We start from the raw sequence: 57,671 nt of genomic DNA, 5'->3' as shown, positions 1-57,671 counted from the left end.
GCGCTGCGCGACGCGGTGGCCCGGCTGACCGCCGAGGGGCCCGTCGCGGGCATCCACACGCTGTGTCTCGCCGAGACCCCCGCCGCCTCCCCCGCCTCGCCGCTCACGGCGACGCTGGAGGCCGCACACGCCGTCTCGCCCGCCTTCAGCGTCTGCGGCAGCATCGCGCTGCTGAGCGGCGCCGTGGCGACGGCCGTACGGATGGTGCTCGCGCCGGGCAGCAGTCCAGGCGGCGGGCAGCTCGCGGGAAATCCCGGGCCGGTGGCGACAGTTGACGCCGTGTCGGCCGCCTGGGCGGAGCGCTTCGCGCGGGCGCTGGCGCCCCTGCGGGAGGCCGAGGACGCGCGGGCGCGCGCGGCGGCACGGCCGGCCGTGCCGCTGCCGCGCAGCTCGCGGCTGCTGGACGAGCTGGGTCTTGCCAGGGCCACCCCGGCGGCGCTGCTGGCCCGCTGGTCGGAGCCGGACAGCACAGGCGCGGGGCACGCGGCGCTGGTGCTCGGCGCCGGCCCGCACGGCCCGCTGGAGGCCGGTCTGTCGGCGGAGCACGGGCACGCGCTGATCACGGGCCCGGTGGGCGCCGGCAGGACGGAGCTGCTGCTCTCCTGTGCCGCGTCCCTCGCTGCGGGCGACCGTCCGGGCCGCCTCGGCCTGTTGCTGCTGGACGGCGTGTCCGATCCGGCCCGGGACGGCCTGCGCCAGTGCGCCGGGCTGCCGCACACGGACGGGCATCTGACCGCCGGGGACCCGGGCAGGATGCGCGAGTTCGCCCAGTCGCTGAGCGCCGAGCTGAAGCAGCGCGCCGAACTCATCGGCGAGCAGGGCACGTTCGAGGAGTACGCACGCGCGGCGGAGCCGCACCCCGGGCGGGTCGTCGCACAGCGCAGCCGTACGCCGGAGGGCGCGGCGGACCTGGAGTCCGACTCCTCGGGCGGCACGCTGCGGCTGCGCACCCGTTCGGGCTCCGGCGGGGAGGACGGCGAGCCGCAGCGGCCGCGGCTTCCGCGGCTGCCCCGGCTGGTGGTGCTGGTGGACGACTTCGACACGCTCGTCGACCCGGCCCTGGGCAATCCGGGCCGCCCGGCGGCGGGTTCGGTCGTCCGGGCGCTGGACTCCGTGGCCCGGGAGGGCGCCCGGCTGGGCGTGCACCTGGTGGCGGCGAGCGCCCGCACGGACAGCACGGCGGGCACCGAGCTGGCCCGTACGGCGGCGCTGCGCATCGAGCTGGCGGGCACCGCGCCCGCCGGCGGGGACGGCGCGCCGGAGGGCCCGTCCGGGGCCGACGACGAGGGCGAGGAGCCGGTGGTGGGCCGCGGCACGCTGCGGGTGGCCGGCGCGGCCCCGGTGTCCTTCCAGGCGGGCCGGGTCACGGGCCGCATTCCGCGGACGGCGACGCTGCGTCCGACGGTCGTTCCGCTGGACTGGGCGCGGGCGGGCGATCCGCCCACCCGGCGGCCGGTGCGGGAGCTCGGCAACGGCCCCACCGACCTCGCGCTCCTCGCGAGCGCGATCGAGCGCGCGGCCCAGTCGCTGGGCCCGGCGGGGGCTCCCAGGTCACGGAGTGGTGAAGAAGGCGTACTTGACAGCTGACGGCCTATTGCGGCGCCCCCCACTCCGCGTATAGGACTTCCGCACGGGACGTAGGGCTCGCGGGCCCCGCGGGGCCGGCGCGTCCGCGGCCCCCGTCGGCATCCCGCGTATGGGGACGGGCGGTAGTCATGCGCAACTCGGTCCGTACGACACGCACTTCACGCACCGCGTACGCCGCTGTGCGCGGCCTGGCACCCGGCGGTCCACGCCGGAGAGGCGCACCGCGCACGGGCACACGCCGTACGCCCGCTCGCGCCGCGCTCGCGCTCTTCGCCGCCGCCGCGCTGTCGCTGACCGCCGCCTGTGGCGGCGGGGGCGACGACAAGGGCGGGGAGAAGGACGGCGGCGGGTCGCAGGCGGAAGGCCAGACGGTGAAGCTGCCGAAGCTCAACGGGCAGAAGCTCCAGGTCGCCGCCGTGTGGACGGGCGACGAGGAGAAGAACTTCCGCAAGGTGCTGGACGATTTCGAGAAACGCACCGGCGCCCAGGTCGAGTTCGTGCCGACCGGCGACAACGTCGCGACGTACATCGGCTCCAAGGTGGAGGGCGGCAAGCCGCCGGACGTGGCGATGCTGCCGCAGGTGGGCGTGCTGCACCAGTTCGCCGACAAGGGCTGGATCAAGCCCGTCGACGCGGCCACCCAGGCCCAGTTGAGCAAGAACTTCGCGAAGGGCTGGCAGGACCTCGGCGCGCACAAGGGCAAGCAGTACGGCGTCTATTACAAGGCGGCCAACAAGTCGCTGGTCTGGTACAACACCAAGGCCTACGAGAACGCGGGCGTCAGCGAGGCGAAGACCTGGAAGGACCTGCTGGCCAACTCCCGTACGCTGGCGGACTCCGGGGTCGCGCCGATGTCCGTGGGCGGCGCCGACGGCTGGGTGCTCACCGACTGGTTCGAGAACGTCTATCTCTCCCAGGCCGGGCCCGAGAAGTACGACCAGCTCGCCCAGCACAAGATCAAGTGGACCGATCCGAGCGTCAAGAAGGCCCTCACCACGCTGGCCGAACTGTTCGGCAAGAAGGACCTGTTGGCGGGCGGCAACAAGGGCGCGCTGCAGACCGAGTTCCCGAAGTCCGTGTCGCAGACCTTCGCCTCGACCGACGCTCCCGAGGTGGGCATGGTGTTCGAGGCCGACTTCGTCGGGGTGAACATCGTCAACGACACCAAGGCGAAGATCGGCACGGACGCCAAGGTCTTCCCGTTCCCCTCGGTGGACGGTGAAGCGCCGGTGGTGACCGGCGGCGACGCCGCTGTGGCGCTGAAGAGCGGCAAGGGCGCGCAGGCACTGCTCACGTATCTGGCCTCCAGCGAGGCGGCGGCCCGCGCGGCCGGGCAGGGCGGATTCATCTCCCCGAACAAGGAGATGGACCTGGCGGCCTACCCGAACTCCGTACAGCGCGAGATCGGCAAGGCGCTGGTCGCCGCGGGCGACAGCTTCCGCTTCGACATGTCGGACCAGGCGCCCGCCGCCTTCGGCGGCACCAAGGGCGAGGGCGAGTGGAAGGCGCTGCAGGACTTCCTGAAGAACCCCAAGGACGTGGCGGGCGCCCAGCGCGCGCTGGAGGCCTCGGCGGCCAAGGCGTACAAGAACTGAGACCGGGGCCTGCCGTCCGCCGGGCGGCAGGCCCCGCACCGCGAGGCCCGGCGCCGGCACCGGCCGGTATCCGGACAGTTGAGCACCCGGACAGGGGGCACGGTCATGCCGAGCTCGACACCGCCGTCCGCGGACGGCCCCAGCACGCCCGCCGTCCCGGGAGGGGGCGCGGCAGCCCGGCCGCAGGTCTCGGTGATGCGCTCCCGGCCCCTGGTGGCGGCGTGCTTCCTGCTGCCGGCGCTGCTGCTGCTCGGCGCGCTGGTCGTCTATCCCATCGGCTACTCCGTCTACCGCAGCTTCTTCGACGCCGACGGCTCCGGCTTCGTCGGCCTGGAGAACTACGGGGAGATGTTCACCGACCACACCATCCTCACCGCGTTCAAGAACAATCTCGTCTGGGTGATTTTCGCGCCGTCGATCGCGACCGTGCTCGGCCTGATCTTCGCGGTGCTGACCGAACGGGTGCGCTGGGGAACGGCGTTCAAGCTGATCGTCTTCATGCCGATGGCCATCTCGATGCTCGCCGCCGGCATCATCTTCCGGCTGGTGTACGAGCAGGACCCGGACCGCGGTGTCGCCAACGCCGTATGGGTGGGCGTCCACGACACGTTCACCGACGCCTCGGCCTGGCCCGGCGCCCGGCCCCGCCCGAACGCCGCGCTGAAGCCGTCGGGCGGCGGTTCCTTCACCACCTCCTCGCCGGTCTCCGCGGCGGACCCGGCGAACCTCCCCCTGGTGGGCGTGCCGCCGAAGGACGCCGCCGGCGCGGCGCCCGCGAAGCCCGCGCCGGCAGCCGAGGGCGGCGGCATCAGCGGCACCGTCTGGCTGGACTTCGCGCCCGGTGGCACGGGCCGGCCCGACGCCATCGACCCGAAGGAGAAGGCGCTCGCCGGGATCACGGTGCAGGCGGTCGAGGGCGGCAAGGTGGTGGCCGAGGCGAAGACGGGCGCCGACGGGACGTACAGCCTCCCGGCGAAGGCCGACGGCGCCCGGCTGACACTGCCGGCGAGCAACTTCGCGGCGCCGTACAACGGTGTCGACTGGCTCGGCCCGGGGCTGGTCACCCCGGCCATCATCGGCTCGTACATCTGGATGTGGGCGGGCTTCGCGATGGTGCTGATCGCGGCCGGGCTGGCGGGAGTGCCGCGTGAACTCCTGGAGCAGGCGCGGGTGGACGGGGCCGGCGAGTGGCAGGTCTTCCGGAAGATCACGGTGCCGCTGCTGGCGCCGGTGCTCGCGGTCGTCCTCGTCACGCTGATGATCAACGTGCTGAAGATCTTCGACCTCGTCTACATCATCGCGCCGGGCGCCAACCAGGAGGACGCCAACGTCCTCGCCCTGCAGCTGTATCTCGCCTCGTTCGGCACCGGCTCCAACCAGGGCGTGGGCAGCGCCATCGCCGTCGTGCTGCTGCTGCTCGTCGTGCCGGTCATGGTCCTCAACGTCCGCCGCCTGCGCAGGGAGTCCCGCCGATGAGCACGGTCAGCGCCGTACGCAAGCCGCCCTCCGGCGAGTCCCGGCTGGCCGCCTTCACCGCGCACTGGGCGGTGCGTTTCGCCCTCGTCGCCATCGGGCTGTTCTGGCTGCTGCCGACGGCGGGGCTGCTCTCGTCCTCGCTGCGCGATCCGGCCGACATCGGCACGAGCGGGTGGTGGCAGGTCTTCGACCTCAACTCCCGCTTCCCCTGGGTGCTCGACCCGGATCAGCTCACCTTCGCCAACTACGACGCGTTGCTGTCCAACGACCAGATCACCGACTCGCTGGCCACCACCCTGGCCATCACGGTGCCGGCGACCGCGCTCGTGGTGATCATAGGCGCGCTGGCCGGATACGCCTTCGCCTGGCTGGACTTCCCCGGCCGCGACTGGTGGTTCCTGCTGGTCGTCGGCCTGTTGGTGGTGCCCGTCCAGGTGGCGCTGATCCCCGTGGCGAAGCTGTTCAACACCCTGGGCATCTTCGAGACCACAGCAGGTGTGGTGATCTTCCACACCGCCTTCGGGCTGCCCTTCGCGGTGTTCCTGCTGCGCAACTTCTTCGCGGAGATCCCGCGTGAACTCCTCGAAGCCGCACGGCTGGACGGGGCGGGCGAGATCCGGCTGTTCACCCGGGTCGTGCTGCCGCTCGGTGCCCCCGCGATCGCATCGCTGGGGATCTTCCAGTTCCTCTGGGTCTGGAACGACATGCTCGTGGCGCTCATCTTTGCGGACTCGGCCAACCCACCGGTTACGGTGGCGCTTCAGCAACAGGTGCGACAGTTCGGCAACAACATCGACGTTCTCGCGCCCGGCGCCTTCGTCTCGATGCTCATCCCGCTGGCTGTCTTCTTCGCTTTTCAGAGGCAGTTCGTGTCTGGTGTGATGGCGGGCGCGGTCAAGTAGCTTGATCGTGACAACCTACGTACGCCGTTGTGGTTACACTCCAATCGACCAGGAGTGTTCACTTGTGCGCAAGAACCGCACAACGCCGCACCGCGGTCCGATGTGAGCCGTCAGCAGATCCCGCGCTCGCGCCCGCACAGTCAGGATTGGTGGTCATGCCTCGTTTCAGCGTCATCGTTCCCTGCTTCAAGGTCCAGGGATACCTGCGCGAGTGTCTGGATTCGGTCCTCTCGCAGCAATTTCCGGACATAGAACTGATCGGAGTCGATGACTGTTCACCGGACGGCAGCGGACGGATCCTTGATGAGTACGCGGCTCGCGACAAGCGTGTAAAAGCACTGCACCTGCCGGAGAACGTCGGCCTCGGCCGTGCCCGCAATGCGGGAGTGGAGCACGCCACCGGTGAGTACCTGCTCTTCCTCGACAGTGACGACACCTATCTCCCGGGCTCCCTGGCCGCCATCGACCAGCAGTTGACCGACTGCGGCACACCGGATGTGCTGGTCTTCAACCACCAGCGTTCGTACTGGTGGGGCGGGGTGCGGCCGAGTGATTTCGGGGAGAAGCTCGCCGAGACGGGCACGGAGAGCCACAGCGTCTCCGAGCGTCCCGAGCTCCTCAACCTGTTCCACGTGGCCTGGAACAAGGCGTACAAGCGCGAGTTCTATCTGCGCAACGAGCTCACTTTCGAGCCGGGTCTCTACGAGGACGCCCCGCTCAGCAACGAGGCGATGGTGACCGCGGAGAGCATCGGCTGCCTCCCGTTCACCTGCGTGGATTACCGGCAGCGTTATCAGGGCGCCATCACACGTTCACCCGGACGTAAACACTTCGATATCTTTCCGCAGTACGACTCCCAATTCGCCTTCCTGGACGCCCGTCCCGAACTGGAGCCGGTACGGCCGCTGCTCTTCGAGCGGATGGTCAGTCATCTGCTGTTCTGCGTCCGCAAGGAGGACCGGGTCCGTCCGGAGGACCGGAAGGATTTCTTCCGCGAGGCGAGCCGGCGCTACAACATGCACAAGCCGGCCGGATCCCGCCCCACGGACTTCCATCCGACCAAGGAGTCCGTGGAGGACTTCGCGCTGCTCGCGAAGGGCTCGTACACGCAGTTCATCGCGCGCTGGCGGGCCGGGCAGGTGAAGCGCGCGCTGCCGCACCGGGCGCGCAAGGCGAAGGTCAAGGTCGGCAAGAAGGCCTACCAGCGCTACTACCAGCTGCAGCGCAAGCTCCCGCTGTACGAGAACACCGCGCTGTACAGCGCCTATTGGGACCGCGGCGTGGCCTGCAACCCGGCCGCGATCGAGGCGAAGGCCAAGGAACTCGCGCCGGACGTGCACAGCGTGTGGGTCGTACGGCCGAGCGCCGTCGAGGCGCTGCCGCCCGGCACGGACTACGTCCTGCCGCACTCGCGCCGCTACTGGGAGCTGCTCGCCCGCGCCAAGTACCTGGTGAACAACGTCAACTTCCAGGACCACTGGGCCAAGCGCGCGGGCCAGAAGCACCTGCAGACGCACCACGGCACACCGCTGAAGACCATGGGCCTGGACCAGCAGAAGTTCCCCGCGGCCGGCAAGGGCATGAGCTTCCGCAAGCTCCTGCAGCGCGCGGCCCGCTGGGACATCAGCATCTCGTCCAACCCGCACACCACCGAGGTGTGGGACCGCGTGTACCCCACGCCGTACGAGCACCTGGAGAGCGGCTACCCGCGCAACGACGTGTACGCCACGGCCACGGCCGAGGACGTCGCGCGCATCCGCGGTGAACTGGGGCTGCCCGCGGGCCGCAAGGCCCTGCTGTACGCGCCCACCATGCGCGACTACCGCAAGGGCTTCCTGCCGATGGTCGACCTGGAGCGGCTCAGCGCCGAACTGGGCGACGAGTACGTACTGCTGGTGCGCACGCACTACTTCTACAGCGAGAACCGGACACTGCGCAGGCTGCAGGAGCGGGGCCTGATCCTCGACGTGTCGAAGCACCCCTCCACCGAGGAACTGTGCCTGGCCTCCGACGCGTTGATCACGGATTACTCGTCCATCATGTTCGACTACGCCAACCTCGACCGGCCGATCGTCATCTTCGCGCCGGACTGGGAGACGTACCGCAACTCCCGCGGCACGTACTTCGATCTGCTCTCGGGCGAGCCGGGCGAGACGCCGGGCGCGTTCGCACGGAGCGACGCGGAGCTGGCGGAGCTCTTCCGCTCGGGCCGCTGGAACGGCACGGAGGCCGCGACCCTGCGCGCCGCGTTCCGGGACCGCTTCTGCACGTTCGACGACGGGAAGGCCGCGGAGCGCGCCGTGCGCCGCTTCTTCCTCGGGGAGAGCGCGGACGCCCTGCCGCCGGTGATCCCGATGGCCGAGCGCAAGCCGGCGCCGCTGCCCGGCGAGACGGCACCGGACGCCGAACCGGCCGCGGAGCAGCAGCTGACGTAACCGGCGGCTGACAGCACCGCAGAGGGGCGTGCAGGTCCCGGTCCGTTCCACCAAACGGGTCGTTCTCCTGCACGCCCCTCCTGCGCAGCACCCCTTTCTTCCGCAAAACGGACACCAGTTGGTCGACACTGCGTCGGCGCCTGCATACGGTGAGTAGCAGCCCCCTCTCTCAGCGTCGACCAGTGGATGTCCCGTTGCCCCGCTTCAGCGTCATCGTCCCCGCGTACAACGTGCGGGCGTATCTGCCCGAGTGCCTCGACTCCGTACGCACCCAGTCCTTCCGGGACTTCGAGCTGATCGTCGTCGACGACTGCTCGCCGGACGACTGCGGCGACCTCATCGACGAGGCCGCCGGGGAGGACTCCCGCATCACCGCGGTGCACCTCGAGGAGAACGTCGGCCTCGGCCGCGCCCGCAACGCCGGCATGCACTACGCGACCGGCGACTATCTGCTCTTCCTCGACAGCGACGACACGCTGACTCCCGGCGCCCTCCGGGCAGTTGCCGACAGGCTGGACGCCACCGGCGACCCGGACCTGCTGCTGTTCGACTACGCGCGCACGTACTGGTACGGCCGTACGGAGCGCAACGTCCGGGCCGGGCTGCTGTCCCAGCAGGGCCCGGACGTGTTCACCCTGGCCGACCGGCCGCAGCTGCTCACACTGCTGAGCGTCGTGTGGAACAAGGCGTACAAGCGGGAGTTCGTCGAGAAGCACGGCTTCGCCTTCCCGCCCGGCTTCTACGAGGACGCGCCCTGGAGCTATCCGGCGCTCATGGCCGCCCGTTCGCTCGCCGTCCTCGACCGGGTGTGCGTGCACTACCGGCAGCGGCGCGAGGGCAGCATCCTCGGCACCACGAGCCGCCGGCACTTCGACATCTTCGAGCAGTACGAGCGGGTCTTCACCTTCGTCGACGACCATCCGGAGACGGCCCGCTGGAAGCCGTTCCTGTACCGGCGGATGGTCGACCACCTGACCACCGTCCACAACACTCCGGGACGGCTGCCGCGGGGCACACACGCCGAGTTCTTCCGCCGCAGCCGCGACCACGCCCGCCGTTTCGAGCCCGAGGACCCGCTCGCGGCCCAGGGCGCCTCGCAGTCCGCGGCCCAGGATCCGTCGGAACCCGCTCCCGAGGGTGCCCCCGTGCCGCGCCGCCGCACGAGGCTGCGTCTCCGGCTCGTACGGCTCGGGGCGCGGCGGACCTTCCGGCTCCTGTGGGCGACCGACCAGTTCCGCAAGAGGCTCCGCAAGCGGACGGCCGAGCGGTACGGAAAGGCGCGCAAGGCGGCCCTGCGCCTGCACTACGCCGTGCAGCGCCTCCGCCCCGTCGACAAGAACCTGGCCGTCTTCGCCGCGTACTGGAACAAGGGCTACTCCTGCAATCCGGCCGCCATCGAGGCGAAAGTCCGCGAACTCGCCCCGCACATCCGCACCGCCTGGATCACCACCCCCGAGTACGCGCACACCCTCCCCGCCGGAGTGCAGCGCCTGCACCCGGGGTCGAAGGAGTTCTGGACGGCCCTCGCCCGCGGCAAGTTCTTCGTCAACAACGTCAACTTCCCCGGCACGTACGTGAAGCGGCGCGGCCAGATCCATCTGCAGACCCACCACGGCACCCCGCTCAAGCACATGGGCCTGGACCTGCGGGACTACCCGGCCGGCGCGGACGGCATGGACTTCGGCAAGCTGCTGCGGCGCGTCGACCGCTGGGACTACAGCCTCTCCTCCAACCGGCACTCCACGCTGGCCTGGCAGCACGCGTACCCGGCGGACTACGAGACGCTGGAGTACGGCTACCCCCGCAACGACGTGCTGCACACGGCCACTTCGGAGGACATCGCCCGGATCCGCGGCGAACTGGGCGTCCCCGAGGGCGCCACAGCCGTGCTGTACGCCCCCACCCACCGCGACTACCGGCGCGGCTACGTCCCCCGCCTGGAGCCGGGGCGCGTGGCCGCGGAGCTCGGCCCCGGCTTCGTCCTCCTCGTCCGCCCGCACTACTTCCACGGCCGGGACGAGACGGGCGCCCTCCCGGACAGCGTCATCGACGTCTCGCGGCACCCGTCGGTCGAGGAACTCTGCCTCGCCGCCGACGTGTTGGTCACGGACTACTCGTCCATCATGTTCGACTACGCCGAGCTCGACAGGCCGATCGTCGTGCACGCCGACGACTGGGAGACCTACCGCGCCGCGCGCGGCACCTACTTCGACCTGATGGAGACCCCGCCCGGGCTGGTCGCCCGCAGCGAGGACGAACTGATCGACATCTTCTCCACCGGCGCCTGGCAGGGCCCGCATACCGACCGGCTGCGCACGGAGTTCCGCGAGCGCTTCCCCTCGTACGACGACGGGCACGCCGCCGAGCGCGTGGTCCGCCGCGTGTTCCTCGCGGAGGAGGCCCACGGGCCGGAACACGAGGACGAGGACCCCGGCGCCGGGACGGACGGACAGGCGCTGCCCGGTGACGCGCTGCCGCCCGAGGAGGAGGCGCCGGTCGCGCCCCGCTAGCGCACGGCACCCCGCACCACAGCCGGCGCCGACCACGGGCCGGCAGCGACCGTCACCGGCAGCGAAAGGACCCCGAGGACACGCCATGCACCCTTCCGCCTTCGAACAGATGGAGCTGTGCGTCCAGCACTACCTCCCCAAGGACCAGCCGCTCCGGGTCGTCGACCTCGGTGCCCGCTGCTCGCCCAAGCAGCGCGTCACCCACCGCGATCTGCTCGCCGAGCACCGTGCCGAGTACATCGGCGTGGACATCATGGACGGCAGGAACGTCGACCGCGTGATGCCCAAGCCGTACCGCATCCCCGTGCGTTCCCACAGCGTCGACGCCCTCATCTCCGGGCAGGCCTTCGAGCACATCCCGTTCTTCTGGGCGACGATGCTGGAGATCGCGCGCGTCCTCAAGCCGCACGGCCACGCCTTCGTCTCGGCCCCGTCCCGCGGCCACGTACACGACGCGCAGGACTGCTGGCGGTACTACCCGGACGCCTTCCGCGCCCTGGCCGCCCACACCGGGCTCGAACTCCGGGAGGCGTTCACCGACTTCCCGCCCCGCAAGACGCCCGGCAGGCGCCCCCTGGACTACGGGGCCATCGACGTCGAGCACGCCTACTGGGGCGACTCCGTCGGCGTGTTCCGCAAGCCCCGCAAGTACCGGCGCGCCCGGATGTTCCTCGTACGGACGCCGATCGTCTGGTGGGCCAACCGGCTCGGCGGCCTGGACCACATCCCCAAGACGAAGCCGCTGCCCGCGCGCACCCAGTGCGGGCGCCCCAAGTCGGTGCCGCACGCCACCGCGGAGCCCTCGCCCGCGGAGCCGACGGCAGCGGAGACCACGCCCGCGGAGAAGGCGGCCTCACCGGAGCCCAGCGCGGGCTGACCCCCGCACACAGCAAAATGAGCCGGGCCCCGGGCGATGCGCCCGGGGCCCGACTGCCGTGTACGGAGCGGAGGTTCAGGCCTCCAGCAGCGCGAAGAGCCGCTCCCACTCCTCGGCGATCTCCCGCTCCGAGAAGCGCTGCACGTTCACCCGGGCCCGCTCCCCCATCGTGTCCCGCAGCTCCTGGTCGCCGGTCAGCGCCAGCAGCCGGTCGGCCAGCGTCTCGATCTCGCCGGGCGGGGCCAGCAGTCCGTCCTCGCCGTCCCGCACGATCTCCCGTACGCCCGGGGCGCAGTCGAACGCCGCGCAGGGCAGCCCGGTCGCCATCGCCTCCATCAGCGTCAGCGGGAAGCCCTCACCGCGCGACGACTGCACGAACACCGAGCCCTTGCGCAGCGCCCCCGGCACGTCGTGGGTACGGCCCTTCCACTGGACCGAGTCGTCCAGCCCGAGCGCGGTGCACTGCCGCTTCAGCTGCTTGCTGTCCGGGCCGCTGCCGTAAATCCGCAGCTTCCAGCCGGGCCGGTGCGGCGCCACCCGAGCCCAGGTCTCCAGCAGCAGATCGAGACCCTTCTGCTCGTTCAGCCTGCCGACGCTGATGACGGCCTTCTCCTTGCGCGGCGAGGACTCCTCCGGCAGGAAGGGAAGGGCGTTCGGCATGGCGCCGGCGTTGTCCATGCCCTCCCCGATCCACCGGTCCGCGTCCTCCCGGGTGAGCGAGAGGAAGCGCTCGACGTCCCGGAAGTAGTGCTGGATGCGCCGGAACCGGCCGCCGAACTGCCGGGTGTAGTCGAAGGAGTTGTGGTTCATGCCGATCACCGGCAGGCCCGCGGTGTCCGCCTCGGCCACCAGGTGCATGGCCCACACCTGGGCGACGATCACCATTCCGCCCGGCTGCGCCTCATTGAAGAGCCGGGACAGCGTGTCGCAGTGCCGTTGCCGCTCCGCGACCCGCTCGGCCTCCCGGCGCTGCGCCGCACGGTCGAAGCGGTCGCGGAACGTGCTCGGCGTCCAGGGAAGGGGCGGGTCCCCGTCGTACAGGAAAGTCACCGGATAGTCGGCGGACTCCACCGCGGGGTGCTTGCGGTTCACCTTCCTTATCCCGATGGTGTGCACCCGGTGCCCGCGCGACTGGAAGAGCCGGGCCATCTGGTGCATCCACGTGGTCACACCGCTCAGCGAGTTGCCGTTGTTGGAGATCAGGAACAGGTCACGCCCCGTGCTCACTTGCCACTCCTCCCGTGCCCGTCCGTGAGAAAGAACCGCTCCACCACGGCCGCCGCGGCACCGCCGGTGTCGTACTCGCCGTACTCCTCGGCGAACTTCCGCCGGGCCGCCGCGTAGTCGCTGTCGACGGCCTTCAGGCCGGCCAGCGCGGCGAACAGCTCGTCCTCGGTCGCCGCCACCGGTCCCGGCGCGCACGCGCGCAGGTCGAAGTAGCCGCCCTGGTCCGTGCGGTCGTCCGCGCCCGGGATGAAGAAGACCATCGGCCGGTGCAGCAGCGCGTAGTCGAACATCAGCGAGGAGCCGTCCGTGACCAGCGCGTCGGCGAGCACCAGGAGGTCCGTCGCGTCGGGGTGGTCCGACACGTCGACGACCGCGCCGCGCGCCGCCTCGGGGACGACGACGGGCCGGCCGGCGTCGGGGTGGGCGCGGAACAGCAGGACGCATGTGTCCCCGAACTTCCGGGCGAAGCGCTCCGCGTCGAACGGCAGCCGGGTCCGTCCCCGTGCGCCGCCGCACCCGCGCAGGGTCGGGGCGTACAGCAGCACCGTCTTGTCGTCCGGCAGCCCGAGGGCCTCCGCCAGCGGCCCGCGGGGCAACCGCCCCGGGTCCCACTCCCGTTGCCGCTCGGCGACCAGCCGGTCGTTGCGCGGATAGCCGGTGCGCAGCAGCTTCTTCTCGGGGATACGGAGGGCCGGGGCCAGCGTCCGCACGTCGTACTCGGAGCGCACCAGGAAGTGGTCGAACCGCTTCAGCGTCCGCTCCAGCTCCTCGCGCGCCGCGGCCGTGCGCACCCGTACGCCCGGCTGGTCGAAGCCCCTGCGCCGGTACGCGGAGCCGTGCCACGTCTGGAGATAAGTGGTCTCCTTGCGCTTGCGCAGGTGGTGCGGGAACCCGTGGTCGTCGACCCAGAACTCGGCGCGGGCCAGGGCCAGCAGATAGCGGTACGACCAGCGGGGCACCAGCCGCGCGTCCCGGGGGAAGCCGTCCGGCGACTCGGCGTACGACCAGGAGCAGTGGGCCCGCGGCCGGCGGCGGCGCAGCTCCTCGTAGAGCGCGCGGGGGTTGCCGCCGTACTCCTCGCCCTGCCGGCTCTCGAAGACGACGCTCCCCTTGCGGACCGGGAGCCTGCACAACCACCGGTCGTAGACCCGCAGTTTGACCTGCGTGGTCAGCATCCGGTCGCGCCGGCCGCGCAGCTTCCGGTTTCCGGCGCGCAGCACGCGCAGCGGGCTCAGCGCGACCGCGCGGCGGAGCAGCGCCCCGCCGTACCGCGCCTGCGGAGCGCGCCGCACCAGGCTCAGCGCGAGCCGCCCGTGCTCGGTGACGTACGCCCGCCAGGCGTCGCCCAGCAGCCGGGTGGGCCGGGCCCTGGCGGGCACGGTCACGTCGGTGTCCTCGGTGAGGGCGGCCGCGTCGCCCTGCGCCGCCGGATAGCTGACGGCACGCGTCCTGTTCCCGTCGCCGCTCTCGGTGACCAGGCACAGGTCCCACGAGGTCTCGCGCACACCGTGCGGGCGCAGTGCGGTACACAGCGGGAGCGAGGCCCGCCAGTACAGGGTGCCGCCCTCCTGCCGTACGTCGTCGGCGGGCAGGTCCACGAGCCGTCCGGAGCGCCGGGCCCGGAACTCCACGGTGCAGTGCGGCGGTTCGTCCCCGCTCTCCGCCGCGGGCGCTGCCAGGTGCCCCGCGAGGGCGAGCCTTCCGGGGCGTTCCGGGTCGGGTTCGCAGCGGGTGACGAAGCTGTCCGGAAGGCGGCGTACGACGAGGTTGGGCACCAGCGCGACACGGTCCGCGCCGGCCACGGCGGCGGCCGGGTCGGCGCCGTGCCGCTCCAGCAGCTCCCTGCGGAGCAGGGCGCCGCCGGTCAGCTCGCCGGCCAGCGTCCCGTCCTGCGCGGTCAGTTCGGGCACCTCGCCGAGGGAGCCGACGACCCTGCTGCGCGCGAAGATCTCACGCGGCGCCAGCGTGTCCTCGGGCTTGCCGCCCACGGGCTGCAGTACGGTACGGCCCAGCACGCAGTCGGCGCCGGTACGCAGGGCCGCCTCCCACAGGTTGCGGCAGGCGTTCCGCTCCAGGGTGTCCCCGGCGGTCAGCACCAGGACCCATTCGCCGCGGGCCCCGGCCAGCCCCTCGCGCAGCCCGGAGGAGTCCGGCAGTTCGACGGAGCGCAGGGTCTGCTGTTGTACGGATTCGGCAGAGGCTCGTGCCGCCACGCTGTCCCGGTCCCCCGGAACCAGGACGCTGACTGCCGGCCCGGCCCCCTCTCCCCGGGCGGAGGGAGCAACGACGCTGTTTCCGGGCGCCATTGGACGTACTCAGCCTTCCTCTAGAGTCCGCGGCGGCCGGGCCCGGCCGCCGTCCGGAACCGCTTCACTGCTTGACCGCGATACGGCCCGAGGCCATCCGGAGCAGCAGCAGCTGTTCGCCGGTCTCCTCCAGAAACTCGTCGACGGCCTGCTTGGCGCCTTCCCAGTACCCGTAGTCGTCGAGGAGCAGCACGCCGCCGCTGACGAGCCGCGAGTAGAGGTGCTCCAGCTCGTGCTTGGTGGAGGTGTACCAGTCGGTGTCCAGCCGGAGGATGGAGATCTGCTCCGGCGCGTTCCCGGGGACGGTGTCCTCGACCTTGCCCCGCACGAAGTGCAGCCGGTCGGAGGGATAGGGGATGGCGCGCAGCCCTTCCTGGACGTCCTCCAGGCCGGCCATCGCCCAGACCGCGCGGTCCTTGCCGTGCGTGGCGAGGAGTTCGGCGGCGGACTTGCCGTCGCGGCCGCGGACGTCCTCGGCCGTGGGCTCGGACATGCCTTCGAACGTGTCGAACAGGTGCAGGTCGCGGTCCTTCACACCGCTGCTGAGCAGGGTCTTGGCAACGGCCTGCATGCTGCCGCCGCGCCACACGCCGCACTCGACGATGTCGCCCGGGATGTTGTGCCGCACCACGTAACGCACGGCGTAGATCAGGGCGTTGAGCTTTTCGTGGGAGGTCATCGTGTAGGGCTTGACGGCCCTGATGATCTCCTTCGCCTCCTCGTCGTAATCGTCCGGGAAGCTGAGCGGCTTGGGCCGGGGACGGCTGGGCTGCGGCTTTGCGGGAGGCGGCGGAGCGACCCCCTTGGTGCGCGGCTGCGCGCGGCGAAGCTCATAGCCAGTGGCTGATCGAAGTGCACCATTAATGGCGTTACGCAACTCCATGTCCGGGAATATACGCACCCGCTGCCGGGTTGTCACATAGAGTCCATCATCACTCACCCTGTGCTTTCCCCCGTGCCGGACCGTCCCTCGCGCGCGGCATCGACAGTGCCGTCCACACGGCCAGTCAGTTAACGCTGGATAAAGGCGAGTTGACCGCGAGTCGGCGGGTTCAACCCCGCTGATTGAACTTGGTTACGGCTCGTGGTCCATCAGGACCAATTCTTGGCAACACTCCCGTAGAGACCCACCTCTTTTGACCACAAAATGGACAGCTCTGGGTCGACACTCCGGACAGCCGTTCCCTACGGTGACTACCGATCCCGCAATATGTCGACGAGTGGATGTCCCGTTGCCCCGCTTCAGCGTCATCGTCCCCGCCCACAATGTGCAGGCTTACCTCCGCGAGTGCCTCGACTCCGTACGCACCCAGTCCTTCCGGGACTTCGAGCTGATCGCCGTCAACGACTGCTCCCCGGACAGCTGCGGCGAGATCATCGACAGAGCGGCCGGGGAGGATCCCCGTATCACCGCCGTTCATCTCGAGGAGAACGTCGGGCTCGGCCGCGCGCGCAACGCCGGAATGCGGCACGCGACAGGTGACTATCTGCTCTTCCTCGACAGCGACGACACGCTGACACCCGGCTCCCTCCAGGCGGTCGCCGACAGGCTGGACGCCACCGGCGGCCCCGACGTACTGCTGTACGACTACGCGCGTACGTTCTGGGACGGCCACATCGAGCGGAACCCCCGCTCCGAACTGCTCTCCCAGCAGGGCCCGGCGGTGTTCACGCTGACCGACCGGCCGCGCCTGATGATGCTGCTGGGCGTCGTGTGGAACAAGGCCTACAAGCGGGAGTACGTCGAGAAACAGGGCCTCACCTTCCCCGCCGGCTTCTACGAGGACGCGCCCTGGAGCTACCCGGCACTCATGGCCGCCGACTCGCTCGCCGTCCTCGACCGGGTCTGCGTGCACTACCGCCAGCGGCGGCAGGGCAACATCCTCGGCACCACGAGCCGCAAGCACTTCGACATCTTCGAACAGTACGAGCGGGTCTTCGCCTTCCTCGACGAGCACCCCGAACTCGCCCCGTGGCGGCACATGGTCTACCGCCGGATGGTCGACCATCTGACCACCGTCTACAACACGCCCGGCCGGCTCCCCGGGTCCGCGCGCGCCGAGTTCTTCCGGCGCAGCCGCGACCAGGCGCGCCGCTTCCTGCCCGGCGACGACGTACCGGCTCCGGCAGCGCCCGTTCCGTACGGTCGCCGTACCAAGCTGCGGCACCAGCTCGTGCGGCGCGGCGCCCGGCGCGCCTTCGACGGCCTGTGGACCGCCGAACAGCTGCGCGGAAAGCTGCGCGGCAGGGCCCGCACCCTGTACGGGAACGCCCGCAAGGCCGGACTGCGCGCGCACTACAAGCTCCAGCAGCGGCTGCCCGTCGACGAGAACCTCGCCGTCTTCGCCGCGTACTGGAACAAGGGCTACGCGTGTAACCCGGCCGCCATCGAGGCCAAGGTCCGCGAGCTCGCGCCGCACGTCCGCACCGCGTGGATCACCACCCCCGAGTACGCCGACACCCTGCCGGCCGGGGTGCAGCGCCTGCACCCGGGTTCCAAGGAGTTCTGGACGGCCCTCGCCCGCGGCAAGTTCTTCGTCAACAACGTCAACTTCGCCGCCCAGTGGGCGAAGCGGCCCGGCCAGGTCCATCTGCAGACCCACCACGGCACCCCGCTCAAGCACATGGGCCTCGACCAGCAGGACTACCCCGCGAGCGGCGCCGGCATGAACTTCGGCAGGCTGCTCAGGAGCGTCGACCGCTGGGACTACAGCCTCTCCTCCAACCGGCACTCCACGCTCATGTGGGAGCGCGCGTACCCCTCGGACTTCGAGTCGCTCGACTACGGCTATCCGCGCAACGACGTGCTGTACAACGCCACCGCGGGCGACGTCGCCCGCATCCGTGCGGAGCTGGGCATCCCCGACGGCGCCACGGCGGTGCTCTACACCCCCACCCACCGCGACTACCAGCGCGGCTACGTACCCCGCCTCGACCTGGAGCGGATCACCCGCACGCTGGGGCCCGGCTACGTGATCCTCGCGAGGCCGCACTACTTCTACGAACAGACCGGCTCCGGCGGGGCCTCGGACGCCGTCATCGACGTCTCACGGCACCCGTCGGTCGAGGAACTCTGCCTCGCCGCCGACGCGTTGATCACGGACTACTCGTCCATCATGTTCGACTACGCCCACCTCGACAGGCCGGTCGTCGTGCACGCCGACGACTGGGAGACGTACCGGGCGACACGCGGCACCTACTTCGACCTCATGGAGACCCCGCCCGGTCCGGTCGCGCGCACCGAGGACGAACTGATCGACATCTTCTCCACCGGCGCCTGGCACGGCGAGCGGTCGCAGCGGCTGCGCGCCGGATTCCGGGAGCGCTTCTGCGACTTCGACGACGGACACGCCGCGGAGCGCGTGGTGCGCAGGGTGATCCTCGGCGAGGAGCCCGGGCCGCCGCTCCCCCTGGAGGCCCGTACGCCCGCGCCCGCCGCCGTCCCGGCCGGCACCCCGCCGGCCCCGGAGACCGAGACGGCGGAGGGCGCCGGGGTCACGGGCTGACCGGACTCACGGGCTCAGCGGCCTGCGGGACTCCAGCATGCGACCGGCGACGGCAGCGGCGGCGCTGCCGTCGTCGAGATCGCAGAAGGTGCGGCAGAACTCCTCGTACGCGTCCTGGTGGTGCGCTGTCGCCCGCTCGGGGTTGCGCAGCGCCTCGATCAGTTCCTCACCGGACTCGATGAGCGGTCCGGGCGCCTGCTGCTCGAAGTCGAAGTAGAAGCCGCGCAGCGTGTCCCGGTACCGCTCCAGGTCGTACGTGTAGAACAGCATCGGCCTGCCGGTCTGCGCGAAGTCGAACATCAGCGACGAGTAGTCGGTCACCAGCACGTCGGAGATGAGCAACAGGGCGTTGACATCTGGGTAGTTGGTGACGTCCCGGACGAAGCCGCCGCTCGTCGCGCCGGGCACCGGGCCGCACACCATGTAGTGCTTGCGCACCAGCAGCACGGTGTCGTCGCCCAGCGCCTTCTCGGCCGCCTCCAGGTCGAGCCGGAAGTCCATCTCGTACTTCTGGAAGCCGAGCGGACGGTCCTCCCGCCACGTCGGCGCGTACAGCACGATCTTCTTGTCCTGCGGCAGCCCCAGCTCCTCGCGCACCTCGGCGGCCCGCTTCTCCCGCTGTGCGGAGAAGAGCAGGTCGTTGCGCGGGTAGCCGGACTCCAGGATCTCGCCCTCGTACATGAAGGCCCGGCGCAGGATGGGCGTGCTGAAGCTGTTCGGGGAGACCAGCAGGCTCCACTGCCGCGAGCGTTCGGCCAGCGACGCGATGTAGACCGGGTTGGAGAACTCGCCGCCCTCCAGGTCCTTGCCGATCCGTTTCAGCGGGGTGCCGTGCCAGGTCTGTACGACGTACTGGCCCTCCCGCTTGCGGAACCAGTCGGGCAGCTGCCCGTTGGTGACGATGTAGCGCGATCTGGCCAGCGCCTCGTACCACTCGGCGCTGTTCCGCGTCACCGCCCGCGCGCCTGCCGGTACTTCGGCCTGCTGGTCGGCGACGACCCACAGGTGCTCCAGACCGGTGTCCCGGGAGACCAGCTCCTCGTACACCGCGCGCGGGGAGTCGGAGAACTGCCGGCCGTCGAAGCTGCTGTAGAGCACGGTGGGCCACAGCGGCTTCTCGGCGTACTTCCGGGTGTACTCGCCGCGCAGCTTGCGCTGCCGGTAGCCGCCGCGGTCCTCGGGCTCCAGCACGGACCCGGACACCAGCAGCAGCCGGTCGTGGAACCTGCGCTCCAGCGTGAACTCCCGGCCGCCCAGGGTGCGTTGCAGTGGCAGGGTGTTGTGCTCGGCGGGCAGCAGCCGTACCGGCGCGTCCCGGTGGATGTCGGTGGCGCCCCTGTCGCGGAAGAAGAGGTACCAGTGCCCTTCGCCCAGCGGCAGCCTGCTGCCGGCTCCCGGCACGGCGGCGGGCGCCACTCTGGCGTGAAACCGGTCGTCCTTCAGGGTGACCGGCAGCACCGCCTCGGTGAGCGTCTTGCTGTGCCGCAGCACCAGCTGGACCGACTCGGTGTCCTCCGTGCCGGCGCCCTCCTGGCGCGGGTAACTGCCCTCCACGACGAGCTCGTCGGCGCTGCGCCAGAACGCCGTGTCGGCGACCGGCTGCAGCGTCTGGTCGCACAGCTGCAGATTGCCGTACGTGCTGACGGTGACGCACAGTTCGCGCGTCAGACCGCCCAGCCGCAGATCGGTGCCCAGCGGGTAGCGGCCCAGCTCGGTGCGGCCCCGCACCGCCAGCGAGTAGCGGCGCTCGTTGGCGCCCTCGCTCTCGTCGGGGCTCTCGTCCGCGGCCTCCGCGCCGGTCACGGCGCCGTTCGCGAGCTCAGCGCCGTCGGCGCCGTCCGTGTCCGCCACGGCCGGCCTGCCGGTTCCCTGCTCGCCCGGCTCGCCGCCGAACACCAGCCGTACGGCCCACGGTTCGGTGCGCCGCGGCGCCCTGCCGCCCTCCTCGACGGACGGCTGCCGCAGCCGCGCGTCCTCGATCTCCGCGAGCGGCACGAGGGCGCTGAACCGCTGCCACTCGCCGCCCTGACCGGTGTGCTCGCCCCAGACGACGGGGCAGCTCACCTCGGCGTCGGAGTGCCAGTGGCTGATCTGCAGCCGGGCCTCCTCGCCCGCGGCCTCGTCGTTCCGTACGGCACCGTCCAGCCGGACCGCGTCGCCCTCCCGGCTGTGCCCGTCCAGCCGCGCCGGCACATGCTCGACCTGCAGCTGGAGACGCTTCTTGCGGAACGAGGGGACGACACGCGTGTGGTCGTCCAGATAGTGCACCGCGGGCGCGGTCACACCGCTGTCGGTGCCGAGCCCGCCGCGCCGCACCAGACTGCCGTGCAGCAGTGCGATGTCCAACTGCCATGTGGCGCTGCGCCGTTTGGTGCGCAGCCTGCGCGGGTCGACGACGATCTCGAAGCCCGCCCTGTCGTACCGGTGCAGGTCCTGGCGCGACTGGTACGTGGCCTCCGGGGAGGGCACGGTGCGCACCCGCAGCGGCAGCACACGCCGTCTGCCGAGCCGCACGACGGCGGTCTTCAGGGATCTGCGCCGCACGTCGGCAGGGAGGTTCCGCACGTACGCATAGCCCTTGAGGTGCAGCTTGCCGTCGCGCCACACGGCTTCCTGGAGCTGGCTGACGAGCGGCAGGTCGCGCTTGTCGAGAGCGAGCATCTCGCGCGGGACGGCACCGTCCGGCACGGTCGGATAGTGCGCGAGTCTGCGCCGCAGACCGCGTACGGAGAACGCCCTGTGATTGTCCTGTTCGAATTCCAGGAGGTCCAGCAGGGCGGCGATCCTGCGCTCCCGGATCAACCGCCATTTGACCCGCAGATGCAGCGGCAGTCCGGCGAGTACGGAGGGGTCGACGGTGTCGGCGAAGTTGTTGGCCTGGCGCAGGAATTCCTGGTGGTAGTCCTGGTCGCCGGTCGACAGGGACTCCACGTAGGGCCACAGGTGGCTGGAGAGCGCCAGCCCGTCGAAGGCCCGCTTGTGCTCCGGTTCGGCGTCGCCGTAGTGCTCGGCGAGGAAGCTGCTCACCGCCTGGACGGCCGCCACCTGTTCGCGGATGCCGCCGGGTGAGGAGCGGCGCGCCGTGGTGGCCGCCTGGTGCACCCCGATGCGCTCCCGCCAGTGGTACACGGTGTCGTTCAACACATCGACGGAAGCGGCCAGATGGTGCGCCGGCTGCACGACGGCCAGCACCTCGTCCAGACCGCTCTCCGTGAAGGCGAACCCGTGGCTGTCCCAGAAGGACCGCCGGAAGACCTTGTTGCACACCGTACGGTCGTGCCGCAGGGCGTGGTCGTCCCTGATGTGCACCCCGAGACGGGGTCTGCGCGCCGGCCGGTACAGCCAGGAGGACTGCCGCAGCTCGCCGTTGGTGCGCAGCCGCATGACGTTGCCGGCCGCGAGGTCCGAGCCGGTCTCGTCGAGCGAGCCCAGCATCCGCTCGTACGCCTGCGGGGGCACGACGTCGTCGCCGTCGACGAAGGCCAGGAACTCGGTGCCGGCGCTGGCGGCGCGCACTCCCGCGTTACGGGCGGCGCCGGGTCCCGTACGCGGCTGCGTCAGTACCCGGAAGCGTGCGTCCGCGTCGGCGAACTGCCGGGCGAGGGCCGCGGAATCGTCGCGCGAACCGTCGTCGACCACGACGACCTCGAGGTCGGTCAGGGTCTGCCCTGCGAGGGAGTTCAGACAGGCGTCGAGGTACGGCTCGACATCGCGTACGGGAACGATGACCGTGAGGCGAGGCACCATGAGTGTGGGGACGACCTTTCTCGGCGGCACGGGAACGGCGCGGCACTGCGTCGGACAGCTACCCCTCCGGGATGGCCCGGCCCGTCCGCGCCGCTCCGCTCCGTGCGCTGCTGAATGAGGTATTCCGCCACATCATGCGCGGGACAGTACGCGCAGTCACGGACGTTGTCACATCCGCGAACACCCGCCTGTCGCACCTACGCCGAGGGGCCCGGGAGTGTGTCCCGGGCCCCGTCAAACGTGCCTGTGACCGTCAACCGCGCTTGCGATTGCGCACGATGGCGCGCGTCACGATCGGCGGCAGCAGGTCCTTCGCGAGCTTCTTGGCCCGCGAGGAGCCCGGTGCCGGAACCGCGGCACGCGGGGCCGCGCCCTTGGACTCGACCGGGGCCGTCTGCCGTGCGACCTTCGCGGCGCCGCTCTTCGCGTGCCGCGAGACCGGCAGCGCGGGGCGCTTCGCCTTCTTGCCGACGGCGAGCAGCAGCTTGTGCCCGGCGACCTCCTGCATCTGCAGCCAGCAGTCGCCGCGCTCCTTGAGCTGCTTGTACAGCTCGTCCTGCACGGGCTTCGGGTCGCCCCAAGTGCCGTAGAACTTCTGCCCGCTGACGCAGATCGGCTTGAGGTCACCCTCGGTGACGGCCTGCCAGGTCGCGCAGGAGACGCCGGGCGTGTGCTCGGACCGGTAGTCGTCCAGCACGACGATGCCGTCGTCCTTCAGCGCGTTGCGGGCGGCCGCGATGTCCGGCCACACGTGCTCGTACAGGTGCGAGGCGTCAATGTGGATGAAGCGGCAGCTGTCGTCCTCGACCTTGTCCGGAACGACCGAGGTGGGCGCCTGGATGATGCGCGGCAACTCATCGTGGAAGGAGAGGTAGTTGGCCTCGAAAGCACGGCGGGTGAGCGTGGAGTAAGAGCCGTGCATCTCGCTCTGGTTGTGCTCGTCGGGGGCCTCGGAATCAAAGAGGTCACAAACGGTGAACGTCTCTTCATCGCGCAGGTACGAGCGCATCATGATCGCGCTCTTCCCCATGTATGCGCCCATTTCGAGCAGGTCACCCTGCTGTTCCAGGCGCCGCTGGCGCTCGAGGAACCAGTCGAAAAGGACGACATCGCCGTTGAAGAACCAGCCCTTGACGTCGTAGAAACTCTGCGGCTTGGGCAGATTCTCCTCTGCGGCGGTGTTGCTGTCGGTAGGTGTTGCTGCGGTTGTCATGCGGAGCGCATCTCCTCAGACGACGGGAGCATCTCAGGGCAGCCTAAGCCCCTCGGCCATGTATAGCGGTCCACTGCCTGGATTCGCACATCGAACCGTGCCCGGCCGGAGAGGTTCCCGCAGGCGACCCGCGACGTCCACCGGTGGTTCAACTTCTGTTGGACGTCCGGGAAGCCGGGGCCGACGGATCGAAGGCGTCGAAGGCAGTACGCCGGTGCTGTCCCGGCGAGACGGGTTCCAGCCAGCGCGGGAACCGCGGTTCGACGAGTGGGCGGAGAGCGTAACGCACGGGGGCGGTGCTCAGCAGCAGTGCGAGCGCGACCGCCGCGCACACCAGCACGGCGGCACCGATCACCCCCGCGTTGTACACGTACTCGTAACCCCCCAGCCCCTCAAAGGTCTTCACGACCAGGCCGTGCAGCAGGTACGGGAACATGGTCACGGCGCCGAGGGCCGTGATGGGCAGTTCGCGCCGCGGCACCAGCGCGAGGAACGCGACGGTCAGCACACCGCTCAGGACGAACAGCAGGATCCGCATGCCGGCGTAGACGGGCGCGGACACCTTCAGATCGTCGTTGCCCATCTGCATGAGCAGCCAGTTGGACGTGACGTACGGCGAGACCACCCACGCGCCTCCGAGCGCGGCGGTCATCGCCACGAACGCCCAGCGCTTGGGGATCCGGGAGCGCAGCGCCCGGAAGTGCTCACGGCGCAGCTGCATCCCCAGCACGAACCACGGCAGGAACATCAGGACCCGCGAAAGACCCAGGTCATAACCGGTGTTGGTGAGTCCGGCGCCGATCGAGACCAGCACGGTGATCGCCACGGGCCAGCGCACGGCCCGCCACACCGGAGCGGTCAGCCGCCACAGCAGCAGCGCCATCATGAACCACAGCAGATACTCCGGCTCCGTGATGGAGATCTTGAACTCTCTGCCCCAGGCCAGCTTGTACATCAGCTGATAGATCACATAGAAGGCCAGATACGGCAGCAGTACGCCCGTGATCAGCTTCCGCACCTGGTCGGGCCGGCCCGTGAAGCTCCGGGAGAAATAGCCGCACATCATCACGAACGCCGGCATGTGGAACGCGTACACGACCATGTAGACGGCCGTCACCGCACGCATGTCACCGGCGATCGGCCCCAGGCTGTGCCCGATCACGACGAGCACCACCAACAGGTACTTGGCGTTGTCGAAGAACGGATCGCGGACGGCACCCTTGGCCGGCGGGGGGACGACAGCCGGCTTGCCCGTGGGGGACGACTCGTCCGCGTGAGCGGCGGAGAGGCGGGGGAGGTTGATGGTGTCGGAGGACATTGCCTCAGACGGTAGGCGTGCCGCGTGCCGTTTGGGACATGGGGCAGGCATTCGGCAGCCCGAAAGAGCGAAATCAGCCATCCACCGGCCACTGAGCGGATCGAAACAGACCAGCAGGCCACGCATGGGGCCTACGCCGTCTTTGCCGCCCTCATGGTCCTTATCCCGCCAAGTCGCATCTTCACTACATCGAGGGAAAAATACCTGTGAATCGGGCATCCGCCATGCCCGGAGCGCCACACGGGTAAGGACGCCGACCGGACATGAAGATCGCTTTCCTGCTGGACAACGCGTACGGGATCGGGGGCACGATCCGGTCGACCGTGAACCTCTCGCGCGCGCTCGCCGCACGGCACACCGTCGAGGTCGTGAGCGTCCGGCAGCACGTCAGCAGCACCGCCCTGCCCTTCGACCCGCGGGTGACCCTCACCCCGCTGATCGACCTGCGCCGCGACTCCCCCGCCTACGACGGCGACGACCCCCGTTTCCACCGCCCCAGCGCCCGCTTCACCGAGGGCTCCGACCACTTCGAACGCGGCATCGCCACCCACCTCGGCGACGTCCGCCTCCGCGACTATCTGCGCGGCACCGACGCGGATGTGGTCATCGCCACACGCCCCAAGCTCGTCGACGCGCTGGCCGCCCACGGCAGCGACCGGTACCTGCGGATCGGCCAGGAGCACCTGACGCACGAGATGCACAGTCCGCACATACGCGCGCAGCAGGACGCCGCCATCACGCGGCTTGACGCGTTCGTCACCGTCTCGTACGCCGACGCCGCCGGATACCGCGCGACGGTCCCCGGGAGCCGCTCACAGCCCGGCCGCAGCGGCGTCACGGTCCTCTGCATACCCAACGCCGTGCCGGCTCCCGACGTGGAACCCTCGGACGGCGACAGCAAACTGATCGTCGCCGCCGGACGGCTCCTGAAGATCAAGCGCTACGACCGGCTGCTGCGCGCCTTCGCGCTGGTGGCCGAAAAGCACCCGGACTGGCGGCTGCGTCTGTATGGTCGCGGGAGGCGCCAGGACCAGCTGCGCGCGCTGATCGACAGCCTCGGCCTGTCCGACCGCGCCTTCCTGATGGGCCCGCACTCCCCCATCGAGGCCGAGTGGGCCAAGGGCGCCATCGCCGCGGTGTCCTCCAGCGCCGAGTCGTTCGGCATGACCCTCGTCGAGGCGATGCACTGCGGCGTGCCCGTGGTGAGCACCGACTGCCCGTACGGCCCCGGCGAGATCATCACCCACGGCCGGGACGGACTGCTCTCGCCGCTCGCCGACGACGAGCGCGCAACCGTCCGCTCGTACGCCGACGCGCTGCTTCAGCTCATCGAGGACCCCGCGCTGCGGCACAGGATGGGCCGCGAGGCCCTCCAGCGTGCACAGCGCTACGCGCCCGACAGGATCGCCGCCGAGTACGAGCGGCTCATCGAACAGCTCAGCGCCAATCTGTCCCCGCGCCGCAGGGACGCGGCCGAACTCCCGCCGCCCGTCGTCCCGTTGCCCGTACGGCCCGCGGGACGGCCGCCGCTGCGCCGCCGTGTGCGCCGTACTGTCGCACCGGTGGCCCGGCCCGTGGCGCGGATGCTGCGCGGACAGCGCCCCGTTCCGGGGTCCGGTCTGCGCCGCCAGCGTGCCCGCGTACGGGCCGAGGCGGACGGCTCGCTGACCGTACGGCTGGACGCGGCCCAACTGCCGTACGGTGAACGGTCCCTGCTGCTCCGGGCCCGGCACATGCCGGACGCCGAGCCCGTACGCGTCCCGCTGCCGGCCTCCGGCGGCGACGACGGCCGCTGGGTCACCGTGCGCGTGGAACGCGGCACACACGCGCTCCTGCCGGAGGCCCGCTGGGACACGTACGTGGAGCGCGCCGCGGACGGACGGCGCCGGCGCGTACACGCCGAACTGGTGGAGACCGCGCGCCTGCTGAGCGCTCCCGTCCCGCTGGACGGGGACGGCGCGCTGGTGCCCTGGGTGCCGTACACCACGCGGGACGGCTATCTGGCCGTGCACGCCTGGCACCGGCGGGGGCACGCCGAAGTGGACCGGATCACGCTGGACAGGCGCGGCTTCCGGATCCGGGCGATGCTGTACGGCAGCGCCGCCGCACCGCCCGCCGCCGGAGAGGGGGCCGACGCCGCCGTGGAGGGGACGGACGGGGCCGGCACGGCGGGGGACGGTGCGGAGTGCTCGCTCGTGGCCGTGGCGCGCTCGGAGGACGAGCACAGCTTCGAACTCCCCGTACGGGTACGGGAGAAGCACGACGGTGACCGTGCGCCCGTGGTCGAGGCCGAGCTCCCCTACGACCTTCCGGCCGCCCTGGACTCCGGGGCGGGGAACGTCACTTGGGACCTGTGGCTGCGCCCCGGCGGCGAGGCCCCGGCCGTCCGGGTCGGCCGGATCCTGGGCGACCTGGCGGACCGCCGCGGTACGGACGTCACTCCGCCCGTCGCCCTGGGCGGCACGGCCGCACGGCTGCGCTTCACCGCCACGAACGACCTGACGCTGTCCATGCGTCCGGCTCCCGCGCACGCCGCCGAGGCGGAGCGGACGGCCGCACCCGGGGAAGCACCCGCCAAGACGGCGTGACCGGCGCGCGGACAGCCGGACCCGCGGACAGCCGAAGGGGCGGGCGGAAAACCGCCCGCCCCTTCATCACGTTCAGCGCCGGACTGTCAGCACCGCCGGCGCCGGACTGTCAGCGCTGTCGGTGCAGAACTGTCAGCGGTTGCTGCGCAGCAGCGTCCGCATGGTGCGCATCGCCACGGACAGGTTCGCCAGGTCGAACGTGTCGGAGGACTGGATCTCGTCCAGCGTCGCCCGCGCACGGGAGAGCACCGTGGCGTTCTTCTCCTCCCACGCCTCGTACCGCTGGCCCGGCGTCGCATCCTCGCTGCCCGCCGCCAGCACGTCGGCCGTCAGCAGCTGGTGTGCGGCGTACAGGTCCTCGCGGATCGCGGCCCGCGCCATGGACTGCCAGCGGTCGGCGCGCGGCAGCTCGCTGACCCGCGACTGGAGCTGCGTGATGCCGAGTTCGTCGGCGAGGTCGTAGTAGACCGCGGCGACGTCCAGCAGCGGATTGTCCGTACGCCCCGTCACGGCGACCACGTCCAGCGCCGGGAAGGCGGCTTCGAGACCCGCCACCCGCAGCGCCAGTTCGGCCGGCACGCCCGCGTTCTCCAGCTGCTCGTACAGCTCCTGGAAGACCTCCTGGTCATCACCCTTGAGCAGCTTGGGCAGCTCGCTCCAGACCTCCTCGACCCGGTCCCGGAACAGCTCGATGGTCTCGGCCAGCTGGAGCGGCTGCGGGCGGTTGTTGAGCAGCCAGCGGGTGCCCCGCTCGACCAGCCGCCGGGAGTGCAGCCGGATGCTGGTGAGCATCTCGTCGGAGACCTGGTTGTCCAGCGCCTCCACGGCGTCCCAGATGTCGCCGAGCCGGAAGATCGCCCGGGCCGCGGTGTGCGCCCGCACGATCTCCTCCGTCGAGGCGCCGGACTCCTCCTTGAGCCGGTGCAGGAAGGTCGTTCCGCCGGTGTTCACCGTGTCGTTGACGAGCACCGTGGTGACGATCTCGCGGCGCAGCGCGTGCGCGTCGATCTCCTCGGCGAACTGCTCCCGCAGCGGCTGCGGGAAGTACGCGTGCGCCAGCCGCTGCAGGTACGGGTCGTCCGGCAGCCCGGTACGGACAAGCTCGTCCGTCACCGTGATCTTGGTGTAGGCGAACAGGACGGCCAGTTCGGGCTGTGTGAGGCCCTGGCTGTTGGCCAGCCGCTCGCGGATCTGCTTGTCGCCCGGCAGGAACTCCAGCGAGCGGTTGAGCTTGCCGTCCTTGACCAGCTTCCTGATGTACCGCTGGTGAGCGTGCAGCAGGCTGGGCGAGCCCTCGACGGCGTTGGCCAGCGCGGTGTTCTGCGCGTAGTTGTTGCGCAGCACCAGCTCGCCGACCTCGTCGGTCATGCCGGCCAGCAGCTTGTTGCGCTGCTTGACCGTCATGTCGCCGTTCCTGACGACCGAGTTGAGCAGGATCTTGATGTTCACCTCGTGGTCCGAGGTGTCCACACCGGCACTGTTGTCGATGGCGTCGGTGTTGGTACGCCCGCCGCTGGAGGTGGGCCCGCCGCCCCGCGCGTACTCGATCCGGCCCAGCTGGGTCAGGCCCAGGTTGCCGCCCTCGCCGACGACCTTGACCCGCAGGTCCTGGCCGTCCACGCGGATGGAGTCGTTGGCCTTGTCGCCGACGTCCGCCTGCGTCTCGGTGGACGCCTTCACGTACGTGCCGATGCCGCCGTTCCACAGCAGGTCGACCGGCGCGCGCAGGATGGCCCGCATCAGTTCGGCCGGCGTCATCTTGGTGACCCCGGCGTCGATGCCGAGCGCGGTCCGCACCTGCGGGGTGATCGGCACCGACTTGGCGCTGCGCGGGTGCACGCCGCCGCCCGCCGAGATCAGGTCGGTGTCGTAGTCCGCCCAGGAGCTGCGCGGCAGTTCGAACATCCGCCGGCGCTCGGCGTACGAGGTGGCGGCGTCCGGCTCCGGGTCCAGGAAGATGTGCCGGTGGTCGAACGCGGCCACCAGCCGGATGTGTTCGGACAGCAGCATGCCGTTGCCGAACACGTCGCCGGACATGTCGCCGACGCCGACCGCCGTGAAGTCCTGCGTCTGCGTGTCGTGGCCCAGCTCGCGGAAGTGCCGCTTGACGGACTCCCACGCGCCGCGCGCGGTGATGCCCATGCCCTTGTGGTCGTAGCCCGCGGAACCGCCGGAGGCGAAGGCGTCGCCGAGCCAGAAGCCGTACGCCTCGGCGACCTCGTTGGCGATGTCGGAGAACGTCGCCGTGCCCTTGTCGGCCGCGACGACCAGGTACGTGTCGTCGCCGTCCCTGCGGACCACGTCCTCGGGGGGCACGACCTCGCCGCCGACCAGATTGTCGGTGATGTCGAGCAGACCGGAGATGAAGGTCTTGTAGCAGGCGATGCCCTCGGCCTGCCACGCCTCGCGGTCCACTGCCGGGTCGGGCAGCTGCTTGCCGACGAAGCCGCCCTTCGCGCCGACCGGCACGATGACGGTGTTCTTCACCTCCTGCGCCTTGACCAGCCCGAGGATCTCCGTACGGAAGTCCTCCCGCCGGTCCGACCAGCGCAGACCGCCGCGTGCGACCTTGCCGAAGCGCAGGTGCACACCCTCGACGCGCGGCGAGTACACCCAGATCTCGTACTCCGGGCGGGGCGCGGGCAGTTCGGGGATCGCCTGCGGGTCCAGCTTGACCGACATGTAGTCGTGCGGTTCGCCGAACCGGTCCTTCTGGAAGTAGTTCGTGCGCAGCGTGGCCTTGATGACGGTGAGGAAGGCCCGCAGGATGCGGTCCTCGTCCAGGCTCGCCACCTGGTCCAGCGCGCCGTTCAGCTCCTCCAGCAGCCCGTCGGTCAGCTCGTGGCCCGCCCGCGCGCGCCCCGGCGACATGCGCGCCTCGAACAGGCTGACCAGCAGACGTGTGGTGTGCACGTTGTGCCGGAGGGTGTCCTCCATGTAGCTCTGGCTGAACGTGGCGCCCGCCTGCCGCAGGTACTTGGCGTACGAGCGCAGCACCATCGCCTGCCGCCATGTCAGCCCGGCGGACAGCACGAGGGAGTTGAGCAGGTCGTTCTCCGCCTTGCCCGTCCAGACGGCGGTGAAGGCCTCCTGGAAGCGCTCGCGCGCCTCCTCGCCCAGCTCGTGCTGGCGCTCCATCGTCACGGCGGGCAGCCGCAGCCCGAAGTCGTAGATCCAGGCGCGGGTGCGGTCGTTGGCGCGCAGTTCGTACGGCCGCTCGTCGACGACCTCGACACCGAGCGCCTGCAGCACGGGCAGCACGGCGGACAGCGAGACGGGACGGCCCGTACGGAAGATCTTGAAGCGGCGTTCGCCCTGTGCCGCGCCCACCGGCTCGTACAGGCTGAGCGAGAAGTCGCCGTCCCCGGCGTCCTCGCGGCCCTTCGCGCCGCGTTCCAGACGTTCGATGTGCTGGAGGTCGGCGACGGCGGCACGCGGCGCGAAGTCCGCCTTGTAGCCCTCGGGGAAGGCCTGCGCGCCCCACCGGTGGCTGACCTCCGCGGCCTGCTCCTCACCGCACTCGGCGACCAGGGCCTCCGAGAAACCGTCGGCCCACGAGCGCGCCGCCTCGGCGAGACGGGCCTCGATCCTGTCGGCCTCGGCGTCGCTCAGCTCGGGCAGCGAGGCGCCCGGCTCGACCCGGATGACGAAGTGCAGCCGGGACAGCACCGACTCGGTGTTCCAGGCGGTGAAGTCGACACTCTTGCCGCCGAGTTCCTCGGTCAGAATGTCGATCAGCCGCAGCCGTACGCCCGTCGTGTACCTGTCCCGCGGCAGATAGACCAGCGCGGAGAAGTAGCGCCCGTACTCGTCGCGGCGCAGGTACAGCCGCAGCTTCCGGCGCTCCTGCAGATAGAGCACCGACGTCACGATGGAGCGCAGCTCGTCGGCCTGCGTCTGGAACAGCTCGTCGCGCGGGTACGTCTCCAGGATCTGCAGCAGGTCGCGCCCGGCGTGGCTGTCCGGCGTGAAGCCCGAAGTGGCCAGCACCTCCTCGACCTTGCGGCGCACGACGGGCACCCGGCGCACCGACTCGGTGTACGCGGCGGACGAGAACAGCCCGAGGAAACGTCGCTCACCGACCACGTTGCCGTCGGCGTCGAACTTCTTCACCCCGACGTAGTCGAGGTACGAGGAACGGTGCACCGTCGAGCGGCTGTTGGCCTTCGTCAGCACCAGCAGCCGGTGCTCGCGGGCCTTGGCCCGGGCGTCGGCCGGCAGCCGGTTGAAGGACGGCGAGACGGGGTGGCCCTCGCCCGTGGAGTCGGTGTGGTGCGGATCCGAGCGGAGGATGCCGAGACCGGACCCGGGGACCGGCGAGAGGACCAGCTCCTCCTCGTCGTCCGCGTCCTCCTCCGACAGTGCGTACTCGCGGTACCCGAGAAAGGTGAAGTGGTCGTCGGCCAGCCAGCGCAGCAACTCCCGCGCCTCGCCGACCTCCTGGTCCGCCAGATCCGGTGCGAGCGGCTCCTCCTCCAGCTCGTCCGCGATCCGCACGGCGGCCGTCCGCATCTTCTGCCAGTCCTCGACGGACTCCCGGACGTCGGACAGGACGCGCAGCAGATCGCCGTTGATGCGCTGCAGATCCTCCCGGTCGGTCTCCCGGTCGATCTCGACATGGATCCAGGACTCGGTGACCGCGTCGTGCGGCAGCTCCTCGCGCTGCCGTTCGCCATCCGGGCGGTACGGGTCGCGGCCGGCGTCCAGCACCTCGAGCAGCTTGCCGGTCACATCGCGGCGGACCACCACCTGCGGGTGGATGACCACGTGGATGCCGCGGCTGTCCCGGGAGAGCTCGTTGGTGACCGAGTCCACGAGGAACGGCATGTCGTCGGTGACGACCTCGACCACGGTGTGGGTGCACGTCCAGCCGTGCTCGTCGACGGACGGGGTGTAGACCCGTACGTTCGCGGTGCCCTGCGGGCGGTCCTGGGCGAGGCGGTAATGGGCGAGCGCGGCGCCGAGAATGTCGACCGGGTCGCGGTCGGCGAGGTCCTCGGGGGCCGTGTGCAGGTAGTAGCGCTGGAGGAGCGCCTCCAGGGCGCCGTTCTCAAGGCCCTGTACCGGGTGATTTCCCCCGGCGGAGCTTTGCTGAGCTACCCGTGCGGCCTCTGCGAGCCGCTCGGCCTTTGCTTCGTCCAGCTTGGTCTGCATGTCCTCTGGCTCCTGTCGCGCGCCGTTGCGTGACGTCGGGTATGGCGAAGGCACGGCGCGGAACGCGGGGGTGTCCGCTCGGGTTCTGCGCCGGGCCGCGGAAAACGACCAGCGGCGCACCGAGCGCTGTTGCGCGGTGGGCGCGCGTCGGAGGCCGCGTCCTCGACGCCGCCTCCGGGGGATATCGCGCTGATCACGTACGTAAGGCTATCGCCCCGCACCCGGTGCCCGTCATGGTCCGTATGTGTACAAAACCCGGTGCCCGACTTTGACGATCCGGACAGCGCGCCGGGAGCCGGAACGTGCTGTGTGCCGGAACGCTGCTCCCGTCCGGCTCCGGACCGGCCCGCACGCTTGGCAAAACCGCCGCTCCGGAGCACGTTGGGCACAGCAGTCAGGCGCACATTGGACACAGCAGTCAGGCACAGCAGATCGGGCACAGCAGTCGGGCACGGCATCCGAACCGCTCCGGAGGTGGCCAGCATGACCGCGAACATCCTCATCGTCACCGGCGACGCAGCCGAGTCGCTGGAAGTCCTCTACCCGTACCAACGGCTGCGCGAGGAGGGCTACAACGTGCACATCGCCGCCCCCTCGCGGAAGAAGCTGCAGTTCGTCGTGCACGACTTCGAGGACGGCTTCGACACCTACACCGAGAAGCCCGGCTACACCTGGCCCTCCGACCTCGCCTTCTCCGAAGTCGACCCCGGGAACTACGTGGCGCTGGTCGTCCCCGGCGGCCGGGCGCCCGAATATCTGCGCAACGACGCCGAACTGCGCAAGATACTCAAGGCGTTCTTCGACGCCGACAAGCCCGTCGCACAGATCTGCCACGGCCCGCTGCTGACAGCCGCCATCGGAGGCCTCAACGGCCGCCGCGTCACGGCCTATCCGGCGCTGGAGATGGACATACAGGCGGCCGGCGCGACGTACAAGGACGCCGAGGCCGTGGTCGACGGCACACTCATCTCCTCACGCTCCTGGGTCGACCACTCCGCCTGGATGCGCGAATTCCTCACCGTGCTGCGCGCGAAGGCCCCGGTCAGCCCCTGACCGCTATCTCCTCCGCCACCTCGACGGCCTCCGCCAGACTGTCGACGACCGGCGCCCCGGTCTCCGCCAGGCTGGCGCGGCTGTGCGAGCCGCCGGTGTAGAGCACCGCGCCGGCGCCCGCGTGCCGGGCCGCCAGCGCGTCGTCCGCCGCGTCGCCGATGACGACCGTACGCGCGGGGTCGACCCCGCCCGCCGCGGCGAGCTCCCGCAGATGGGCCGCCATCTGTGGGCCCTTGCCCCGCCCTCCGGGGAGCACGTCCAGCGGTCCGCCGACGCCGTCGACGCGCAGGAAGTGCCGCTCGATGCCGTGCGTGCGCACCAGCGGCAGCAGCTGCGCGTGCGGCGCGAGGGAGCACAGCGACTGGGTCCGCCCCGCCGCGGCCCCCGCCCCCAGCAGCTCCGCCGCACCGTCGGCCAGGGCCACGCCCTCCAGCCGCAGCGCGTACTCACGGTGGAAGACCTCGTCCATGACCTCCCACTCCGCCTCGGTGGGCAGCCGCCCCAACAGCCGCTCGTAGAACCGCTGCACAGGCACGCAGTACAGATCGCGGTACCGCTCCAGCGTGATGGGCTCCATGCCGAGCTCCGCGAACGTGGCGTTCGTGGCGTCGATGACCGCGTGGATGTCGTGCAGGAGCGTGCCGTTCCAGTCCCACACCAGATGCGCGCGCCGTCCGTTTTCGTTCCCCGATCCCATGTGCACGACGGTACGTGCAGGGTCCGACAACGGATACGGAATTACTGCCGCCCCGGCCGCACTCAGGACGCCCGTACGGTCCGGGGCGCCGCGCCCGCCCCTCGGGGCGTCCCCTCCGGGCGTCAGCCGAACAGGCCGGGGATCTCCTGCGTCGCGTACCAGAGCAGCTCGTGGTCCTCGGCACCGTCGACCGTGAACGACGCGTCGTCGTCGCCCAGATCGGCCGCGCCCAGCGCCTCCGCCGCCGCGGTCACATCCCGCTCGGCGAGCCGCGCGTCGACATGCGCCGCCGCCACCTTCGCCATCGGGAGCGGCCCCGCGATCCGCACCTCGCCCAGCGCCTCGTCGCCGAGCGCGTCGTACGGGGCCGCGGTCACCGCGCTGTCGGAGGCGTCCACGGCCACGACCACGCGCAGCCGCGGCGCGGCCGGGTCGAGGGCGAGCAGGCGCAGCGAGGCCCGCGCGGCCCTGCCGAGCGCCGCGTACTCCAGCTCCTCGGCGTCCTCGGACACATACCATTCGCGCAGCGCGGGCGTGACCGCGTAGGCACGGACCTCTCCCTGGTCCGCCCCCAACTCACCCGCCTTGTGCGCCTCTTCGAGAGCGGGAAGGGTCAGAGGGACATAGACGCGCATGGCTGCCGCTTTCGTGTATGGCCGGACGGTCTGCCACGCCAGGATAAGGGCAGCGCCCGCGCGCGGCCGCGCGCCTCCGCCCGGGGAACCCGCAGGTGACCGACGCGCGGGGTCAACCCCGCAGACACCGGCACGACTGATAGGTGAACTGTTCCGGCGGCCCGGCACCCGCCCCGGAGGACATTGCGGCGCCGTGATCACCCCCGCTACAACCGGTTCGACGCGACCGCACCGGCGGCCGCCGCACGGCCCGCCACCGGGGGACACCATGACCACTGCACGGCCCACGACCACGGCCCGGCGCCTGACCACGGCCCGGCCCTTGACCACGGCTCCGCCCACACCTCCGGCCACGGCACCCGCCGCGGCCCCGACCGCCACGCCTGCTCCCGCTCCTGCCCGCGCCGGCACCGCGGCCTCCGCCGGCGCCCGCACCACCACGGGCCCGGGCGGCCCCGCGCGTCCGCCCGGACGCCGGGACACGCGCCGCCCCGGGGGCCGCACGGGGCGGCCGCCCGCCGCGGCTCCGGCCCACTCCCATCTGCCGCACCAGTGGTTCGCCCAGCAGCTGCTCCTCGTCCTGAGCGGGCGCCGCCCGGTCCACGCCCTGCTGCGGCATGTCTCGCCCGCCGTCTACGAGCAGCTGAACCGGATCGCCCCGCAGGCGCCGCTCGCCGCACGCGGCACGGACCGTACGGCGCCCGTACTGGTGGGAGTCGGAGCGCAGCGCCCCTGCGAGGGGGCGGTCGAGGCGTTCGCGCGGATCGCGGCGGGGCGGCACCGGCGGGTGATGGCCTTCCGCCTGCAGACCTGCGACACCGGCCCCCGCTGGCGCTGCACCGCCCTCGAACTGGACGGCCTGGCATAGCCCGTGACGCCTCCGGCCCCGGACGCACGAGCGCCCGGGCCCCTTCCGGGACCCGGGCGGCTCATGTCGCGTCAAGCGCTACTTCTTGCGCCGCTTGCCCTTCTGGGCCTTGCGCCGCTCGGCACGGGTCATGCCGTCCGCCTCGGAGCGGTACGGACTGCCGTCGGTCTCCAACTCGCCCTCCACGACGCCGCCTTCGGCGGTCGGCGCGGAGAAGTGCAGCCGGTCCGGGCGCTGCGGCTCGTCCAGGCCCTTCGCGTGGATGGCCGGAGCGGCACCCGCCGGGGCCGCGTCCCGCGGCTCCTTCGCCAGCGACGCCCGCTCTTCCGGGGCCGCCGCGGTCTCGACCGGGACCTCCTCGACCTGCTGCTCGACCTGGACCTCCAGGTTGAACAGGTAGCCGACGGACTCCTCCTTGATGCCCTCCATCATGGCCTGGAACATGTCGTAGCCCTCCCGCTGGTACTCGACCAGCGGGTCCTTCTGGGCCATCGCGCGGAGGCCGATGCCCTCCTGGAGGTAGTCCATCTCGTAGAGGTGCTCGCGCCACTTGCGGTCCAGCACCGACAGCACCACGCGCCGCTCGAGCTCACGCATGATGTCGGAGCCCAGCTCCTCCTCGCGCGCGTCGTACTGCTCGTGGATGTCGTCCTTGATGGACTCGATGATGAAGTCGGAGGTGATGCCCTCGCGGTCGCCCGCGGCCTCCTCCAGCTCCTCCACCGTCACCTTCACCGGGTAGAGCTGCTTGAACGCGCTCCACAGCCGGTCCAGGTCCCACTCCTCGGCGAAGCCCTCGACGGTCTCGGCCTGGATGTAGGCGTCGATCGTGTCGTCCATGAAGTGCCGCACCTGCTCACGCAGGTCCTCGCCCTCCAGGACGCGGCGCCGCTCGCCGTAGATGACCTCGCGCTGCCGGTTGAGCACCTCGTCGTACTTGAGGACGTTCTTCCGGATCTCGAAGTTCTGCTGCTCGACCTGCGACTGGGCCGAGGCGATCGCGCGGGTGACCATCTTGTTCTCGATGGGCACGTCGTCGGGGACGTTGGCCATCGCCATCACGCGCTCGACCATCTGCGCCTTGAACAGCCGCATCAGGTCGTCGCCCAGCGACAGGTAGAAGCGGGACTCGCCCGGGTCGCCCTGACGTCCGGAACGGCCGCGCAGCTGGTTGTCGATACGGCGCGACTCGTGCCGCTCGGTGCCCAGCACGTACAGCCCGCCGAGGTGCTTGACCTCTTCGAACTCGGCCTCGACGGCCCGCTCCGCCTTCTCCACCGCGGAGGGCAGCGCCGCGGCCCACTCGTCGATGTGCTCTTCCGGGTCCAGGCCCTTGGCGCGCAGCTCCTTCTCGGCGATGCCGTCGGCGTTGCCGCCGAGCTTGATGTCCGTACCACGGCCGGCCATGTTGGTGGCGACGGTGACCGAGCCCTTACGGCCGGCCTCGGAGACGATCACGGCCTCGCGCTCGTGGTTCTTCGCGTTCAGCACCTCGTGCCGGACACCGCGCTTGTCGAGCTGCTTGGACAGGTACTCGGACTTCTCGACCGAGGTGGTGCCCACCAGCACCGGCTGGCCCTTCTCGAACTTCTCCGCGATGTCGTCGACGACCGCGTCGAACTTCGACACCTCGGTGCGGTAGATCAGGTCGGCCTGGTCGACGCGCGCCATCGGGCGGTTGGTCGGGATCGGCACCACACCGAGCTTGTAGATCTGGTAGAACTCCGCGGCCTCGGTCATGGCCGTACCGGTCATGCCGGAGAGCTTGTCGTAGAGGCGGAAGAAGTTCTGCAGGGTGATGGTGGCGAGCGTCTGGTTCTCGTCCTTGATCTCCACCCCTTCCTTCGCCTCGATCGCCTGGTGCATGCCCTCGTTGTAGCGGCGGCCGGCGAGGATACGGCCCGTGTGCTCGTCGACGATCATGACTTCGCCGTCCATGACGACGTAGTCCTTGTCGTTCTTGTAGAGCTCCTTGGCCTTGATGGCGTTGTTGAGATAACCGACCAGCGGGGTGTTCACCGACTCGTAGAGATTGTCGATGCCCAGCCAGTCCTCGACCTTCGCCACACCGGACTCGTGGATGGCGACGGTGCGCTTCTTCTCGTCGATCTCGTAGTCGCCGGTCTCCGGCTTCTGCGTCCGCGGGTCGCCGGCCTCGCCGAGCTCCAGCCGCTTCACCAGCTTGGCGAAATCGCTGTACCACTTCGTCGCCTGGTCGGCGGGACCCGAAATGATGAGAGGCGTACGCGCCTCGTCGACCAGAATCGAGTCGACCTCGTCGACGATGGCGAAATTGTGGCCGCGCTGCACGAGCTCGTCCTTCGACCACGCCATGTTGTCGCGGAGGTAGTCGAAGCCGAACTCGTTGTTCGTGCCGTAGGTGATGTCGCAGTTGTACTGCTCACGGCGCTGCTGCGGCGTCATGTTCGCGACGATGCAGCCGACCTCCAGGCCGAGGAACCGGTGCACCCGGCCCATCCACTCGGAGTCGCGCTGCGCGAGGTAGTCGTTGACCGTGATGATGTGCACACCGTCACCGGAGATCGCGTTCAGATACGCGGGCAGCGTGCCGACGAGGGTCTTGCCCTCACCGGTCTTCATCTCCGCGACGTAGCCGTGGTGCAGGGCGGCACCGCCCATGATCTGCACATCGAAGTGGCGCTGCCCCAGCACGCGCTTGCCGGCCTCGCGCACGGTCGCGAACGCTTCCGGCATCAGCGTGTCGAGGCTCTCGCCGTCCGCGTACCGCTGCTTGTACTCGTCGGTGAGCGCCCGGAGCTCGGCGTCCGACAGGCCCACGAAGTCCTCTTCGATGGAATTCACCTGCCGCGCGACGCGGTCCAGCTTGCGCAGGATCTTCCCTTCACCTGCGCGCATGAGCTTGCCGAAGACGGACACTTGGGGTGGCTCCTTGCCGGTCGGGCCTGGCACGGTCAGTGCGCGGGCACGGCGTCCTCTTTCGTTGCCGAGGGCCCTGCCGCACCGGCCATCGTATTGCAGGGGCGAGGCCCCCTGTACCCCTAACGTGCCGGAGCCCCGGAAGGTGCCGTGCGGCACGCGGGGCCACAGCCCGCCGGCGATCCTCACGTACCGGCCACAACGGCCGCACCGCGGCGGCACAATCGGGGGATGGACCCGATCACGCTGAGCACCGCTCGCCTCCTGCTGCGCCCGCTCGACGAGCGGGACGTGGACGCGGTGACGGAGGCCTGCCAGGACCCGGAGATCCTGCGCTGGATCCCGCTCCCCGAGCCGTACGAGCGCGTCCACGCCGAGCAGTTCGTCCTCGGCGTCAGCGCACTCGGCTGGCGCGACGACACGATGTACAACTTCGGCGTCTTCACCAAGGACACGGGTGCGCTGGTCGGTTCCATGGGTCTGGTGCGGCTGGAGCTGCTGCGCGCCCCCGAGCGGCAGGCCGAGATCGGCTTCTGGACGGCCAAGGAGCAGCGCGGCCGCGGCTACACGGCCGAGGCGGGACACGCCGTCACCGAGTGGGCGTTCGGCACGCTCGGCGTGGAGCGCCTGGAGTGGGTCGCGCAGGTGGGCAACGAGGGCTCGCTCTCCGTCGCACGGCGGCTCGGATTCGTGGAGGAGGGCGTGCAGCGCGCCCGCATAGTGCACAGGGGCACGCGCCGGGACGCCCGGATCGCTGCCCTGCTGCCATCGGACAGGGGGCGCATGTCGCACACCCCCTATCTGCCCGCGCGCACCGGCCCCGCGGGCGCCCCGGAGGCGTCCGACGCACGCTGACCGTGCTGTCAGTGGCAGCCCCTAGGGTGTGCCGCATGCCGAACGCCGCTCTTTCGCTCTCCGCTGACGAGGCCCGCCGGATCGCACTGCGCGCGCAGGGGCTGCTCGGCGCGCCGGACCGCCGCGCCGGTGTGCGCGGACTGCTGCGCCGGCTGGGCGCCGTGCAGCTGGACACCATCTCGGTGCTGGCCCGCTCGCACGAGCTGATTCCGTACGCGCGGCTGGGCGCGGTGGGACGGGACACCGTGGAGTCGGCGTACTGGTCGGACGGACACAGCTTCGAGTACTGGTCGCACGCGGCGTGCATCCTCCCGGTCGAGGAGTGGCCGCATTTCGCTTTCCGGCGGCGGGCGTTCAAGGAGCGCGGCCGCCGCTGGCACTCCATGCAGGACCGCGAGGGCTCCTGCGCGTACGTCCGGGACCGCCTGAAGACCGAGGGCCCGCTCACCACGGCCGAGCTGGGCGGCGGCCGGAACGGCGGCGAGTGGTGGGACTGGTCCGAGACGAAGATCGCCGTCGAGTGGCTGCTCGACACCGGCGAGGTCGTGTGCACGGAGCGGCGCGGCTGGAAGCGGGTGTACGACCTGGCGGAGCGGGCCGTCCCGGACGCCCTGCTGCACGACGACATCGACGACCGTGAGTGCATGCGCCGCCTCGTGGAGCAGGCCGGTTCCGCGATGGGCGTGGCGACCCGCGCCGACCTCGCGGACTATCACCGGCTGAAGGGCGACCAGGTCGACGCGGTCGTCGGGGACACCGGGCTGGTGCCCGTCGAGGTGGCCGGCTGGGGCAAGCCCGCATGGGCGGATCCGGCGGCCCTGGAGGCGGCACCGCGCGGCCGGCACCGTACGACGCTGCTGTCCCCGTTCGACTCGCTGATCTGGGACCGGCCGCGTACGCAGCGGATGTTCGGCTTCACGCACCGGCTGGAGGCGTATGTGCCGAAGCCGAAGCGGGTGCACGGCTATTTCGCGATGCCGCTGCTGGCCGGCGGCAAACTGCAGGGCAGGGTCGACCCGGCCCGCGAGGGGCGGACTCTCGTGGCACGCCAGGTGTCCATGGCGGGTCCGAAGGCGGTGCGGCCGATGGCGCAGGCGCTGTGGGAGGCGGCCGGCTGGGTGGGCTGCGACGAAGTGCGCGTCGAGCGCTTCGACGATCCGCGGCTCGCGGCGGAGCTCACCGCGGCGCTGGGCTGACCCCGGCTACCGGGCCTGCGGGTCGGCGGGCTCAGCGGATCTCGAGGATCTTCTCCCGCATCGCGTAGACCACGGCTTCCATTCTGGAGTGCAGCTGGAGCTTCTCCAGGATGTTGCGCACGTGGTTCTTCACGGTGTTCTCGCTGATGAACAGCTCCTTGGCGATGTCCCGGTTGTTCATCCCGGTCGCCACGAGCTTGAGCACCTCCAGCTCCCGGTCCGTCAGCTTGGGCGCGGGCACCAGCTTGCTCTCGTCGGTGCGCTGGATCATCGATTTGAACTCGGTGAGCAGCTTCGCCGCCATCGAGGGGCTGATCTGCGACTGGCCGTCGGCCACGGCACGGATCGCCGCCGAGACCTCGTCGGTGGAGATCTCCTTCAGCAGATAGCCGGTGGCGCCGGCCTTGATGGCGTCGTAGAGGTCGGCCTCCTCGTCGCTGATCGTCAACATGATGATCTTCGAGCTGGGGGCCACCTCCTTCAGCGAGGTACAGGCCTCGATGCCGCCCCGCTTCGGCATCCGCACGTCCATCAGCACGATGTCGGGCAGCAGGTCGGCGGCCTTCTCCACGGCCTCGGCACCGTCTCCGGCCTCACCGATGACCTCGATGTCCTCTTCCTGCGCCAGCACGATCTCCAGACCGCGCCGGAAGAGCTCATGGTCGTCCACGACCAGCACCCGGATGGGCTCCTTGCGCGGCTCCTGCGCGCGCGGGTCCTCGTCCGCAGTGCCCGGGTGCGCGTCCGGCACGGGCATCATCGGCCCGAAGCTGTCCACCATCGTTCCTCCCCCAGCGAGCTGCTCCGGCCAACCGGGTTGCTCCGAGCGCCGGTTGGCGTTGAGGACATACTTCCATGCCTGCGCCCCCGGCCGGGCTCTCGACCCGGCCGGGGGCGCATTCAGCACGCAGGTCCTTCTGCGTTTCCTTCTGCGTTCAGACGTCCACGGTCAGACTTCTGCGCCGCCGAGGGCGCCGCCCGCGCCGTGCGGGGGCTCCTGGACGAAGGGGTCCTGCTCCAGGTGGATCACGCCGTAGTCGTAGCCGTGCCGCCGGTAGACGACGCTGGGCTGCTTGGTCTCGGCGTCCACGAACAGATAGAAGTCGTGCCCGATCAGCTCCATCTCGTAGAGCGCCTGATCGAGCGCCATCGGGGCTGCCGCGTGGGTCTTCTCCCGCACGACGAGCGGGCCGTCGCCCTTCACCTCCAGGGGACCGACCTTCTTGGTCTCCGGCTGCCCGTCGTCCTCCACGGCGGTGGCGGTCGCCATGGCCCCGTCGAGTTCTCCGTTGAGCTCAGCGGCCAGGGGAGCGGTGGCCTCCGCCACACTCGTGGGGTTACGGCTTCCCTTCCGCTTGACGCAGCGCTTGTCGTGCTGCTTCCGCAGCCGCGCCTCCAGTTTGTTGGTCGCCAGGTCCAGCGCCGCGTAGGGATCGGAGGCTGCCGCCTCCGCGCGGATGACCGGCCCACGACTGCGCAGGGTGATCTCCACCCTGTCGGAACGGTCGGCCTGCCGGGGGTTGGGCTCCTTCGCCACCTCGACATCCAGGTTGATCACCTTGCCGTCGAGCTTCTGGATCTTCTCCAGCTTTTCGGCCACGTGCTTGCGGAACCGATCGGGAACCTCGGTTTTCCGGCCCTTGACGACGATGTCCACGCAGAACTCCGTTCCCGGATGTGACCCCGCTCCGCCGAGTGGCTCGGTGACGGCGTATCGGCGTACGGAGCGCATCCTTTGTGCACTGACACCGGAGAGAGGCTGGTCACTGCCGCTGCCCTCCGGCATGACGTCGGCTTGCGACTTCACCTCCTTCTCCCCCACAGGGAAGATCCTCACCCCAACCCGAACGTACCTCTGCTGGGGGAGAAGCTGCACCCCCTACTGGTACGTACCTCCTTTCCAGTGCAATTTGAGGCGCCCAACCTGCGATGTTGTTCAGCTTCTGCTAGTGACGCAGGGGGCCGTACGGGCCGCGATCACCGCGGCTCCGGTCACCTCTCCGGCCGCCGCACGGACGGCTCGTGCCGCCTCGGCGAGCGAGGCTCCGGTCGTCATGAGATCGTCCACCAGCACCGTCTCCCCCTCCGCCAGCAGCGCCCCGCTGCCCGGCACCGCCTCCAGCGCGCCGGCCAGATTCGCGCCCCGCTGCCGTGCCGTGAGCCCCGACTGGTCGGCGACGGCGCGCTGTTGGCGCAGTACGGCCAGCACCCGCACGGGCAGTCCTCCCCCACGCAGCCGGCGTGCGGCCGCCAGGGCGATGCGCCGCACCGGGTCGTGTCCGCGGGCGGCGACGGCGTGCGGCGCGGACGGAACGGGCACCAGCGTGAGCGGCCCGGCGGCCGTCCCCGCCGTTCCCGATGCGGCACGGGGCGCGGCACGGCGCACGGCCGCGGCGAGCGCGGCCCCCAGGGGCGCGGCCAGGCGCAGGGCCCCGCGCTCCTTGTGAGCGAGCAGGACGGCCCGCGCCTCGTCGGCGTACGGCGTCGCCGCGTACACCGCGGGCAGCCCGGCGGGCACCGGCGACGGCCGCGCCCGGCGCGGCACTGTCCCGGTGAGCGCACTGCTGCACTCCTCGCACAACTGGCCCTGCACGCGCGGCAGACCGCATCCTGCGCAGTCAACCGGCAGCGCGAGTCCGGTCAGTTCCTGCTGGAGCGCTTTCCACAACTCCCGCATGGCCCTACTTTCGCAGCCATCCGGCGCCCCGACCAGCCCTGTGGATAACGGGAAAAGACGCTGGCAGCGGCGTCCGTTCCGGCGCGGTCAGCCGGGGTAGACAGGAGCGGAGCCGCTGTCGGTGAGCGTCTTCCAGTTGGCGTCCGGAGGCAGCCGTACGATGCCGTCCTCCGAGTCGGCGAGCAGCGGTTTGCTCTCGTCCTCCGAAGCGGCCACGCCTGTCACGTCGTTGATGCCCGGGAGCGTCGGCTGGTTGGAGGCGGAGCCGTCGGTCTCCATGTACTGCAGCTGCTGCACACTGCCGGACTCGCGGCCCACGACCACCAGCCGGGAGCCGCCCGCCCAGGACGCGGCGCCGACGTCCTCCATCTGCGGGGCGACGTTGCGCAGGCTGCGGACCGAGACCTGCGGGTGTTCCGCCGTGCCGGACCGTTCGACGCGGCCGAGCTGCAGTGTCGTACGGCCGTCGGGCCCCTTGACGCGCAGGGCTATCCGCACGCCGTCCGAGGCGATCCGCACCGATTCGATGCGATGTCCCTTGCGCAGCCCGGGAAGGCGGACCTCCTCGGGCTTCTCCTTGCCGCCGCGCAGCCGGAGCAGCCTGGGGTCCTTCGGGTCGCGGTCGGCCACCCACAGATCGCCGAGCCCGTCCCAACTGGGAGCGGACAGGCGGTCCTTCTCGTGTTTGGCCTTGCTGCTGAGCACCGGGCTGCCCAGATCGCTGTCCTGCGCGATCGGGGCGACGTACAGCGTCTTGCCGCCGCGGGTGACGGCCGCGCCCTCGCGTTCCGCGCGGTTCACACCGACCGAACCGAGCTCCGTGTGGCCGGTGCCGAGCGCGCCTTCGACGGGACGGGCCTTCTCGCCGTGCCCGGTGAAGACGGAGACGCGGTGGTCCTTGTCGATGAAGTACTGGTGGGTGGCACGGCCGTTGAGCCTGCCCGGCTCGTACACCTCGGCCTGTTCGCGCGACTGCTCGCACAGTGTGTCGTCGCGCGGGCCGGCCAGCCGGACCTTGCTCACTTTCGCCGAGGCCTGGTTCTGGACGGTGTGCAGCACCTGCGCTGCCATACGCGCGCATTGTGCGCGGTCGGCGCGTGCGCCCTGCTTGTTGAGACGTACGGACAGTGCGCCGGAGTCGTCCAGCGAGAGGTGCTGCTTCTTGCCGGCGAGCCGGGCACCGCGGGGGAAGGACGAGGCGACCACCGGGTCGAGCCAGTCGGTCGGTCCGCGCAGAAGGGCGATCACCGTCTCGGTGACCGGGTCGATCCTGCGGCGCAGATAGACGGAGTCGGAGACCAGCACGTCCTTGCCGCCGGCCACCGACTCCGAGTCGGCGCCCAGGAGGGCGTAGTAGTAGGTGCTGATCGGCCGGTAGATGCGCTGGAAGTCGGACTGGCCGAGGACCAGTCCTGTGGGCAGCTGGTCGATGCGCCACTCCCCCCTGACCTTCGACAGGTGGAAGTCCTTGCTGTACGCGCCCTTGGCGGGCGAGTAGGCGTGTTTGGAGTCGACCTCGGCGAGCCGTTCGCCGGAGACCGTGACCGTGTAGCCGGTGCTGTAGCGGGTGTTGCTGCCGTCACGGCTCAGGTCGGGCTGTGCCTTGCCGGGCGTGGGGCCGTCGGAGAGGACCGTCGTCCGTTCGAACGGATCCCAGTGCCGGGACATGTCGTCCGTCAGATACTGCTTCGCCGTCGAAAAGGCGGCCTCGTCGCTGGTGGTGGCCTCCAGGAAGCCGCGGACGATCTGCTGCGGCTCCTCGCCCTTCTGCGGGCTGACGCCGAAGACCCGTACCTGGGAGTCCGGTTCGGCACGGTGGGAGGAGTCGACACGGTTGACCCCGCCGTCGTCCGGCATCGACGCACAGCCCGACAACAGCAGCCCCGTGACGAGCAACAGTGCGCCACCCGTACGCCGGCGGCCGGGACGGAGGACGCGACGGTGCTCGTGGTGCTCAGCGCTCATCGCCGTCCTCCTTCCCTGTACCGCCCCGCGGGAGGGCGCGCACACTGTGGCCGTTCTGCGCACCGTGACTGTTCTGCGCCCCGTTGCTGTTCTGCGCGCTGTGGCCGTTCTGCGCGCCGGTGTCGCCATTTCGCGTACCGGGGTCACTGTTTCGCCGCGTCTGTACGGGGACAGTTCCGCCGCCGGCCAGGCTGCTTCTGCGGCGCGAGTCGGCGGGCTCCAGGGGGATCGGCGAGCTCCGCAGAACGCCGCCTGCCGTGCACGGCAGGGTCAGGCGGAACTGTGTGCCGCCTCCCGGCTCGCCCCACGCCTGCAGCCAGCCGCCGTGCAGATGTGCGTCCTCCAGGGCGATGGACAGGCCGAGTCCGGTGCCGCCGGTGGTGCGGGCACGCGCGGGGTCGGCGCGCCAGAAGCGGTTGAACACGCGTTCCGCCTCGCCGCGCTTGAGGCCCACCCCGTAGTCCCGTACCGCGACCGCGACAGCGCCGTCACCGACGGCCATTTTGACCACGACGTCGCGCCCTTCGGCGTGCTCGACGGCGTTGTCGACGAGGTTGCGCAGCACCCGCTCGATGCGCCTGCTGTCCGCCTCCGCCATGACGGGCCGCTCCTCCCCGCGTACGAGGATCCGGCAGCCCTTGCGGTCGGCGAGCGGCTCGCTGCCCTCCACGACCAGGGCGACGACCGTCCGCAGGTCTATCGGATCGGCCTCCAGGTTGGCGGCGCCCGCGTCGAACCTGCTGATCTCCAACAGGTCGGCGAGCAGCGACTCGAACCGGTCGAGCTGTCCGAGCAGCAGTTCGGCCGAGCGTGCGGTCGCCGGATCGAAGTCCTCCCGCGCCTCGTGGATGATGTCGGCGGCCATCCGCACCGTCGTCAGCGGGGTGCGCAGCTCGTGCGACACGTCGGACACGAAGCGGCGCTGCATGCGGGACAGTTCCTCCAGCTGCTGGATCTTCAACTGGAGGTTCTGCGCCATCTTGTTGAAGGACTCGCCGAGGCGCGCGATGTCGTCCTCGCCGGTGACCTTCATCCGCTCCTGGAGTCTGCCCGCTGCCAGCCGTTCGGAGATACCGGCCGCCATCCGTACGGGCGTGACGACCTGTCTGACGACCAGCCAGGCGATCGCGCCCAGCAGTACGACCACGAACACGCCGGCCGTGGCCAGCGTCCCCTTGACCAGGCTGAGGGACTCCTCCTCCTGGCTGAACGGGAAGACGTAGTACAGCTGGTACGGATTGCCCGCCGCGTCGTTGAGGCGCTTGCCGACGACCAGGCCGGGCTCGCTGTGGCCGTCGAGACGGTAGACCTTCGCGTACTGCTGATTGGTGCCCGGTTTTTCGTCGATCGCCTTGCGGAGGCCGGCCGGAACGCTCTCCTCGGGCCGTATGTCGCCGGAGGAGCGCGGCCCACGGGCGCTGGTGCTGCTGTTGCCGCTGCTGACGAGAGGCGCCTCGTCGTTGTCGGAGCCGAGCGCGACCACCGAGTAGACCCCCTGGCCGCCGCTGGCCAGCTGCTCGACGAGATTGTTCAGCCAGGTGCCGGTGTTGTGCACCGAACCAGCGCCCACACCACGGGGGTTGGGCCCCGCGGAGTTCTGGCCGCTGTGCCCGTTGCCCGAGCTGTCAGCCATCTCCTGCGCGGCGGCGAAACCGCCGGCAGCCTGGCTCTGCGCGGTCTTCTCCTTGGCGTCCAGCAGACCGTTGCGCACCTGCACGATGACGACGAGGCCGAGCAGCAGCACCACCGCGAGGGACATCAGCAGCGTCGTGATGACGACCCGCAGCTGGAGGTTGCGCCGCCACAGCCGCAGCACCGGCAGCAGCGGGCGGCGCACCCAGCGGACGAAGATCCGCACCATGGGGTGCGCCCTGGTGCCGGACGCGCCCTCGGGCAACAGCCCTTCGGAGAACAGCGCCCCGCTCCGCCACAACCGGGCAAGACGCGACAGCCCGGACTTCCCATAGAACCCGGACTCTCCGGGCAATTCGGACTCACGTTCCGCGGCTCCGCCCCCACCTGTGCGGTGCGGAGCGGAGCCGTTGCGGGTCATGTCAGCCGGGCCCGGCCTTGTATCCCACGCCGCGGACGGTCACCACGATCTCCGGACGCTCCGGATCCTTCTCCACCTTCGAACGGAGCCGCTGCACATGGACGTTGACCAACCGGGTGTCCGCCGCGTGCCGGTACCCCCACACCTGCTCCAGCAGCACCTCACGGGTGAAGACCTGCCACGGCTTCCTCGCCAGCGCCACCAGCAGATCGAACTCCAGCGGCGTCAGCGCTATCGACTGCCCGCTCCGCTTCACCGAGTGACCGGCGACGTCGATCACCAGATCCCCGATGGCGAGCTGCTCCGGCGCGGGCTCATCGGACCGCCGCAGCCGTGCCCTGATACGTGCCACCAACTCCTTGGGCTTGAACGGCTTGACGATGTAATCGTCCGCACCGGACTCGAGTCCGACGACCACGTCGACGGTGTCGCTCTTGGCGGTCAGCATGACCACCGGCACCCCCGACTCGGCCCGGATCAGCCTGCACACCTCGATGCCGTCCCTGCCGGGAAGCATCAGATCGAGCAGCACCAGATCCGGCTTGGTCTCGCGAAAAGCGGCGAGCGCCTTGTCACCGTCCGACACGAACGACGGTTCAAAGCCTTCGCCGCGCAGCACGATGCCGAGCATCTCTGCCAGTGCGGTGTCGTCGTCGACGACAAGGACGCGTCCCTTCATGAGTTCATCATCCCATTACCGGTTCGTGACTCCTCCGTTCGTGACGTGGAACACAAATCGACCATGGTCTCAGCCGTCACAGGGGACACCACACCGCGCTCAGTGACGATCGCCGACACCAGGTCCGGCGGGGTCACGTCGAACGCCGGATTGAACGCCTGCGCCCCGACGGGCGCGATGGGGATGCCCGCGCCCGGCTCCTGCGGCCCCGATCCCGGATCGATGCCGCGGTGGTCCGTCAGGAACGGCGAGGCGACCTCCGTCACCTCGTGCCCCGGCCGCTGCTCGACCTCGATGTCCGCGCCGCTCTCCGTCAGCGGGTCCACCGTCGTCACCGGAGCCACCACGATGAACGGGACCCCGTGGTGCCGTGCGAGCACCGCCAGCGGATAGCTGCCCACCTTGTTCGCCACCGAGCCGTCCGCCGCGATCCGGTCCGCGCCGATCAGCACCGCGTCGACCTCGCCCGCCGCGAACAGCGAACCCGCCGCGCTGTCCGTCAGCACGCTGTACGCCATGCCCTCGCGCGCCGCCTCGTACGCCGTCAACCGCGCGCCCTGCAACAGCGGCCGGGTCTCGTCCACCCACAACCGCCGCAGCTCACCGGCCTGATGCACCGCCCGGATGACACCCAGCGCCGTACCGTGCCCGCCGGAGACCAACGCACCCGTGTTGCAGTGCGTCAGCAGCCGCAGCATGCCGCCCGGCAACAGTTCGTCCAGCAGCTTCCGGCCGTGCTCGGACATCCGCGCACTCGCGTCGGCGTCCTCCCGGTGCAGCGCCCGCGCCTCGGCCAGCGCCGCCGCGGCCGCGCCCTCCGTACCCGGTCCGTCGCCCTGCGCCGCGACGTACGCCCGCTCCACCCGGCGCGCCCCGTACGCGAGGTTGACGGCGGTGGGCCGCGCATGCGCCAACTGGCCTGCCGCATCCGCGACATCGAAACCCCGCGCGGCGGCGAGCGCGACCCCGTACGCACCGGTTATGCCCAGCAGGGGCGCCCCGCGCACGGCGAGACTGCGGATCGCCGCGACGAGCGCGGGCACATCCGTACACACAAGTTCGACTTCCTCGGCGGGCAACCGCGTCTGATCCAGAAGCACCAGAACCGGTCCCTCCGGCCGCTCTTCCCAACGCAGCACCGGAACACACTGATCAGCCATTCACACAGTCTGCCCCGCCCGACGGGGGCAGCTGAAGGCGGCCAATGCCCGTGGGGCCTGGCCCGGGCGACGTCGGCACGTGGCACGATGGCTGCCTGCCAGGCGTTGGAGCGACCGACTCTCCGAGGTGACGACACGTGAACGACTCTCCGGGCTGGACCCCGCCCGGACCCTCTCCGTCCGACCGTCCCTCCGAAGAGAACGACAACAGTCGGAAAGACTCGGGCCGGCCTCCCGCGGACACACCGCCGCGCAACTGGTCGGCGCAGCAACCGCCGCCGGCCGACGGCCACGGCTGGGGCGCGCCGCCACCGCAGCAACCCGGCGGACCGGGTGCGCCCGGGGGCCCCGGGGGCCCCGGCGTTCCGGGCGGACCCGGCGGACAGCCCGGCTGGGGCTGGAACCCCTCCTGGGCGCAGCAGCCGATGGCCGCCAAGCCGGGCGTCATCCCGCTGCGCCCCCTCGGCATCGGCGACATCCTGGACGGCGCCGTCAGCACCATGCGCGCCCACTGGCGCACCGTGCTCGGCATCTCCCTCACCGTCGCCGTGGTGATCCAGCTGGTCGGCACCATCGCCCTCGGGCTCTGGCTGCCCGACTCCGCGGACCTGGAGGCGCTGGGCAAGAATCCCAACCCGTCCATGGACGAGCTCTCCGACGCCCTCGTCGGCACCCTGGGCGCCGGCGGTGTCGCCACCGTCGTCCAGATACTCGGCACCGTCATCGCCACCGGGCTGCTCACCGTGGTCGTCAGCCGCGCCGTACTCGGCCGCGACGTCACCCTCGGCGAGGCCTGGCGCGACTCACGGCCCCAACTGCCGCACCTGCTCGGCCTGCTCTTCGTCGTACCGCTGCTGATTCTGCTGGCCGTGCTCGTCTGCTGCGTGCCCGGCATCGCCGTCCTCGTCGCCGGCGCGGAAGCTCCCGGAGCCGCTCTCCTCGTGGTCGGCGGACTCGCCGGACTGTGCGTCGGCGTCTGGATCTGGGTCCGCTACTGCCTGGCCACACCGGCGCTGATGCTGGAGAAGCAGGGCGTGTTCACCTCGATGCGCCGCTCCGCCAAGCTCGTACGCGGCAGCTGGTGGCGCATCTTCGCCATCCAGCTGCTGGCGTACATCCTGCTGCAGCTGCTCGGCTCCGTCATCCAGTTCCCGGCCTCGGCCATCGGCATGTTCCTCGGCGGCGACGGCGGCTCCCTGCTGACCGGCACAGCACCGACGACCAGCTGGACCTACCTGATCATCGCGGGCGTCGGCGCCGTCATCTCGTACACCGTCATCCTCCCGATCAGCGCCGGCATCACCGCCCTCCTCTACCTGGACCAGCGCATCCGGCGCGAGGCCCTCGACCTCGAACTCGCCCGCGCGGCCGGGCTCCCCGGCTACGAGGAGCAGCGGCCCGACAGCCCCGCCCCCGGGAGCTGAGGCGATGGCGGCGGGGCTGACGACGACCTCGCCGCTCCCGGCGCTGCTCTCCGCGGCGCCCGGGAGCGGCACCGGCGACGATGTACCGGTGACCACGCCGCGGACGCCCGCCCGGGAAGCGGCGGAACGCGAACTGTCCGACCCGCGCTACCACGAGCACGACCCCAGCCTCCTCCAACAACTCATCGACTGGGTCTGGGAACGCGTCAACTCCCTCCTCTCCCGGGCCGCCGAAGCCACCCCCGGTGGCTGGGCGGGCCTCCTCGCCCTCACCGCCCTGGTCGTCCTGCTGCTCGTCGCCCTGCGGCTACGGCTGGGCAGATTCCGTGACGCGGCCGGCCCGGCGGCAGGCAAGCTGTTCACCGACGGGCCGCGCAGCGCGGCCGACCACCGGGCCGCCTCGGAACGGCACGCCGCCGCACAGCAGTGGAGCGAAGCCCTGCAGGAACGCATGCGTGCCCTCGTCCGCTCCCTGGAGGAACGCGCCCTCCTCGACCCGCGCCCCGGCCGCACCGCGGACGAAGCCGCCACCGAGGCGGGCCGGGTCCTCCCGGACCACGCACGTGCCCTGCGCAGTGCCGCGCTCGCCTTCGACGAGGTGACCTACGCGGACCGCCCGGCCGACGAACCCGGCTACGGCCGCCTCCGCGACCTGGACACCGAACTGCAGGCCGCCCGGCCGGAGATGAACGCCGCCGACGGCACCGCAGCCTCGAAGGCACCGGGCGGGAGCGCCCTGTGAGCGCCACCACCGGGACCTCCCTCTCCCCCTCGGCCCGCCACCTCTGGCGACGCTCGCGCGGGCTGCTGCTCGCAGCGGCGGTACTCGCCCTCGCCGGCGTGGCGATCGCCGCACTGCGCTCGGGCGGCCACCACGGCGCCCTCGATCCCCGGTCGGCCGACCCCACGGGCAGCAGGGCCACCGCCCGACTGCTCGCCCAGCACGGAGTCGACACCAAGGTCGTCACCTCCGCCGCCGACGCGGCGGCCGCCGCAGGCCCGAACACCACCCTGCTCGTCGCGACCCCGGACGCCGTCGCCGAAGGACACCGGAAGGAACTGCGCGGAGCCACCGACCGCGGCGCCCGCACCGTGCTCCTCGCACCCGGCCCCACCTCGACCACCGCGCTCGTCCCCGGCGTGAAGGCAGCGAGCTCCCCGGGACCGGTCCAGCCGACCCCGCCGGACTGCGGCTTCCCCGCGGCCCAGCGCGCGGGGGACGCCACCCTCGGCGGCTACGGCTACGACACGTCCGCGACCAGCCCGGACGCAGACACCGGTGGGGGCACGTCACGCAAGGCAGCGGACGCCTGCTATCTCCGCGAGGGCCTGCCGACTCTGCTGCGTGTCCCCGCCGCCCGCTCCGGCAGCAGCGGCGACACAGTGCTCCTCGGTGCTCCGGATCCGCTCCACAACGAACAGCTCGACAAGCACGGCAACGCGTCACTGGCCCTGCAACTGCTGGGTGCCCGCTCCCACGTCGTCTGGTACCTCCCTTCACCTGCCGACTCCACCGCCGACGGCGGCGGCAACCGCGGCCTCCTGTCCCTCCTCCCTGACGGCTGGTCATGGGCCGCACTCCAGCTGGCCGTTGCCGCCGTCCTCGCCGCCCTGTGGCGGGCCCGCCGTCTCGGCCCCCTTGTCCCGGAGCGGCTCCCCGTGTCCGTACGCGCCTCCGAGACCACCGAGGGCAGGGCCCGCCTCTACCGCCGGGCGCGTGCCCGCGGCCGTGCGGCCGAGGCGCTGCGCTCCGCCACGCGCACACGCCTGGCCCCGCTGGTCGGACTCTCCCGCGCACGAGCCCACGACCCCGAGGCGCTGGTACCGGCAGTGACCTCACACACCGGCCCGGCAGCCTCTCCGTCCGGTGCTGCGTCGTCCGGTGCTGTGCCGTCCGGGACAACCCCCGGCGACGACAGCAGTGTTCACTCCCTCCTCTTCGGCGCCATCCCCGCGGACGACGCGGCCCTGATCCGGCTCGCGGACTCTCTCGACCAGCTCGAACACCGTGTCACCAGCACCTCCCACGGCCCCGCGCGCACACCGCAGCCGACGGAGGCCACGCCCTCGACAGACAAGGACCGCACCACGTGAGCGCCCCCTCCGCAGACAGCGCCCGCAGTGCCCTGGAGGCTCTGCGTCTCGAGATCTCCAAGGCCGTGGTCGGCCAGGACGCCGCCGTCACCGGACTTGTCGTCGCCCTGCTCTGCCGCGGTCATGTCCTTCTCGAAGGCGTGCCCGGCGTCGCCAAGACCCTCCTCGTCCGCACCCTCGCCTCGACCCTCGAACTCGACACAAAACGCGTTCAGTTCACCCCCGATCTGATGCCCAGCGACGTCACGGGCTCGCTGGTCTACGACGCCCGCACCGCGGAGTTCTCCTTCCAGGCCGGACCTGTCTTCACCAATCTGCTGCTCGCCGACGAGATCAACCGCACCCCGCCGAAGACGCAGGCGTCCCTGCTCGAGGCGATGGAGGAACATCAGGTCTCGGTCGACGGCACGCCCCGTCGCCTCCCCGAGCCCTTCCTGGTGGCGGCCACGCAGAACCCGGTCGAGTACGAAGGCACATATCCGCTTCCCGAGGCCCAGCTCGACCGCTTCCTGCTCAAGCTGAACCTTCCGCTGCCCGGCCGCGAGGACGAGGTCGACGTCCTGACCCGGCACGCCGAAGGCTTCGACCCCCGGGATCTGGCGGCCGCCGGCGTTCGTGCCGTCGCAGGTCCCGCCGAACTCGAGGCCGCTCGCGCCGCCGTGGCCAAGACCTCGATCTCACCCGAGGTCACCGGCTACATCGTCGATATCTGCCGTGCCACTCGTGATTCCCCCTCACTCTCCCTCGGGGTGTCTCCCCGAGGCGCCACCGCGCTGCTCGCCACTGCCCGCGCCTGGGCCTGGCTCACCGGCCGCGACTACGTCATCCCCGATGACGTCAAGGCCTTCGCCCTGCCCACGCTGCGGCACCGGGTCCAGCTCCGCCCGGAGGCCGAGATGGAAGGCGTCACCGCGGACAACGTGATCAGCTCGATCCTTGCCCATGTCCCGGTCCCCCGCTGAGCCCTGTCGCCCGATCAGGAAGCACTCATGGCACTCACCGGACGCACAGCGCTGATCGCCGCACTCGGCGCGCTCCTCATCGGCCTCCTGCTCCCCAGCTGGACCGGCGTACTCGTCGTCGAACTCCCCTTGCTGCTGGCAATCCTCTACGACCTCGCCCGCGCCGCACCAGTGAATCGGCTCCGCTTCACACGTTCTGGTGACACGTCAGTTCGACTCGGCGAACAGGCAGTCGTGGAAGTGACCGTCGCCAACCCCTCCGAACGCCCGTTGCACGCCCACCTTCGGGACGCCTGGCCACCCAGCAGCTGGCCCGAGAACACCAGGCAGGAGCAGGGCCGACACCGGCTGACCATCCCCGCGGGAGAACGCCGGCGCGTCTCCACGACGCTGCACCCCGTCCGGCGCGGCGACCGGCAAGCGGACCGCGTCACCGTCCGCTCGTACGGTCCCCTCGGCCTGGCAGCCCGCCAGGGAGGCCACAGTGTGCCGTGGAAAGTGCGTGTCCTCCCGGCCTTCAACAGCCGCAAGCACCTCCCCGCGAAGCTCGCCAGACTGCGCGAACTCGACGGCCGCACAAGCATCCTGACGCGGGGTGAGGGAACCGAGTTCGACAGCCTCCGTGAGTACGTGCCCGGTGACGACACCCGGTCCATCGACTGGCGGGCCACCGCCCGACAGTCGAGCGTCGCGGTCCGCACCTGGCGTCCCGAACGGGACCGTCGCCTTCTCATCGTTCTGGACACGGGGCGCACATCGGCCGGCCGCGTCGGCGACGCTCCGCGCCTCGACACCTCGATGGACGCCGCCCTGCTCCTGGCCACACTCGCTTCCCGCGCGGGCGACCGCGTGGACCTCCTCGCGTACGACCGCCGTACACGCGCGACGGTCTCGGGCCGCACCGCGAACAATGTGCTGCCGGCCTTCGTCGAAGCCATGGCTCCCCTGGAGCCCACGCTCGTGGAAACGGACGCCCGCGGTATGGCCTCGACAGCACTCCGCACCGCAGCTCGCGGATCGCTGATCGTGCTGCTCACCAGCCTGGACCCCGCGGCGGTGGAGGAGGGCATCCTCCCGGTACTGCCGCTCCTCACGCAGCGGCACAAGGTGCTCGTCGCCGCCGTCACCGACCCCCGTATCCGGGAGATGGAGCGTGCCCGCGGCAGCATCGACGCCGTCTACGAGGCAGCTGCCGCAGCACGGACTCAGGCCGAACGCGCGGACACGGCAGACCGGTTGCGTCGACACGGCGCCCTTGTCGTCGATGCCCTTCCGGCAGACATCGCCCCGACCCTCGCGGACACCTACCTCACGCTCAAGGCCTCCGGCCGGCTCTGAGGAGAATGCACCGGCTCGTGCGGAGGGCAACGAGGGGTGTGGCGAGCCGGGACAGTCCTGACGGGGTCCTGAAAAAGTCCTGGAACGCGAAAAAGGGCTGTGGCCCCGAAACCCTAAGGTCTCCAGGGGCCACAGCCCTCTATCTCAAAGAAAGTTCGGCGGCGTCCTACTCTCCCACACACTCCCGTGTGCAGTACCATCGGCGCTGAAAGGCTTAGCTTCCGGGTTCGAAATGTAACCGGGCGTTTCCCTCACGCTATGACCACCGAAACACTATGAAACACACAACACCGGGGTTGTTGTCTCAGAACTAACACAGTGGACGCAAGCAACTATGGACAAGCCCTCGGCCTATTAGTACCGGTCACCTCCACCCATTACTGGGCTTCCAGATCCGGCCTATCAACCCGGTAATCTCCCGGGAGCCTTAACCCCTCACGGGGGTGGGAGTCCTCATCTCGAAGCAGGCTTCCCGCTTAGATGCTTTCAGCGGTTATCCCTCCCGAACGTAGCCAACCAGCCATGCCCTTGGCAGAACAACTGGCACACCAGAGGTCCGTCCGTCCCGGTCCTCTCGTACTAGGGACAGCCCTTCTCAAGACTCCTACGCGCGCAGCGGATAGGGACCGAACTGTCTCACGACGTTCTAAACCCAGCTCGCGTACCGCTTTAATGGGCGAACAGCCCAACCCTTGGGACCGACTCCAGCCCCAGGATGCGACGAGCCGACATCGAGGTGCCAAACCATCCCGTCGATATGGACTCTTGGGGAAGATCAGCCTGTTATCCCCGGGGTACCTTTTATCCGTTGAGCGACGGCGCTTCCACAAGCCACCGCCGGATCACTAGTCCCGACTTTCGTCCCTGCTCGACCCGTCAGTCTCACAGTCAAGCTCCCTTGTGCACTTACACTCACCACCTGATGACCAACCAGGCTGAGGGAACCTTTGGGCGCCTCCGTTACTCTTTGGGAGGCAACCGCCCCAGTTAAACTACCCACCAGACACTGTCCCCGATCCGGATCACGGACCCGGGTTAGACATCCAGCACGACCAGAGTGGTATTTCAACAATGACTCCCCCCAAGCTGGCGCTTGGAGTTCACAGTCTCCCACCTATCCTACACAAGCCGAACCGAACACCAATATCAAGCTATAGTAAAGGTCCCGGGGTCTTTCCGTCCTGCTGCGCGAAACGAGCATCTTTACTCGTAGTGCAATTTCACCGGGCCTGTGGTTGAGACAGTCAAGAAGTCGTTACGCCATTCGTGCAGGTCGGAACTTACCCGACAAGGAATTTCGCTACCTTAGGATGGTTATAGTTACCACCGCCGTTTACTGGCGCTTAAGTTCTCAGCTTCACCACCCCGAAAGATGATTAACCGGTCCCCTTAACGTTCCAGCACCGGGCAGGCGTCAGTCCGTATACCTCGCCTTACGGCTTCGCACGGACCTGTGTTTTTAGTAAACAGTCGCTTCTCGCTGGTCTCTGCGGCCACCACCAGCTCAGGGAGCACGTCCCATCACCAGCCGTGGCCCCCCTTCTCCCGAAGTTACGGGGGCATTTTGCCGAGTTCCTTAACCACAGTTCACCCGAACGCCTCGGTATTCTCTACCAGACCACCTGAGTCGGTTTAGGGTACGGGCCGCCACACACCTCGCTAGAGGCTTTTCTCGACAGCATAGGATCATCCACTTCACCACAATCGGCTCGGCATCAGGTCTCAGGCACAAGTCCGGCGGATTTACCTACCGAACGCCCTACACCCTTACCCCGGGACAACCACCGCCCGGGCTGGACTACCTTCCTGCGTCACCCCATCACTCACCTACTACAAGTCTGGTTCGTCGGCTCCACCACACCCCTTCACCCGAAGGATCCAGGGGGACTTCACGGACTTAGCATCGCCTGTTTCGATGTTGATCGCTGTGCAGCGGGTACCGGAATATCAACCGGTTATCCATCGACTACGCCTGTCGGCCTCGCCTTAGGTCCCGACTTACCCTGGGCAGATCAGCTTGACCCAGGAACCCTTGGTCTATCGGCGCACACGTTTCTCACGTATGTATCGCTACTCATGCCTGCATTCTCACTCGCATACCGTCCACAACTCGCTTCCGCGGCTGCTTCACCCGGCACACGACGCTCCCCTACCCATCCCAGCAGCCGTTAGGCCTCAGCTGGAATGACACGACTTCGGCGGTGTACTTGAGCCCCGCTACATTATCGGCGCGGAATCACTTGACCAGTGAGCTATTACGCACTCTTTCAAGGATGGCTGCTTCTAAGCCAACCTCCTGGTTGTCTCTGCGACTCCACATCCTTTCCCACTTAGCACACGCTTAGGGGCCTTAGTCGATGCTCTGGGCTGTTTCCCTCTCGACCATGGAGCTTATCCCCCACAGTCTCACTGCCGCGCTCTCACTTACCGGCATTCGGAGTTTGGCTAAGGTCAGTAACCCGGTAGGGCCCATCGCCTATCCAGTGCTCTACCTCCGGCAAGAAACACACGACGCTGCACCTAAATGCATTTCGGGGAGAACCAGCTATCACGGAGTTTGATTGGCCTTTCACCCCTAACCACAGGTCATCCCCCAGGTTTTCAACCCTGGTGGGTTCGGGCCTCCACGAAGTCTTACCTCCGCTTCACCCTGCCCATGGCTAGATCACTCCGCTT

Annotated in this window: 35 protein-coding genes and 2 rRNA genes (2 of these 37 cut by a window edge); 18 read left to right on the top strand and 19 right to left on the bottom strand. The window is 70.2% G+C overall.

From position 1 onward, the window contains the following. The 7 genes from AC3AGO_RS21285 to AC3AGO_RS21255 form a co-directional block, all read left to right on the top strand. Nucleotides 1–1,587 carry the 3' end of an FHA domain-containing protein gene (locus tag AC3AGO_RS21285; RefSeq protein WP_487821817.1) on the top strand. Its footprint begins 1,749 nt before the window's first position, so 1,587 of the gene's 3,336 nt are visible here — the last part of the coding sequence; its start codon lies beyond the left edge, outside the window; its stop codon occupies nucleotides 1,585–1,587. A 128-nt stretch (nucleotides 1,588–1,715) separates the two neighbouring features. Further along, complete coding sequence (locus tag AC3AGO_RS21280; protein WP_487821816.1) at nucleotides 1,716–3,182, top strand: ABC transporter substrate-binding protein; 1,467 nt, start codon at nucleotides 1,716–1,718, stop codon at nucleotides 3,180–3,182. A 105-nt stretch (nucleotides 3,183–3,287) separates the two neighbouring features. Then, complete coding sequence (locus AC3AGO_RS21275; protein WP_487821815.1) at nucleotides 3,288–4,658, top strand: carbohydrate ABC transporter permease; 1,371 nt, start codon at nucleotides 3,288–3,290, stop codon at nucleotides 4,656–4,658. Next, nucleotides 4,655–5,560 (top strand): carbohydrate ABC transporter permease, encoded by a 906-nt coding sequence (locus AC3AGO_RS21270; RefSeq protein WP_487821814.1) that lies wholly within the window; start codon nucleotides 4,655–4,657, stop codon nucleotides 5,558–5,560. The genes AC3AGO_RS21275 and AC3AGO_RS21270 overlap by 4 nt, the downstream gene beginning before the upstream one ends. A 155-nt stretch (nucleotides 5,561–5,715) precedes the next feature. Continuing rightward, complete coding sequence (locus AC3AGO_RS21265; RefSeq protein ID WP_487821813.1) at nucleotides 5,716–7,995, top strand: bifunctional glycosyltransferase/CDP-glycerol:glycerophosphate glycerophosphotransferase; 2,280 nt, start codon at nucleotides 5,716–5,718, stop codon at nucleotides 7,993–7,995. 194 nt (nucleotides 7,996–8,189) lie between these two features. Next, nucleotides 8,190–10,505 (top strand): bifunctional glycosyltransferase/CDP-glycerol:glycerophosphate glycerophosphotransferase, encoded by a 2,316-nt coding sequence (locus tag AC3AGO_RS21260; RefSeq protein WP_487824743.1) that lies wholly within the window; start codon nucleotides 8,190–8,192, stop codon nucleotides 10,503–10,505. An 85-nt stretch (nucleotides 10,506–10,590) separates the two neighbouring features. Then, nucleotides 10,591–11,382: a methyltransferase domain-containing protein gene (locus AC3AGO_RS21255; RefSeq protein ID WP_487821812.1), complete on the top strand. Its 792-nt coding sequence runs from the start codon at nucleotides 10,591–10,593 to the stop codon at nucleotides 11,380–11,382. Between the two features lie 75 nt (nucleotides 11,383–11,457). Here AC3AGO_RS21255 and AC3AGO_RS21250 read toward each other — a convergent pair whose 3' ends face one another. The 3 genes from AC3AGO_RS21250 to AC3AGO_RS21240 all read right to left on the bottom strand — a co-directional run bounded on the left by AC3AGO_RS21250 (nucleotide 11,458) and on the right by AC3AGO_RS21240 (nucleotide 15,798). Then, the gene (locus AC3AGO_RS21250; protein WP_487821811.1) at nucleotides 11,458–12,609 is read right to left on the bottom strand and encodes a glycosyltransferase; all 1,152 of its coding nucleotides are present in this window, start codon (nucleotides 12,607–12,609) and stop codon (nucleotides 11,458–11,460) included. Further along, nucleotides 12,606–14,822 carry a CDP-glycerol glycerophosphotransferase family protein gene (locus AC3AGO_RS21245; RefSeq protein ID WP_487821810.1) on the bottom strand — a complete coding sequence of 739 codons (2,217 nt, stop codon included), beginning with the start codon at nucleotides 14,820–14,822 and terminating at the stop codon, nucleotides 12,606–12,608. The genes AC3AGO_RS21250 and AC3AGO_RS21245 overlap by 4 nt, the downstream gene beginning before the upstream one ends. A gap of 157 nt (nucleotides 14,823–14,979) precedes the next feature. Then, a complete protein-coding gene (locus AC3AGO_RS21240) occupies nucleotides 14,980–15,798 on the bottom strand; it encodes a TylF/MycF/NovP-related O-methyltransferase (RefSeq protein ID WP_487821809.1) in 819 nt (272 codons plus the stop codon). Nucleotides 15,799–16,147: 349 nt separating this feature from the next. On the opposite strand from AC3AGO_RS21240, the gene AC3AGO_RS21235 reads away from it, so the two are divergent. After that, entirely contained in the window at nucleotides 16,148–18,421 is a 2,274-nt protein-coding gene (locus tag AC3AGO_RS21235; RefSeq protein ID WP_487821808.1) for a bifunctional glycosyltransferase/CDP-glycerol:glycerophosphate glycerophosphotransferase, read from the top strand. A 6-nt stretch (nucleotides 18,422–18,427) separates the two neighbouring features. On the opposite strand, the gene AC3AGO_RS21230 is transcribed toward AC3AGO_RS21235, so the two are convergent. The 3 genes from AC3AGO_RS21230 to AC3AGO_RS21220 form a co-directional block, all read right to left on the bottom strand. After that, a complete protein-coding gene (locus AC3AGO_RS21230; protein ID WP_487821807.1) occupies nucleotides 18,428–22,168 on the bottom strand; it encodes a bifunctional glycosyltransferase/CDP-glycerol:glycerophosphate glycerophosphotransferase in 3,741 nt (1,246 codons plus the stop codon). Between the two features lie 253 nt (nucleotides 22,169–22,421). Beyond that, the gene (locus AC3AGO_RS21225; protein ID WP_487821806.1) at nucleotides 22,422–23,381 is read right to left on the bottom strand and encodes a class I SAM-dependent methyltransferase; all 960 of its coding nucleotides are present in this window, start codon (nucleotides 23,379–23,381) and stop codon (nucleotides 22,422–22,424) included. Nucleotides 23,382–23,529: 148 nt separating this feature from the next. After that, the gene (locus AC3AGO_RS21220) at nucleotides 23,530–24,699 is read right to left on the bottom strand and encodes an acyltransferase family protein (protein WP_487821805.1); all 1,170 of its coding nucleotides are present in this window, start codon (nucleotides 24,697–24,699) and stop codon (nucleotides 23,530–23,532) included. Between the two features lie 263 nt (nucleotides 24,700–24,962). Here AC3AGO_RS21220 and AC3AGO_RS21215 point away from each other — a divergent pair, with 263 nt between their 5' ends. Further along, nucleotides 24,963–27,287: a glycosyltransferase gene (locus tag AC3AGO_RS21215; RefSeq protein WP_487821804.1), complete on the top strand. Its 2,325-nt coding sequence runs from the start codon at nucleotides 24,963–24,965 to the stop codon at nucleotides 27,285–27,287. 132 nt (nucleotides 27,288–27,419) lie between these two features. On the opposite strand, the gene AC3AGO_RS21210 is transcribed toward AC3AGO_RS21215, so the two are convergent. Then, on the bottom strand, nucleotides 27,420–32,441 hold the full coding sequence (locus AC3AGO_RS21210; protein WP_487821803.1) for an NAD-glutamate dehydrogenase: 5,022 nt from the start codon (nucleotides 32,439–32,441) through the stop codon (nucleotides 27,420–27,422). Between the two features lie 483 nt (nucleotides 32,442–32,924). Here AC3AGO_RS21210 and AC3AGO_RS21205 point away from each other — a divergent pair, with 483 nt between their 5' ends. Continuing rightward, nucleotides 32,925–33,494, top strand: a complete 570-nt coding sequence (locus tag AC3AGO_RS21205) for a DJ-1/PfpI family protein (protein WP_487821802.1) — start codon at nucleotides 32,925–32,927, stop codon at nucleotides 33,492–33,494. Here AC3AGO_RS21205 and AC3AGO_RS21200 read toward each other — a convergent pair. Both AC3AGO_RS21200 and AC3AGO_RS21195 read right to left on the bottom strand, forming a co-directional pair. Next, entirely contained in the window at nucleotides 33,484–34,191 is a 708-nt protein-coding gene (locus AC3AGO_RS21200; RefSeq protein WP_487821801.1) for an HAD family hydrolase, read from the bottom strand. The two genes, AC3AGO_RS21205 and AC3AGO_RS21200, sit on opposite strands and share 11 nt — an antisense overlap. A gap of 122 nt (nucleotides 34,192–34,313) precedes the next feature. Further along, nucleotides 34,314–34,826, bottom strand: coding sequence for a DUF6912 family protein (locus tag AC3AGO_RS21195; RefSeq protein WP_487821800.1), 513 nt, complete (start codon nucleotides 34,824–34,826; stop codon nucleotides 34,314–34,316). Between the two features lie 268 nt (nucleotides 34,827–35,094). Here AC3AGO_RS21195 and AC3AGO_RS21190 point away from each other — a divergent pair, with 268 nt between their 5' ends. Then, on the top strand, nucleotides 35,095–35,694 hold the full coding sequence (locus tag AC3AGO_RS21190) for an Rv3235 family protein (RefSeq protein ID WP_487821799.1): 600 nt from the start codon (nucleotides 35,095–35,097) through the stop codon (nucleotides 35,692–35,694). Between the two features lie 78 nt (nucleotides 35,695–35,772). Here the strand turns inward: AC3AGO_RS21190 and secA are convergent, their stop codons facing one another. Continuing rightward, nucleotides 35,773–38,592: a preprotein translocase subunit SecA gene (secA, locus tag AC3AGO_RS21185; RefSeq protein WP_487821798.1), complete on the bottom strand. Its 2,820-nt coding sequence runs from the start codon at nucleotides 38,590–38,592 to the stop codon at nucleotides 35,773–35,775. Between the two features lie 231 nt (nucleotides 38,593–38,823). Here secA and AC3AGO_RS21180 point away from each other — a divergent pair, with 231 nt between their 5' ends. Beyond that, nucleotides 38,824–39,447, top strand: coding sequence for a GNAT family N-acetyltransferase (locus tag AC3AGO_RS21180; protein ID WP_487821797.1), 624 nt, complete (start codon nucleotides 38,824–38,826; stop codon nucleotides 39,445–39,447). Nucleotides 39,448–39,482: 35 nt separating this feature from the next. After that, nucleotides 39,483–40,643: a winged helix-turn-helix domain-containing protein gene (locus AC3AGO_RS21175; protein ID WP_487821796.1), complete on the top strand. Its 1,161-nt coding sequence runs from the start codon at nucleotides 39,483–39,485 to the stop codon at nucleotides 40,641–40,643. Between the two features lie 31 nt (nucleotides 40,644–40,674). On the opposite strand, the gene AC3AGO_RS21170 is transcribed toward AC3AGO_RS21175, so the two are convergent. The 7 genes from AC3AGO_RS21170 to mtnA form a co-directional block, all read right to left on the bottom strand. Beyond that, nucleotides 40,675–41,424 carry a response regulator gene (locus AC3AGO_RS21170; RefSeq protein ID WP_487821795.1) on the bottom strand — a complete coding sequence of 250 codons (750 nt, stop codon included), beginning with the start codon at nucleotides 41,422–41,424 and terminating at the stop codon, nucleotides 40,675–40,677. A 168-nt stretch (nucleotides 41,425–41,592) separates the two neighbouring features. After that, the gene (gene hpf / locus AC3AGO_RS21165) at nucleotides 41,593–42,300 is read right to left on the bottom strand and encodes a ribosome hibernation-promoting factor, HPF/YfiA family (protein WP_487821794.1); all 708 of its coding nucleotides are present in this window, start codon (nucleotides 42,298–42,300) and stop codon (nucleotides 41,593–41,595) included. Between the two features lie 279 nt (nucleotides 42,301–42,579). Continuing rightward, nucleotides 42,580–43,320, bottom strand: a complete 741-nt coding sequence (locus tag AC3AGO_RS21160; protein WP_487821793.1) for a ComF family protein — start codon at nucleotides 43,318–43,320, stop codon at nucleotides 42,580–42,582. An 87-nt stretch (nucleotides 43,321–43,407) separates the two neighbouring features. Continuing rightward, the gene (locus AC3AGO_RS21155) at nucleotides 43,408–45,285 is read right to left on the bottom strand and encodes an LpqB family beta-propeller domain-containing protein (protein WP_487821792.1); all 1,878 of its coding nucleotides are present in this window, start codon (nucleotides 45,283–45,285) and stop codon (nucleotides 43,408–43,410) included. Beyond that, nucleotides 45,275–47,338 (bottom strand): MtrAB system histidine kinase MtrB, encoded by a 2,064-nt coding sequence (mtrB, locus tag AC3AGO_RS21150; protein ID WP_487821791.1) that lies wholly within the window; start codon nucleotides 47,336–47,338, stop codon nucleotides 45,275–45,277. Before mtrB ends, AC3AGO_RS21155 begins: the two co-directional genes overlap by 11 nt. A 1-nt stretch (nucleotide 47,339) precedes the next feature. Next, nucleotides 47,340–48,017: a two-component system response regulator MtrA gene (mtrA, locus tag AC3AGO_RS21145; RefSeq protein ID WP_487821790.1), complete on the bottom strand. Its 678-nt coding sequence runs from the start codon at nucleotides 48,015–48,017 to the stop codon at nucleotides 47,340–47,342. After that, the gene (mtnA, locus tag AC3AGO_RS21140) at nucleotides 48,014–49,177 is read right to left on the bottom strand and encodes an S-methyl-5-thioribose-1-phosphate isomerase (RefSeq protein WP_487821789.1); all 1,164 of its coding nucleotides are present in this window, start codon (nucleotides 49,175–49,177) and stop codon (nucleotides 48,014–48,016) included. Before mtnA ends, mtrA begins: the two co-directional genes overlap by 4 nt. Before the next feature lie 137 nt (nucleotides 49,178–49,314). Here mtnA and AC3AGO_RS21135 point away from each other — a divergent pair, with 137 nt between their 5' ends. From AC3AGO_RS21135 to AC3AGO_RS21115, 5 genes are read left to right on the top strand one after another with little or no spacing between them, the layout of a single operon-like run. After that, complete coding sequence (locus AC3AGO_RS21135; RefSeq protein WP_487821788.1) at nucleotides 49,315–50,601, top strand: DUF7847 domain-containing protein; 1,287 nt, start codon at nucleotides 49,315–49,317, stop codon at nucleotides 50,599–50,601. A gap of 4 nt (nucleotides 50,602–50,605) precedes the next feature. Then, nucleotides 50,606–51,343: a DUF4129 domain-containing protein gene (locus tag AC3AGO_RS21130; protein ID WP_487821787.1), complete on the top strand. Its 738-nt coding sequence runs from the start codon at nucleotides 50,606–50,608 to the stop codon at nucleotides 51,341–51,343. Then, nucleotides 51,340–52,695 (top strand): DUF4350 domain-containing protein, encoded by a 1,356-nt coding sequence (locus AC3AGO_RS21125; RefSeq protein WP_487821786.1) that lies wholly within the window; start codon nucleotides 51,340–51,342, stop codon nucleotides 52,693–52,695. Before AC3AGO_RS21130 ends, AC3AGO_RS21125 begins: the two co-directional genes overlap by 4 nt. After that, entirely contained in the window at nucleotides 52,692–53,657 is a 966-nt protein-coding gene (locus tag AC3AGO_RS21120) for an AAA family ATPase (protein WP_487821785.1), read from the top strand. The genes AC3AGO_RS21125 and AC3AGO_RS21120 overlap by 4 nt, the downstream gene beginning before the upstream one ends. A gap of 27 nt (nucleotides 53,658–53,684) precedes the next feature. Continuing rightward, the gene (locus AC3AGO_RS21115; protein WP_487821784.1) at nucleotides 53,685–54,995 is read left to right on the top strand and encodes a DUF58 domain-containing protein; all 1,311 of its coding nucleotides are present in this window, start codon (nucleotides 53,685–53,687) and stop codon (nucleotides 54,993–54,995) included. Between the two features lie 153 nt (nucleotides 54,996–55,148). On the opposite strand, the gene rrf is transcribed toward AC3AGO_RS21115, so the two are convergent. Both rrf and AC3AGO_RS21105 read right to left on the bottom strand, forming a co-directional pair. Continuing rightward, a 5S ribosomal RNA gene (rrf, locus tag AC3AGO_RS21110) occupies nucleotides 55,149–55,265 on the bottom strand. 64 nt (nucleotides 55,266–55,329) lie between these two features. Then, a 23S ribosomal RNA gene (locus tag AC3AGO_RS21105) occupies nucleotides 55,330–57,671 on the bottom strand (it continues 779 nt past the right edge of the window).

This window comes from Streptomyces sp. BL1 (assembly GCF_057628045.1).
Note: the sequence above shows the minus strand (reverse complement) of the source record. Positions and strands in the feature narration are given on the sequence as shown.

Excerpts from the sequence above, each read along its gene's own strand:
- AC3AGO_RS21280 (WP_487821816.1), top strand. The coding sequence starts at position 1,716 with ATGCGCAACTCGGTCCGTACGACACGCACTTCACGCACCGCGTACGCC.
- AC3AGO_RS21275 (WP_487821815.1), top strand. The coding sequence starts at position 3,288 with ATGCCGAGCTCGACACCGCCGTCCGCGGACGGCCCCAGCACGCCCGCC.
- AC3AGO_RS21270 (WP_487821814.1), top strand. The coding sequence starts at position 4,655 with ATGAGCACGGTCAGCGCCGTACGCAAGCCGCCCTCCGGCGAGTCCCGG.
- AC3AGO_RS21265 (WP_487821813.1), top strand. The coding sequence starts at position 5,716 with ATGCCTCGTTTCAGCGTCATCGTTCCCTGCTTCAAGGTCCAGGGATAC.
- AC3AGO_RS21255 (WP_487821812.1), top strand. The coding sequence starts at position 10,591 with ATGCACCCTTCCGCCTTCGAACAGATGGAGCTGTGCGTCCAGCACTAC.
- AC3AGO_RS21240 (WP_487821809.1), bottom strand. The coding sequence starts at position 15,798 with ATGGAGTTGCGTAACGCCATTAATGGTGCACTTCGATCAGCCACTGGC.
- AC3AGO_RS21230 (WP_487821807.1), bottom strand. The coding sequence starts at position 22,168 with ATGGTGCCTCGCCTCACGGTCATCGTTCCCGTACGCGATGTCGAGCCG.
- AC3AGO_RS21225 (WP_487821806.1), bottom strand. The coding sequence starts at position 23,381 with ATGACAACCGCAGCAACACCTACCGACAGCAACACCGCCGCAGAGGAG.
- AC3AGO_RS21220 (WP_487821805.1), bottom strand. The coding sequence starts at position 24,699 with ATGTCCTCCGACACCATCAACCTCCCCCGCCTCTCCGCCGCTCACGCG.
- AC3AGO_RS21215 (WP_487821804.1), top strand. The coding sequence starts at position 24,963 with ATGAAGATCGCTTTCCTGCTGGACAACGCGTACGGGATCGGGGGCACG.
- AC3AGO_RS21210 (WP_487821803.1), bottom strand. The coding sequence starts at position 32,441 with ATGCAGACCAAGCTGGACGAAGCAAAGGCCGAGCGGCTCGCAGAGGCC.
- AC3AGO_RS21205 (WP_487821802.1), top strand. The coding sequence starts at position 32,925 with ATGACCGCGAACATCCTCATCGTCACCGGCGACGCAGCCGAGTCGCTG.
- AC3AGO_RS21200 (WP_487821801.1), bottom strand. The coding sequence starts at position 34,191 with ATGGGATCGGGGAACGAAAACGGACGGCGCGCGCATCTGGTGTGGGAC.
- AC3AGO_RS21195 (WP_487821800.1), bottom strand. The coding sequence starts at position 34,826 with ATGCGCGTCTATGTCCCTCTGACCCTTCCCGCTCTCGAAGAGGCGCAC.
- AC3AGO_RS21190 (WP_487821799.1), top strand. The coding sequence starts at position 35,095 with ATGACCACTGCACGGCCCACGACCACGGCCCGGCGCCTGACCACGGCC.
- AC3AGO_RS21180 (WP_487821797.1), top strand. The coding sequence starts at position 38,824 with ATGGACCCGATCACGCTGAGCACCGCTCGCCTCCTGCTGCGCCCGCTC.
- AC3AGO_RS21175 (WP_487821796.1), top strand. The coding sequence starts at position 39,483 with ATGCCGAACGCCGCTCTTTCGCTCTCCGCTGACGAGGCCCGCCGGATC.
- AC3AGO_RS21170 (WP_487821795.1), bottom strand. The coding sequence starts at position 41,424 with ATGGTGGACAGCTTCGGGCCGATGATGCCCGTGCCGGACGCGCACCCG.
- AC3AGO_RS21160 (WP_487821793.1), bottom strand. The coding sequence starts at position 43,320 with ATGCGGGAGTTGTGGAAAGCGCTCCAGCAGGAACTGACCGGACTCGCG.
- AC3AGO_RS21155 (WP_487821792.1), bottom strand. The coding sequence starts at position 45,285 with ATGAGCGCTGAGCACCACGAGCACCGTCGCGTCCTCCGTCCCGGCCGC.
- mtrB (WP_487821791.1), bottom strand. The coding sequence starts at position 47,338 with ATGACCCGCAACGGCTCCGCTCCGCACCGCACAGGTGGGGGCGGAGCC.
- mtrA (WP_487821790.1), bottom strand. The coding sequence starts at position 48,017 with ATGAAGGGACGCGTCCTTGTCGTCGACGACGACACCGCACTGGCAGAG.
- mtnA (WP_487821789.1), bottom strand. The coding sequence starts at position 49,177 with ATGGCTGATCAGTGTGTTCCGGTGCTGCGTTGGGAAGAGCGGCCGGAG.
- AC3AGO_RS21130 (WP_487821787.1), top strand. The coding sequence starts at position 50,606 with ATGGCGGCGGGGCTGACGACGACCTCGCCGCTCCCGGCGCTGCTCTCC.
- AC3AGO_RS21115 (WP_487821784.1), top strand. The coding sequence starts at position 53,685 with ATGGCACTCACCGGACGCACAGCGCTGATCGCCGCACTCGGCGCGCTC.